Annotated in this window: 56 protein-coding genes and 3 pseudogenes (2 of these 59 only partly in view); 29 read left to right on the top strand and 30 right to left on the bottom strand. The window is 66.8% G+C overall.

The annotated features are described in order from the left end of the window. From K2L43_RS01565 to K2L43_RS01540, 6 genes are all read right to left on the bottom strand, one after another. On the bottom strand, positions 1–1,163 hold the 5' portion of the coding sequence (locus K2L43_RS01565; RefSeq protein ID WP_012655359.1) for a D-alanyl-D-alanine carboxypeptidase family protein. It extends 1 nt beyond the left edge of the window; the window shows 1,163 of its 1,164 coding nt (coding positions 1–1,163); it begins with the start codon at positions 1,161–1,163; its stop codon straddles the left edge of the window (only 2 of its three bases are visible, at positions 1–2). A 79-nt stretch (positions 1,164–1,242) separates the two neighbouring features. Next, complete coding sequence (locus K2L43_RS01560; protein ID WP_220638371.1) at positions 1,243–1,890, bottom strand: alpha/beta hydrolase; 648 nt, start codon at positions 1,888–1,890, stop codon at positions 1,243–1,245. A gap of 83 nt (positions 1,891–1,973) precedes the next feature. Further along, entirely contained in the window at positions 1,974–2,315 is a 342-nt protein-coding gene (locus tag K2L43_RS01555; protein WP_011803736.1) for a ferredoxin, read from the bottom strand. Between the two features lie 9 nt (positions 2,316–2,324). Beyond that, the gene (locus K2L43_RS01550) at positions 2,325–3,422 is read right to left on the bottom strand and encodes a VanZ family protein (protein WP_220638370.1); all 1,098 of its coding nucleotides are present in this window, start codon (positions 3,420–3,422) and stop codon (positions 2,325–2,327) included. A gap of 97 nt (positions 3,423–3,519) precedes the next feature. Beyond that, a complete protein-coding gene (locus tag K2L43_RS01545; RefSeq protein WP_047350410.1) occupies positions 3,520–3,948 on the bottom strand; it encodes a CopD family protein in 429 nt (142 codons plus the stop codon). Positions 3,949–4,158: 210 nt separating this feature from the next. After that, positions 4,159–4,938, bottom strand: a complete 780-nt coding sequence (locus K2L43_RS01540; RefSeq protein WP_255580509.1) for a ligase — start codon at positions 4,936–4,938, stop codon at positions 4,159–4,161. A 94-nt stretch (positions 4,939–5,032) separates the two neighbouring features. Between K2L43_RS01540 and hemB the strand changes: the two genes are divergently transcribed. From hemB to K2L43_RS01510, 6 genes are all read left to right on the top strand, one after another. Next, positions 5,033–6,043, top strand: a complete 1,011-nt coding sequence (hemB, locus tag K2L43_RS01535; RefSeq protein ID WP_220638369.1) for a porphobilinogen synthase — start codon at positions 5,033–5,035, stop codon at positions 6,041–6,043. A gap of 36 nt (positions 6,044–6,079) precedes the next feature. After that, positions 6,080–7,285 (top strand): magnesium transporter CorA family protein, encoded by a 1,206-nt coding sequence (locus K2L43_RS01530; RefSeq protein ID WP_220638368.1) that lies wholly within the window; start codon positions 6,080–6,082, stop codon positions 7,283–7,285. Between the two features lie 104 nt (positions 7,286–7,389). Beyond that, positions 7,390–7,905 carry a MarR family winged helix-turn-helix transcriptional regulator gene (locus tag K2L43_RS01525; protein WP_088887839.1) on the top strand — a complete coding sequence of 172 codons (516 nt, stop codon included), beginning with the start codon at positions 7,390–7,392 and terminating at the stop codon, positions 7,903–7,905. A gap of 58 nt (positions 7,906–7,963) precedes the next feature. After that, complete coding sequence (locus tag K2L43_RS01520; RefSeq protein ID WP_220638367.1) at positions 7,964–9,517, top strand: efflux transporter outer membrane subunit; 1,554 nt, start codon at positions 7,964–7,966, stop codon at positions 9,515–9,517. 35 nt (positions 9,518–9,552) lie between these two features. Next, positions 9,553–10,761: an efflux RND transporter periplasmic adaptor subunit gene (locus K2L43_RS01515; RefSeq protein ID WP_041836155.1), complete on the top strand. Its 1,209-nt coding sequence runs from the start codon at positions 9,553–9,555 to the stop codon at positions 10,759–10,761. 10 nt (positions 10,762–10,771) lie between these two features. Further along, positions 10,772–12,340, top strand: a complete 1,569-nt coding sequence (locus K2L43_RS01510; RefSeq protein ID WP_220638366.1) for a DHA2 family efflux MFS transporter permease subunit — start codon at positions 10,772–10,774, stop codon at positions 12,338–12,340. An 87-nt stretch (positions 12,341–12,427) separates the two neighbouring features. Here the strand turns inward: K2L43_RS01510 and K2L43_RS01505 are convergent, their stop codons facing one another. Beyond that, on the bottom strand, positions 12,428–13,117 hold the full coding sequence (locus tag K2L43_RS01505; protein WP_011803726.1) for a dienelactone hydrolase family protein: 690 nt from the start codon (positions 13,115–13,117) through the stop codon (positions 12,428–12,430). A gap of 107 nt (positions 13,118–13,224) precedes the next feature. Here K2L43_RS01505 and K2L43_RS01500 point away from each other — a divergent pair, with 107 nt between their 5' ends. Beyond that, complete coding sequence (locus K2L43_RS01500) at positions 13,225–13,971, top strand: SDR family oxidoreductase (protein ID WP_220638365.1); 747 nt, start codon at positions 13,225–13,227, stop codon at positions 13,969–13,971. Further along, positions 13,971–14,609 carry a MarC family protein gene (locus K2L43_RS01495; protein ID WP_011803724.1) on the top strand — a complete coding sequence of 213 codons (639 nt, stop codon included), beginning with the start codon at positions 13,971–13,973 and terminating at the stop codon, positions 14,607–14,609. The genes K2L43_RS01500 and K2L43_RS01495 overlap by 1 nt, the downstream gene beginning before the upstream one ends. A gap of 3 nt (positions 14,610–14,612) precedes the next feature. Here K2L43_RS01495 and K2L43_RS01490 read toward each other — a convergent pair whose 3' ends face one another. The 8 genes from K2L43_RS01490 to K2L43_RS01455 all read right to left on the bottom strand — a co-directional run bounded on the left by K2L43_RS01490 (position 14,613) and on the right by K2L43_RS01455 (position 21,131). After that, positions 14,613–15,545, bottom strand: coding sequence for a sensor domain-containing diguanylate cyclase (locus K2L43_RS01490; RefSeq protein WP_012655348.1), 933 nt, complete (start codon positions 15,543–15,545; stop codon positions 14,613–14,615). 179 nt (positions 15,546–15,724) lie between these two features. Beyond that, the gene (locus K2L43_RS01485) at positions 15,725–16,231 is read right to left on the bottom strand and encodes a hemerythrin domain-containing protein (protein WP_220638364.1); all 507 of its coding nucleotides are present in this window, start codon (positions 16,229–16,231) and stop codon (positions 15,725–15,727) included. A 148-nt stretch (positions 16,232–16,379) separates the two neighbouring features. Further along, entirely contained in the window at positions 16,380–16,958 is a 579-nt protein-coding gene (locus tag K2L43_RS01480) for a hypothetical protein (RefSeq protein ID WP_012655346.1), read from the bottom strand. A gap of 76 nt (positions 16,959–17,034) precedes the next feature. Further along, the gene (locus K2L43_RS01475) at positions 17,035–17,250 is read right to left on the bottom strand and encodes a CsbD family protein (RefSeq protein ID WP_011803720.1); all 216 of its coding nucleotides are present in this window, start codon (positions 17,248–17,250) and stop codon (positions 17,035–17,037) included. Positions 17,251–17,495: 245 nt separating this feature from the next. Further along, positions 17,496–18,173 (bottom strand): ABC-type transport auxiliary lipoprotein family protein, encoded by a 678-nt coding sequence (locus tag K2L43_RS01470; protein ID WP_220638363.1) that lies wholly within the window; start codon positions 18,171–18,173, stop codon positions 17,496–17,498. Positions 18,174–18,190: 17 nt separating this feature from the next. Further along, positions 18,191–19,168: an MlaD family protein gene (locus K2L43_RS01465; RefSeq protein WP_103736820.1), complete on the bottom strand. Its 978-nt coding sequence runs from the start codon at positions 19,166–19,168 to the stop codon at positions 18,191–18,193. Next, the gene (locus K2L43_RS01460; protein ID WP_012655342.1) at positions 19,168–20,010 is read right to left on the bottom strand and encodes an ABC transporter ATP-binding protein; all 843 of its coding nucleotides are present in this window, start codon (positions 20,008–20,010) and stop codon (positions 19,168–19,170) included. The genes K2L43_RS01465 and K2L43_RS01460 overlap by 1 nt, the downstream gene beginning before the upstream one ends. Positions 20,011–20,012: 2 nt before the next feature. Further along, positions 20,013–21,131 carry an ABC transporter permease gene (locus tag K2L43_RS01455; RefSeq protein WP_123675269.1) on the bottom strand — a complete coding sequence of 373 codons (1,119 nt, stop codon included), beginning with the start codon at positions 21,129–21,131 and terminating at the stop codon, positions 20,013–20,015. Positions 21,132–21,467: 336 nt separating this feature from the next. On the opposite strand from K2L43_RS01455, the pseudogene K2L43_RS01450 reads away from it, so the two are divergent. The 10 genes and pseudogenes from K2L43_RS01450 to K2L43_RS01405 form a co-directional block, all read left to right on the top strand. Then, positions 21,468–22,373 (top strand): annotated as a pseudogene (locus tag K2L43_RS01450) (GMC family oxidoreductase); the annotation flags it as partial. Positions 22,374–22,413: 40 nt separating this feature from the next. Then, a complete protein-coding gene (locus K2L43_RS01445; protein WP_011805635.1) occupies positions 22,414–23,415 on the top strand; it encodes an IS1595-like element ISCsp2 family transposase in 1,002 nt (333 codons plus the stop codon). Between the two features lie 45 nt (positions 23,416–23,460). Beyond that, complete coding sequence (locus K2L43_RS01440) at positions 23,461–24,462, top strand: IS1595-like element ISCsp2 family transposase (protein WP_011805635.1); 1,002 nt, start codon at positions 23,461–23,463, stop codon at positions 24,460–24,462. A 94-nt stretch (positions 24,463–24,556) separates the two neighbouring features. Further along, a pseudogene (locus tag K2L43_RS01435) lies at positions 24,557–25,354 on the top strand (GMC family oxidoreductase); the annotation flags it as partial. 299 nt (positions 25,355–25,653) lie between these two features. Then, entirely contained in the window at positions 25,654–26,412 is a 759-nt protein-coding gene (locus K2L43_RS01430) for a TSUP family transporter (RefSeq protein ID WP_011803714.1), read from the top strand. A 37-nt stretch (positions 26,413–26,449) separates the two neighbouring features. Further along, on the top strand, positions 26,450–27,370 hold the full coding sequence (gene rocF, locus K2L43_RS01425) for an arginase (RefSeq protein WP_012655338.1): 921 nt from the start codon (positions 26,450–26,452) through the stop codon (positions 27,368–27,370). 165 nt (positions 27,371–27,535) lie between these two features. Next, entirely contained in the window at positions 27,536–28,297 is a 762-nt protein-coding gene (locus tag K2L43_RS01420) for an ABC transporter substrate-binding protein (RefSeq protein WP_011803712.1), read from the top strand. Between the two features lie 39 nt (positions 28,298–28,336). Further along, positions 28,337–29,119 (top strand): amino acid ABC transporter permease, encoded by a 783-nt coding sequence (locus K2L43_RS01415; RefSeq protein ID WP_011803711.1) that lies wholly within the window; start codon positions 28,337–28,339, stop codon positions 29,117–29,119. Continuing rightward, positions 29,116–29,868: an amino acid ABC transporter ATP-binding protein gene (locus K2L43_RS01410; protein WP_011803710.1), complete on the top strand. Its 753-nt coding sequence runs from the start codon at positions 29,116–29,118 to the stop codon at positions 29,866–29,868. Before K2L43_RS01415 ends, K2L43_RS01410 begins: the two co-directional genes overlap by 4 nt. A gap of 132 nt (positions 29,869–30,000) precedes the next feature. After that, positions 30,001–30,900 (top strand): DMT family transporter, encoded by a 900-nt coding sequence (locus K2L43_RS01405; RefSeq protein ID WP_103736822.1) that lies wholly within the window; start codon positions 30,001–30,003, stop codon positions 30,898–30,900. A 16-nt stretch (positions 30,901–30,916) separates the two neighbouring features. On the opposite strand, the gene mrdA is transcribed toward K2L43_RS01405, so the two are convergent. Genes mrdA through K2L43_RS01385 form a run of 4 tightly spaced genes read right to left on the bottom strand, consistent with a single transcriptional unit; the run spans position 30,917 to position 35,393 of the window. Further along, positions 30,917–32,857 (bottom strand): penicillin-binding protein 2, encoded by a 1,941-nt coding sequence (gene mrdA / locus K2L43_RS01400; RefSeq protein WP_103736823.1) that lies wholly within the window; start codon positions 32,855–32,857, stop codon positions 30,917–30,919. Positions 32,858–32,884: 27 nt separating this feature from the next. Beyond that, positions 32,885–33,406 (bottom strand): rod shape-determining protein MreD, encoded by a 522-nt coding sequence (gene mreD, locus K2L43_RS01395; protein WP_011803707.1) that lies wholly within the window; start codon positions 33,404–33,406, stop codon positions 32,885–32,887. After that, a complete protein-coding gene (gene mreC / locus K2L43_RS01390; RefSeq protein ID WP_172205442.1) occupies positions 33,403–34,320 on the bottom strand; it encodes a rod shape-determining protein MreC in 918 nt (305 codons plus the stop codon). Before mreC ends, mreD begins: the two co-directional genes overlap by 4 nt. Before the next feature lie 29 nt (positions 34,321–34,349). Beyond that, complete coding sequence (locus K2L43_RS01385) at positions 34,350–35,393, bottom strand: rod shape-determining protein (protein ID WP_135147851.1); 1,044 nt, start codon at positions 35,391–35,393, stop codon at positions 34,350–34,352. A gap of 206 nt (positions 35,394–35,599) precedes the next feature. On the opposite strand from K2L43_RS01385, the gene gatC reads away from it, so the two are divergent. From gatC to gatB, 3 genes are read left to right on the top strand one after another with little or no spacing between them, the layout of a single operon-like run. Further along, the gene (gatC, locus tag K2L43_RS01380) at positions 35,600–35,899 is read left to right on the top strand and encodes an Asp-tRNA(Asn)/Glu-tRNA(Gln) amidotransferase subunit GatC (RefSeq protein WP_220638362.1); all 300 of its coding nucleotides are present in this window, start codon (positions 35,600–35,602) and stop codon (positions 35,897–35,899) included. Between the two features lie 10 nt (positions 35,900–35,909). Continuing rightward, positions 35,910–37,412, top strand: a complete 1,503-nt coding sequence (gene gatA, locus K2L43_RS01375; RefSeq protein WP_103736826.1) for an Asp-tRNA(Asn)/Glu-tRNA(Gln) amidotransferase subunit GatA — start codon at positions 35,910–35,912, stop codon at positions 37,410–37,412. Between the two features lie 2 nt (positions 37,413–37,414). Beyond that, the gene (gene gatB / locus K2L43_RS01370; RefSeq protein WP_047350388.1) at positions 37,415–38,872 is read left to right on the top strand and encodes an Asp-tRNA(Asn)/Glu-tRNA(Gln) amidotransferase subunit GatB; all 1,458 of its coding nucleotides are present in this window, start codon (positions 37,415–37,417) and stop codon (positions 38,870–38,872) included. Positions 38,873–38,944: 72 nt separating this feature from the next. Here the strand turns inward: gatB and K2L43_RS01365 are convergent, their stop codons facing one another. Together K2L43_RS01365 and pyrE are read right to left on the bottom strand one after the other, a co-directional pair. Next, the gene (locus K2L43_RS01365; protein ID WP_220638361.1) at positions 38,945–39,628 is read right to left on the bottom strand and encodes a DUF4124 domain-containing protein; all 684 of its coding nucleotides are present in this window, start codon (positions 39,626–39,628) and stop codon (positions 38,945–38,947) included. A 65-nt stretch (positions 39,629–39,693) separates the two neighbouring features. Then, positions 39,694–40,404 carry an orotate phosphoribosyltransferase gene (pyrE, locus tag K2L43_RS01360; RefSeq protein ID WP_220638360.1) on the bottom strand — a complete coding sequence of 237 codons (711 nt, stop codon included), beginning with the start codon at positions 40,402–40,404 and terminating at the stop codon, positions 39,694–39,696. Between the two features lie 10 nt (positions 40,405–40,414). Between pyrE and K2L43_RS01355 the strand changes: the two genes are divergently transcribed. The 6 genes and pseudogenes from K2L43_RS01355 to K2L43_RS01330 all read left to right on the top strand — a co-directional run. Next, positions 40,415–41,218, top strand: a complete 804-nt coding sequence (locus tag K2L43_RS01355; RefSeq protein ID WP_220638359.1) for an exodeoxyribonuclease III — start codon at positions 40,415–40,417, stop codon at positions 41,216–41,218. A gap of 519 nt (positions 41,219–41,737) precedes the next feature. Next, entirely contained in the window at positions 41,738–43,045 is a 1,308-nt protein-coding gene (locus tag K2L43_RS01350) for a DNA cytosine methyltransferase (RefSeq protein WP_220638358.1), read from the top strand. After that, positions 43,035–44,255, top strand: coding sequence for a DNA cytosine methyltransferase (locus K2L43_RS01345; RefSeq protein ID WP_220638357.1), 1,221 nt, complete (start codon positions 43,035–43,037; stop codon positions 44,253–44,255). The genes K2L43_RS01350 and K2L43_RS01345 overlap by 11 nt, the downstream gene beginning before the upstream one ends. Next, positions 44,255–45,088: a Bpu10I family restriction endonuclease gene (locus K2L43_RS01340; RefSeq protein ID WP_220638356.1), complete on the top strand. Its 834-nt coding sequence runs from the start codon at positions 44,255–44,257 to the stop codon at positions 45,086–45,088. The genes K2L43_RS01345 and K2L43_RS01340 overlap by 1 nt, the downstream gene beginning before the upstream one ends. Then, positions 45,078–45,920 carry a Bpu10I family restriction endonuclease gene (locus K2L43_RS01335; protein ID WP_220638355.1) on the top strand — a complete coding sequence of 281 codons (843 nt, stop codon included), beginning with the start codon at positions 45,078–45,080 and terminating at the stop codon, positions 45,918–45,920. Before K2L43_RS01340 ends, K2L43_RS01335 begins: the two co-directional genes overlap by 11 nt. 75 nt (positions 45,921–45,995) lie before the next feature. Beyond that, a pseudogene (locus K2L43_RS01330) lies at positions 45,996–46,118 on the top strand (exodeoxyribonuclease III); the annotation flags it as partial. A gap of 104 nt (positions 46,119–46,222) precedes the next feature. Here the strand turns inward: K2L43_RS01330 and K2L43_RS01325 are convergent. From K2L43_RS01325 to K2L43_RS01315, 3 genes are read right to left on the bottom strand one after another with little or no spacing between them, the layout of a single operon-like run. Continuing rightward, a complete protein-coding gene (locus K2L43_RS01325) occupies positions 46,223–47,263 on the bottom strand; it encodes a phosphotransferase (protein ID WP_220638354.1) in 1,041 nt (346 codons plus the stop codon). Next, positions 47,260–48,033 (bottom strand): SDR family NAD(P)-dependent oxidoreductase, encoded by a 774-nt coding sequence (locus K2L43_RS01320; protein WP_047350384.1) that lies wholly within the window; start codon positions 48,031–48,033, stop codon positions 47,260–47,262. The genes K2L43_RS01325 and K2L43_RS01320 overlap by 4 nt, the downstream gene beginning before the upstream one ends. After that, positions 48,030–49,220 (bottom strand): acyl-CoA dehydrogenase family protein, encoded by a 1,191-nt coding sequence (locus K2L43_RS01315; protein ID WP_220638353.1) that lies wholly within the window; start codon positions 49,218–49,220, stop codon positions 48,030–48,032. Before K2L43_RS01315 ends, K2L43_RS01320 begins: the two co-directional genes overlap by 4 nt. 124 nt (positions 49,221–49,344) lie before the next feature. Between K2L43_RS01315 and K2L43_RS01310 the strand changes: the two genes are divergently transcribed. Together K2L43_RS01310 and K2L43_RS01305 are read left to right on the top strand one after the other, a co-directional pair. Continuing rightward, a complete protein-coding gene (locus K2L43_RS01310) occupies positions 49,345–50,043 on the top strand; it encodes a GntR family transcriptional regulator (RefSeq protein ID WP_011803695.1) in 699 nt (232 codons plus the stop codon). A 102-nt stretch (positions 50,044–50,145) separates the two neighbouring features. Continuing rightward, complete coding sequence (locus tag K2L43_RS01305; protein WP_011803694.1) at positions 50,146–50,784, top strand: MBL fold metallo-hydrolase; 639 nt, start codon at positions 50,146–50,148, stop codon at positions 50,782–50,784. 75 nt (positions 50,785–50,859) lie between these two features. Here the strand turns inward: K2L43_RS01305 and K2L43_RS01300 are convergent, their stop codons facing one another. The 6 genes from K2L43_RS01300 to dmpE form a co-directional block, all read right to left on the bottom strand. Beyond that, the gene (locus K2L43_RS01300; RefSeq protein WP_011803693.1) at positions 50,860–51,051 is read right to left on the bottom strand and encodes a 2-hydroxymuconate tautomerase; all 192 of its coding nucleotides are present in this window, start codon (positions 51,049–51,051) and stop codon (positions 50,860–50,862) included. 19 nt (positions 51,052–51,070) lie between these two features. Further along, positions 51,071–52,054, bottom strand: a complete 984-nt coding sequence (locus K2L43_RS01295) for a tripartite tricarboxylate transporter substrate binding protein (RefSeq protein ID WP_135149498.1) — start codon at positions 52,052–52,054, stop codon at positions 51,071–51,073. A 45-nt stretch (positions 52,055–52,099) separates the two neighbouring features. Beyond that, entirely contained in the window at positions 52,100–52,888 is a 789-nt protein-coding gene (gene dmpH, locus K2L43_RS01290; protein ID WP_220638352.1) for a 2-oxo-3-hexenedioate decarboxylase, read from the bottom strand. Positions 52,889–52,902: 14 nt separating this feature from the next. After that, positions 52,903–53,931 (bottom strand): 4-hydroxy-2-oxovalerate aldolase, encoded by a 1,029-nt coding sequence (gene dmpG, locus K2L43_RS01285; protein WP_047350379.1) that lies wholly within the window; start codon positions 53,929–53,931, stop codon positions 52,903–52,905. Between the two features lie 157 nt (positions 53,932–54,088). Further along, positions 54,089–54,997 (bottom strand): acetaldehyde dehydrogenase (acetylating), encoded by a 909-nt coding sequence (locus K2L43_RS01280; protein ID WP_220638351.1) that lies wholly within the window; start codon positions 54,995–54,997, stop codon positions 54,089–54,091. A gap of 10 nt (positions 54,998–55,007) precedes the next feature. Then, positions 55,008–55,362 carry the 3' portion of a 2-oxopent-4-enoate hydratase gene (gene dmpE, locus K2L43_RS01275; protein ID WP_196994574.1) on the bottom strand. The gene runs 428 nt beyond the window's last position, so the window shows 355 of its 783 coding nt (coding positions 429–783); its start codon lies beyond the right edge, outside the window — the gene reads right to left on this strand; its stop codon occupies positions 55,008–55,010.

Raw genomic sequence — 55,362 nt, 5'->3', positions numbered from 1 at the left:
TACTTGATCCAGAGGCGAATGGCGTCCCAGGCACGGCCGAAGATGCCGGCCTGTGCCACATCCTCCAGCGCCACCAAGGGCACCTCGGCCACCTGCTGCTCACCCAGCTTCACCTTCAGCGTGCCGATGGCCTGACCCTTGGTGAAGGGCGCGACCAGCGGGTCCTTGCGCACGATCTCGGTCGTGACCTTGCCCGCGCTGCCTGAAGGCACGGTGATCACGATGGCTTCGGGGCGGCCGATCTTGAGGGTGCTCTGCGTGCCCTTCCACACGGCGGGCGTGGCGGCAGCCTGGCCAGCGTCGAACAGCTTCACCGAATCGAACGCCGTGTAGCCCCAGTTCAGCAGCTTCTGGCTCTCGTTGGCGCGGGCGTTCTCGCTCGCGGCCCCCAGCACGATGGACAGCAGGCGGCGCTGCCCCACATTGGGAAACTCGCGCTTGGACGTGGCGACCAGGCAATAGCCCGCGGCGGCGGTATGGCCGGTCTTCAGGCCGTCCACCGATGGATCGCGGAACAGCAGCATGTTGCGGTTGTTGCTGTTGGAGGCGGGCGTGCCCTCGTAGCGGTACTGCTTGGTCGAGTAGTAGTGCATGTACTCGGGGAAGTCCTGCATCAGCCGGGTGGCCAGCGTGGCCAGGTCGCGCGCGGTGGTGGTGTGGCCAGGCTCGGTCAACCCCTCGGGGTTCTTGTAGGCGGTGTTCGTCATGCCCAGCGCCTTGGCCTGCTCGTTCATCAGGCGCACGAAGTTTTCCACCGTACCGCCCACACCTTCGGCCAGGGCCACGGTGGCGTCGTTACCCGACTGCACGATCATGCCCTTGAGCAGGTCGTCCACCGGAACCTGCATCTTGGGATCGATGAACATGCGCGAACCCGGCATCTTCCAGGCGCGCTCGCTCACCGGCAGGCGCTGCTCCAGAGTGATCTTCTTGGCGCGCAGTGCGTCAAAGACCAGATAGCCCGTCATGAGCTTGGTCAGCGAAGCCTGCTCCACCGGCGCGTCGATGTCCTTGGTCGCCAGCACCTGGCCGGCCGTCACGTCCACCAGCATGTAATTGCGGGCGGCGATCTCCGGCGGTTGGGGCACCTGCGCCCAGAGGATGGCGGGGGCCATCAAGGCGGCGCAGGCAAAGGTTCGCAGGGAGGACAAAAGAGACTTCATGGTGGGAACAGGCACTCGGGAAACGGGAGAAGAAACGGCCCGACCGCATGGCCGGGACAAGAGAAATGGTGCCGAGCCGTCAGGGCGCGGATTGCAGGTGGCGCATGACCAGGCCCTTGAGCAGCGGCAATTGTCCGTGAAAGAAATGACCGCCCCCAGGCACAACCGTAACCGGCAGTGTCTGCGGGCGCGCCCAATCCATCACTGCGGACAGGGGCACGGTGTCATCGGCTTCGCCGTGCACGACCAGGGTGCGCAGATGGGCCTCGGCGGGTACGTCGGCCACCTTGAAACGGCTGGCCGCCGTGCCCACGAGCACGGCGCGCTCCACTGGGCGCTCGGGCCACAGCCGCGCCAGCGCGTAGCTGGTGACGAAGGCGCCGAAGGAAAAACCCGCGAGGGCAATCGGCACGGCGCCAGGCCCCTCGGGCGCCACCTGGCGGACGACGGCCAGCAGATCCTCCAGTTCACCGCGCCCTTCGTCATGCACGCCAGCGGTACCACCGACGCCGCGGAAGTTGAAACGCACGGCCGTCCAGCCGCAGGCCACGAAGGCCCGCGCCACGGTCTGCACCACCTTGTTGTCCATGGTGCCGCCGAAGAGCGGGTGGGGATGGGCGATCACCGCCACGCCGCGCGGCGGTACGCCGTCGGCCGCGGCATCGCGCGCAGCCTCGATGGCGCCCGCGGCGCCCGCGAGGGTCAGGCGTTCGGTCTGGGCATTCACGTTGCTATCCAATCAAGAGCTGCCCGCGCTGGATGGGAAAGCGCTGGAGCCCAAAACACTACAAAGAGGATAGTGAGCGCAAATCAGCGGCCAAGTTCCGGCGGCGTGAGCAAGCGCTCGACCACCACGCCGTTCTTGAGGTGAGACTCCACGATCTCGTCGATGTCACTCTCATCCACGTAGGTGTACCAAGTCCCTTCGGGATAGACCACGGCGATGGGGCCGCCGGCGCAGCGGTCCAGGCAGCCCGCCTTGTTCACGCGCACCTTGCCGGGGCCCATCAGGCCTTGCTGCTTGACCAGCATCTTGCAGCGGTCAAACGCCTGCTGGGCGCCATGGTGGGCGCAGCAGTTCTCGCCGTTCGTGCGCTCGTTCAGGCAAAAGAAGATGTGGCGCTGGTAGTACTGGGGGGTGGTGTCGCTCATGACACGATTCTAGGAGTCGCCATCGCGGCGCGACACCCGCAATACCACATAGGCGAGTGCCCCATAGGGCCAGAGCCAGCCCAGCCACTGCCCCAGGCCGTAGAAGCGGATGAAGCGCCCCTGCTCCCAGGCCTGAAGCGTCTGTGCGAAGTAGGCGCTGGTGGGCGCCTGGTTGAGCAGGTTCAGGTGCAGCATCAGCGCCAGCAGCAGCAACGCCGCGCAGCCGCGCCGCGGCACGGCCGCCATCGCCAGGACCGCCCCCAGGGCAACGAGCACGCCCATGCGAGCCGGCAGCGTGAGCCACTCCCAGGCGTGCGTGGGCCCGTAGCTCAGCAGCGACGATAGCGCCGTCACGCCCACGCCCACGGCGGCCGTCGCCAGTGCGAAGGCCATGCGGCGCCCCGCATGGCGCATGACGCAGTAGCCCAGCAGGCAGGGGATCAGCAGCCCCAACGCGACGGCCATGAGCTCGGCGCCCGGCGACAGGGGCTCCAGCGGCGCCTCGCGCACGGGCAGCCACTGCAGAAACGGCGTGTCCTGCAGCGCGTCGATGAGCGCGGCCTCCAGCCGCTCCCACATCTGCCCCAGGCCAAAGGGCAGCGCCGCCGGGAACAGCAGGGCCCAGGGCCACAGCGCCAGTAGCACCAGCGCGCCGCGCGCATGCGGAACGAACCAGCGCTCGCGAAAGCGGCTCCAGCGCGCGATGGCCCCGAAGCGCTCCAGCAGCGCGGCCGCCAACGCTCCCAGCAGCGCACCGGTCGCGTTGAGCGCGAAGTCCATGTTGGACGGCACCCGCCGCGGCAGGAAGATCTGCAGGTATTCCATGCCCAGCGACAGCAGCGCACCCGCCAGTGCCGCCAACGGCACGGCCGCGCGCGGCCAGCCAGAACGCAGGCCCGCCAGGGCCAGCAGGAACCCCAGCGGGGCATAGCCCGCGATGTTCATGTTGACGTCGAACCAGGTCCAGTACGGCGGCGGGATGCGCGCCGAGAAGAACACCCAGGGCGAGATTCCCTGCTCGCGCCACCCGTCGAACGGGAACAGGCTGGCGAAGACGATCAGCGCCGCGTAGATGAGCGCCAGAGGCCAGGCGGACGTCTTGTGCATGCCCTCTCAATCACCTCGTGCCGTGGCCACTGCCGCCCGCCGCGCGGCGCCCCCATTGCAAGGGAACGAAGCCGGGCAACGCTGCAGCCGCTGCATCTCAGAACGGCTTGACGACCACCAACACCACGGCGACCAGCAGCAGCAGCACCGGCACCTCGTTGAACCAGCGGAACCAGCGGTGGCTGTGCTGGTCCGCGTTGGAAGTCAGCCTGCGCAGCAGTACGGCGCAGGCGTGGTGGTAGCCCACCACCAGCAGCACCACGGCCAGTTTGGCGTGCAACCAGCCGTTGCCCGGCCCCTTGCCGATGCCGTAGCCCAGCCACAGCCACAGGCCCAGCGCGATGGCGGGGACCGACAGCAGCGTGGTGAAGCGCAGCAGCTTGCGCGCCATGAGCAGCAGGCGCTCCCGCTCGGCCACCGACCCGGGCGCCACCATGGCCAGGTTGACGAAGATCCGCGGCAGGTAAAACAGGCCAGCAAACCAGCTGGCGACGAAGACGATGTGAAAAGCTTTGACCCAGAGCATCGGCGCAGTGTACGTGGCGGTGCCGGCGCTGCATGACCCGGTCGGGACCCGGAACCGCCATGAGGCAAAAAAAATGCCCGGAAATCCGGGCGGAAAACCCCGCCGCGTCGCAGGCAGCGGGGCCCGCTCAGGGAGGTGAAGCGGGGGGCGGAGGGGCCGCCCGGGGCCAATGTAGCACCCACCGCCAGGGTGCGCAAGATGGAGCGTCCGCTAGGGACGGTTCGGCGCCGTTGCCTGGCGCGCGGAGTCGTCCGCCGCCTCGCCCGCGCCGTCGCCCGCTTCTTCACCCAGCGTCTGTGTCAGCGCCACGCGCAAGGCGCGGGCCATCTGCTGCGCATCCGGCGCACGGGCACTGAGTTCGGCGCACGAAACGGTGCGCGCGCGCAGTGCAGCTTCGTCGCCCTGCTGGTCCAGCGCCTGGCACAGCAACGCCCAGTCCGGGGGCGTGACCAGGGTGCCCGCCACCAGCAGCACGCCGGCGCGCTGGCGCCGCTGGGCCAGGCCGACCAGCTTGCGGCCGGCCACATCCACCACTTCCCACGGTGCAAGGCTGCCGTAGCAGGCCCAGGGCACCACCGGCCCGCCGCGGACGTTGGCAGCGGCAACCTGATCGGGCGGCAGCGCCCGCGCCGCCACACCCCACGGAGCCAGTACCTGCGCATGCAGTTGGCCCAGCCCCTGGTAGCTGTCGGGCAGGCGGCCCTGCACCCAGGGGTGCGATGGCGGCAGCACCACCGAACAACTCACCATCCACGGGCCGCACAGCACCGCACCACCGCCCGACGGGCGCTGCAACAACTCCATGCCGAGCGCCAGGCGCGCGCGTGCCCCGTCCAGATAGGCGCGCTGCGAGCAGCCCAGCACCACCGCGGGCGTTTCGTAAGTCCACACGCGCCAATAGGGCCGCGTCACTGCGGTTTGCATGTACCGCTGGTTCCAGCGGTGCTCCTGTGCTGCGGTGGTGATGGCGCACTCCTGGCGAGATGGCAAGTGGCACAGGCTACCACCAGCGGCCACGGGCAGGCCCGCGCAAGGATGAGCGCAGGGGTGGAGCCCGGCATGGGAGTGAAGGACAATCGACGCCATGCATCTGTCCAGCCCCACCCCCTTTCCCGCCAATCGCCCGCGCCGCCTGCGCCGCGATGCATTCACCCGCAACCTGGTGCGTGAGACCGTGCTCACGCCGCACGACTTCATCTATCCGGTGTTCGTGCACGAGGGCACCCACCTGCGCGTGCCCGTGGCCTCCATGCCCGGCGTGGAGCGCCTGAGCCTGGACCTCCTGCTGCCCGTGGCCGAGGAATGCGTGAAGCTTGGCATCCCGGTGCTCGCGCTGTTTCCGTCGATCGATGCGGCGCTCAAGACGCCCGATGGCAAGGAGGCGCTCAACCCCGACGGGCTGATCCCGCGCGTGGTGCGCAGGCTCAAGGCCGAGTTCCCCGACTTGGGCGTGATGACCGACGTGGCGCTGGACCCCTACACCAGCCACGGCCAGGACGGCCTGCTGGACGACACCGGCTACATCCTGAACGACGAGACCGTGGAACTGCTGGTAGGCCAGGCCCTGACCCATGCCCAGGCCGGCGTGGACATGGTCGCGCCCAGCGACATGATGGACGGGCGCATCGGCGCCATCCGCGAGGCGCTGGAGGCCCACGGCCAGATCTACACCCGCATCATGGCCTACAGCGCCAAGTACGCCAGCGCCTTCTACGGCCCGTTCCGCGACGCGGTGGGCTCGGCCGCCAACCTGGGGCGCAGCAACAAGAACGTCTACCAGATGGACCCGGCCAACACCGACGAGGCCCTGCGCGAGGTCGCGCTGGACCTGGCCGAGGGCGCCGACATGGTCATGGTCAAGCCCGGCATGCCCTACCTGGACGTGGTGCGCCGCGTGAAGGACGAGTTCAAGGTGCCCACCTTCGCCTACCAGGTCAGCGGCGAGTACGCCATGCTCAAGGCCGCCGCCGCCAATGGCTGGCTGGACCATGACAAGGTGATGATGGAGTCGCTGCTGGCCTTCAAGCGCGCGGGCGCCGACGGCGTGCTGACCTACTTCGCGCTGGATGCCGCGCGTTTGCTATTAAAACAATAGCTGTTTGCGCTTGATCCATAAGCGCTGGAGGCCGATTTGACCACAACCCCGCAGGCGATCCGCATCTTCCACCTGCAGCCCGGCGCCCAAGCGCAGGAACTGCCCGAGCTGCCCACCCAGCCGCCCGCGCGGGGCTTTTACTGGATCGCCTGCACACGTGCGGCATTCAGCACCGAACTGCCGCGCCTGCAGGGCGTGCTGCAGGCGCTCACGGGCCAGCAGCTGGTGGACCTGCACGTGTCCGATCTGCTCAACGCCCAGCTGCCCTCGCATTACGACTACACCTCGCAGTACGACATGCTGGTGGTGCGTCGCCTGAGCGCATCGCTTGCCCCCGCGGCCGCCCCGCTCATGCCGGCGGCGGCGCGCGGCGGCCCGCCCGTACTGCGGCGCATCGACACCAGCCCCGTGGGCTTCGCGGTGTTCGACCAGGTGCTGCTGTCGGTGCACCCGGCCGACTGCTCCGTGCGCGATGCCTACGCGGCGCGCCTGATCACCCCGCCGGCTCCGACGACGACGCCCCCGCCCGAGGCGCCCAACGGCAACGCGCCGCCCGCCACGCCCGCCGAAGCCGTGGTGCGTGAACTGCGCACCGGCCCTGTGGCCGGCACGCGCCTGCCCGCCAGCCCGGCCGACCTCATGCTGCGCATGGTCAACCAGATCGTGGACAACTACCTGGACCTGCGCCGCGAGCTGTCGCGCCAGCTCGACCACTGGCAGGCCGAGCTGCTGCAGCCGCGCACACGCTTCAACAACTGGCGCGCCCTGATGGACGCGCGCCTGACCCTGCACCAGCTCGACGAGATCTGCGAAGACCAGCGTGCCGCCGTGCAGGCCTGGTGCGCGGTGCTGGAGACCTGGGCCCCCTCGTCGGACACGCCGGCGGCCCTGCGCGAGCTGGACCTGCTCAAGGTGCGCAGCCGCGACGTGCTGGAGCACATCGAGCGCGTGGTGCACCACGTGCGCCGGCTGGAGCAAAGCACCGAGGCCACGGTGCAGATGCACTTCTCGGCGCAGAGCAACCGCACCAACGACATCATGCGCACGCTCACGGCGCTCACCGCCGTGTTCCTGCCGCTGAACCTGATCGCCGGCATCTTCGGCATGAACTTCGAGTTCATCCCCTTGGTGCACAAGCAGGACGGCTTCTGGTGGGCCATGGGCAGCATGACCGCCACCGCCATCGGACTCACCCTGTTCTTCTGGCGCAAGCGCTACCTGGCCCGCACCGGCCAAGGCTGACCCCTTCCCCGCACGCACGGCTGCACGGCCACGCCGTCCCGGTTTCCAGCAGGGTTTTGTTTTCCTGCTTTGACAATAATTGATCAGTCAACTATTGACACGGCATGAATTCGCCTTCCATTCCGCCCCCCCTGTCAGCGGATGCCGCCTGCCCGCTGTCCGACCCCGAGCTGCCGGTGCCGTTCGAGATCGAGCGCAGCATCGGCTTTCAGATGCGGCGCATCACCACCCTGCTGGGGTATGAGGTGGAGCGCCGCATGGAGCCCCTGGGCCTGACCGACGCGCAGTGGAAACCCCTGCTGCGCCTGCTGCTGGACCCGCCCGGCACCGCCGCGGCCCTGGCGCGCATGTGCCACCTGGACGCGGGCGGCCTCACGCGCCTGCTGGACCGGCTGGAGGCCAAGGGCCTGTGCCAGCGCGAGCGATCGCAGGAAGACCGCCGCGTGGTGCATGTCGCGCTCACGCCAGAGGGCCAGGCCGTCGCCGCCCAGCTGCCCGCCCTCCTGGGCGAGGTGCAGGACCAGCTGCTGCAGGGTTTCTCCGCCGAGGAAGAGGCGCAGTTGCGCGACTTCCTGAAACGCATCTACGCCAACGTACGCCCTCCAGAAGGCGGGCCATAGGCGCCAGTGCCTGGGCCTTGCAGCCCGCCCCGTTTGCCCTTTGCCGAGAGACCACAACATGAAAAACCACCTCTCACCCTCCAGCGCCCCGGCGCTCACTCCTCCGACCGCGCCCCGCGGCAGTGCGCTGCTGTATGGCGCCACGCTGGCCGTCGCGCTGCTGGCCCTGCCTCTGCTGTCGGGCTGCGCCGACATGGCGGGTATCGACTCCCATGCCCGGATGCGCGACCCTGCCTCCCTGGGCCTGGCCGCTGCGCCCTCATCCGGCGCAGATGCTGCTGTGCAGCCGCAGACTGCGGTCTCCGCCGACTGGTGGCGCAGCTTTGGCGATGCGCAGCTGGATGCGCTCATCACCCAGGCCTTGCAAGGCAACCCCGGGCTGCAGCAGGCCGCCGCCCGCATCGCGCGCGCCGAGGCCTTTGCCGACACCGCCCGCGCGGCCCAGAGCCCGCAGGTCAACGGCAGCCTGGACGCCACGCGCCAGCGCTACAGCGCCAACGGACCCTACCCCCCCGGCCAGGCCGGCGCCATTCGTAGCGTGGAAACCGCCCGCCTGTCGGGCAGCTGGGAGCTGGACTTCTTCGGCAAACACCGTGCCGCCCTCGCCGCCGCACTGGGCGAGGCCCAGGCCGCGCGCGCCGACGCCGAGGCCGCGCGCCTGCTGCTCGCGAGCCGCGTGGCGCAGGGCTACTTCCAGCTGGCACGCTTGCAGGCCCAGCGCGCCGTGGCCGAGCGCACGCTGCAGCAGCGCACCGAAATGCTGCAACTGGTGCAGCGGCGCGTGCAGGCCGGGCTGGACACCCAGCTGGAGCTGCGCCAAAGCGAAGGCGCCCTGCCCGAAGCGCGCCAGCAGATCGAGGCGCTGCGCGAGCAGGAAGCCCTGGCACGCAACGCGCTGGGCGCGCTGATTGCAGACCCCCAGACGGCCCAGACGCTGACCCCACAAGCGCTGGCAGCTATCCATTTTTCAGAAACCCCCGCCGCCGTGCCGGCCGACCTGCTGGGCCGCCGCCCCGACGTGGCGGCCGCGCGCTGGCGCGTGGAAGCCGCCACCCAGGACATGGGCGTGGCGCGGGCGCAGTTCTATCCCAACGTGAGCCTGACCGCCTTCGTGGGCCTGGCCAGCGTGGGGCTGGACCGTTTCATCGAGGCCGGCAGCCGTGAATGGGGCGTGGGCCCGGCGCTGCGACTGCCGATCTTCGATGCCGGCCGCCTGCGCGCCAACCTGCGCGGCAAGGCGGCCGACCGGGACGCCGCCGTCGAAAGCTACAACGCCGCCCTGCTGGAAGCGGTGCGCGACGCAGCCGACCAGCTGGCCAGCAGCAGCTCGATCGCACGGCAGATCGCGGAGCAGCGCCAGGCCGGCGAATCCGCGCAGGCCGCCTATGGCATTGCGCGGCGCCGCTATGAGGCCGGCCTGGGCACCTACCTGCAAGTGCTGTCGGCCGAAAGCCAGGTGCTGGCCCAGCGCCGCCTGGCCGTGGACCTGGCCGCGCGGCGGCTGGACAACCAGGTGGGCGTGATGCGCGCCCTGGGCGGAGGCTATGCGGCCACGCCGCCGCCCACGGCGCAAGCCCCGCAAGCGGCCCCCACGGTGGCGGCCGCCCGCTGAATTCGCCCCCTCCCCCTTTTTTGCCCTTGTCCACCATGACCGCAACTCCCTCCACCCCTTCCACCGCGTCGAAGGCTTCCCGCCGCAAGGCGCTGTTCACCCTGGCCGGCGTCGTCGTGCTCGCCGGCTGCGCCTGGGGCCTGTACGACTGGCTGGTCGCCAGCCACTATGAGCACACCGACAACGCCTACGTGCAGGGCAACGTCATCCAGATCACGCCGCAGACCGGCGGCACGGTGATGTCCATCCTGGCCGACGACACCGACTTCGTGCGCGCCGGCGCCGCGCTGGTGCAGTTGGACCCGGCCGACGCGCGCGTGGCGCTGCAGCAGGCCGAGGCCAACCTGGCGCAGGCCGTGCGGCAGACACGCACGCTGTACGCCAACAACAGCGCCCTGGCCGCGCAGGTGCGCCTGCGCGAGGCCGAGGCCGCACGCGCCCAGGCCGAGATCGCGCGCGCCGAGGACGACCTGCGCCGCCGCCAGGCCCTGACCGGCGAGGGCGCCGTCTCGCAGGAGGAACTGCGCCACGCGCAGAGCCAGCTGCAGACCGCGCGCACGCAGTTGGCCGCTGCGCAGGCAGGCGTGGCCGCCGCGCGCGAGCAGCTCGCCAGCAACCAGTCGCTCACCCAGGGCGTGGCCGTGGCGCAGCACCCCAGCGTGCAGGCCGCAGCCGCCAAGGTGCGCGAGGCCTACCTGGCCGATCGCCGCACCGCCCTGCCCGCACCCGTGGACGGCTACGTTGCGCGGCGCACGGTACAGCTGGGCCAGCGCGTGGCCGCGGGCACGCCGCTGATGACCATCGTGCCGCTGCGCGAGGTCTGGGTGGACGCCAATTTCAAGGAGAACCAGCTGCGCAACCTGCGCCTGGGCCAGCGCGCCACGCTCGTCGCCGACCTTTACGGCAAGAAGGTGGAATACACCGGCACCGTGGCCGGGTTGGGCGTGGGCACGGGCGCTGCCTTCGCGCTGCTGCCGGCGCAGAACGCCACCGGCAACTGGATCAAGGTGGTGCAGCGGGTGCCCGTGCGCATCGCGCTGGATGCCGGGCAGCTGGCCGAGCACCCGCTGCGCGTGGGCCTGTCGATGAACGTGAGCGTGGACACGCAGGACCGCAGCGGCCCCGCGCTGGCCGATGCGCCGCGCAAGGAAGCGGTGGCCAGCACGGCCGTGTACGACGCGCTGGACAAGGGCGCCGATGCCGACGTGGCGCGCATCATCCGCGCCAACCTGGGCACGCTCTGAGCCGACGCGCATGACCGCACCCGCACACACACCGCCGCTGCCGCCGCCACCCCTCACGGGCAGCGCCCGGCTGTGGGGCACGCTGGCCCTGTCGGCGGCCACCTTCATGAACGTGCTGGACACGTCGATCGCCAACGTGTCCCTGCCCGCCATCGCGGGCGACCTGGGCGTGAGCCCCACCCAGGGCACCTGGGTGATCACCAGCTTTGCCGTGGCCAACGCCATCGCGGTGCCGCTCACGGGCTGGCTGTCGCAGCGCTTCGGGCAGGTGCGCCTGTTCGTGGCGAGCGTGGCGCTGTTCGTGATCGCGTCGCTGCTGTGCGGCCTGGCGCCCAACATGGCGCTGCTCATCGCCGCGCGCGCGCTGCAGGGCTTCGTGGCGGGGCCGATGATCCCGTTGTCGCAGTCGCTGCTGCTGTCCAGCTACCCGCGCGCGCTGGCGGGGTTGGCCATGGCCATGTGGTCCATGACCACGCTGATCGCGCCGGTCATGGGGCCGCTGCTGGGCGGTTGGATCACCGACAACATGACCTGGCCGTGGATCTTCTACATCAACGTGCCCGTGGGCATTGCCGCCGTGGTGGTCACCTGGGGCATCTTCCACCAGCGCGAAACCGAGCGGCGCGCGCTGCCCATCGACTCCATCGGCCTCGCGCTGCTCGTGATCTGGGTGGGTGCCATGCAGGTCATGCTGGACATCGGCAAGGAGCACGACTGGTTCGAGTCGCCCTGGGTGGTGGCCTGCGGCCTGGTCGCGCTCGTGGGCCTGGTGGCCTTCGTGGTCTGGGAGCGTGGCGAGGACCACCCCGTGGTGGACCTGGCGCTGTTTCGCATCCGCAATTTCTGGGCCGGTGCGCTGGCCACCTCCGTGGGCTACGGCCTGTTCTTCGGCAACGTGGTGCTGCTGCCGCTGTGGCTGCAGCAGTACATGGGCTACACCGCCACGCAGGCCGGCGAGGTGATGGCGCCCGTGGGGCTGCTGGCCATGGTGCTGTCGCCCCTGGTGGGCAAGAACATCGCCAAGGTGGACCCGCGCCGCTTTGCCACGCTGGCCTTCCTGGTGTTTGCGCTGGTGCTGTGGATGCGCTCCAATTTCAACACCCAGGCAGATTTGGCCACCATCATGGTGCCCACCATCATCCAAGGCGTGGCGATGGCGTTCTTCTTCATCCCGCTGGTCACGATCACGCTGTCGGGCATTGCGCCCGACCGCATCCCGGCGGCCTCGGGGCTGTCGAACTTCATGCGCATCACGGCCGGCGCGGTGGGTACGTCCGTCACCACCACGCTGTGGGAGCGGCGCGCCAGCCTGCACCATGCCCAGCTGACCGAAGGCCTGCACCAGGGCCACCTGCCCTTCACGCAGGCGCTGCAGGGCCTGCAGGCCGGGGGTCTCACGCCCGAGCAGGCACTGGCCCAGGTGGAGCGGCTGGTGAACCAGCAGGCCTTCATGCTCGCGGCCAACGACATCTTCTATGCCTCGGCCCTGCTGTTCCTGCTGCTGATCCCACTGGTGTGGCTGGCCCACCCCACGCGCGCTGCCAGCGGCAGCGCCGACGCCGCGGCCGGTGCGCATTGAGCGGCGATGTCGATGCGAAAACGCTATCAATAATCTAGCTGCTAGCGCTTACCAGGTGGGCGCTAGCAGTGATTTTCTCTATAAATCTCAGCCGACGTGCCGTGCCAGGAAGGCGAGCGTGCGGTCGCGCGCGGTCATAGCGGCGGCCTCGTCGTAGCTGGCGCGCTGGTCACAGTTGAAGCCGTGGTCCGCCGCGTACACGTGCACCTGCGCCTCGGGGTGCGCGCGGGCAAAGGCCTGCACGCTGTCCAGCGGGATCCACTGGTCGCGCTCGCCAAAGTGCGCCAGCACCGGCACGCGCGGCTGGCGCGCCACCTCGGCGGGCGTGGTCATGCCGCCGCCGTAGTAGGGCACGGCCGCGGACAGCCCCTGCAGCATGCAGGCCGCGCGCCAGGTGAGCAGCCCGCCCCAGCAAAAGCCCACCACGCCGACCTTGCAGTCGCTGTGCCGCGCGGCATAGTCGATGGCGGCCTGGATGTCGGGCATCACGCCCGGCGCGGGCAACCCCTCCACGGCGGCCTTGAGTGCCCGGCCGGCCTTCATGTCGGCATCGCTGTAGCCCAGGTCCACGCCCTTTTGCACCCGCGCGAAGGTGGACGGCGCCACCGCCAGGTAGCCGCGCATGGCCAGCCGGTCGGTCACGGCGCGGATGTGGGCGTTGACGCCGAAGATCTCCTGCAGCACCACCACCGCGCCGCGCGGCGCGCCGTCGGTGCGCGCCACCCAGGCGGGGGCCGTGAATCCGTCGCTGGCGGTAAGGTCCACCCACTGTCCCATGTCGTGTCTCCCGAGGCGTTGAGCGAAGGGAATGCAGGCGCGTGGACGATACGCGTCAGCGCCGCAAACCTGTTCCAATGCGCCATTCTTGCAGGAGTCACCCGTACATGGACAAGATTGTTCTGATCACCGGCGGCAGCCGGGGCATCGGCGCTGCCGCCGCCGTACTGGCCGCGCAGCGCGGCTGGGCCGTGGCCATCAACTACCTGCGCCACGCCGAAGCCGCGAACGGCGTGGTGCGCCAGATCGAGGCCGCGGGCGGGCGCGCCATCGCGGTGCAGGCCGATGTGGCGGTGGAGGCCGACGTAGTGACTTTGTTCGAGACCGTGGACCACCGCCTGGGGCGCCTCACGGCACTGGTGAACAACGCGGGCGTGGTGGACCGCCCTGCCCGCGTGGACGAAATGCACGGCGAGCGCCTGCGGCGCATGTTCAGCATCAACGTGCTGGGCGCCTTCTACTGCGTGCGCGAGGCGGTGCTGCGCATGAGCACGCGCCATGGCGGCGCCGGCGGCAGCATCGTCAACGTGTCCAGCATCGCGGCCCGGCTGGGTGCGCCCCATCAATACGTGGACTATGCGGCGTCCAAGGGCGCGCTGGACACGCTCACCATAGGCCTGGCGCACGAGGTGGGCGGCGAGGGCATCCGCGTGAATGCCGTGCGCCCCGGCCTGATCGACACCGATATCCACGCCAGCGGCGGCCTGCCCCACCGCGTGCGCGACCTGGCAGGCCAGGTGCCCATGGAGCGCGGCGGCACGCCCGAGGAAGTGGCCGAGGCCATCGTGTGGCTGATGTCGGACGCGGCCAGCTACACCTCGGCCACGCTCATGGACATTGCCGGGGGCCGCTGATGGACTTGAAGCCGCTCATCACGCTGCTGGCCATCGTGAATCCATTGGCCATCGTGCCGTTCTTCATCCACTACACCAGCGGTTTCAACGCCGCGCAGCGCCGGCGCACCGTCCAGGTGGCGGCGTTCAGCGCGTTTTGCGTGATCGCGGCCTGCGCGCTTGTCGGTCTGCAGATCCTGGACTTCTTCAACATCTCGCTGCAGAGCTTCCAGGTGGGCGGGGGCATGCTGCTGCTGATCAGCGCCATGAACATGCTCAATGCGCAGCCGGCCGAGGCCAAGCCGCACACCCACGAGCTGGAGCAGGGCGCCGAGAAGGCGGCCGCGGGCAGCAGCATCGCCGTGGTGCCGCTGACCATCCCGCTGCTCACGGGGCCGGCGGCCATGTCCACCGTGGTGATCTACGCCGACCGCGCGCAGAGCATCTGGCAGCACCTGGCGCTGGTGGGCTACGGCGTGGTGGTGGGCGCGGCCACGGCGCTGTGCTTTGCACTGGCCGAGCCCATCGAGCGCGTGCTCGGCAAGACGGGCATCAACGTGATGACGCGGCTCATGGGGCTGATCCTCGCGGCGCTGGCCGTGGAGGTGATGGCCGACGGGCTGAGCAAGCTGTTCCCGGTGCTGGCCGCGCGTTCATAGCGGTCAGGCCGTGGCCTCGATGCGGTTGCGCCCCGCGTGCTTGGCACGGTAAAGGCAGCGGTCCACCGTTTCCAGGAACCGCTTGGAGTCATCCTGGGTGCCGGGCAGGGCCGTGCCCATGCCCACGCTCACCGTGAGCTGCTGGCCCAGGGGCGAAGCCGCATGGACGATACCGGCGTGGGCCACCTCCTGCATGCAGCGCTGCGCCACCGCGCGCGCGGAAGATGCATCCGCGCCGGGCAGCAGCAGCACGAACTCCTCGCCCCCGTAGCGCGCCAGGCAGTCGCGCGGGCGGTGGGCGGCCTGCTGCAGCGCGCGGGCCACGCGCCGCAGGCACTCGTCGCCCTCCACGTGGCCGTACTGGTCGTTGTAGCTCTTGAAGAAATCCACATCGAACATCAGCAGCGACAGCGGCTCTCCGGTGCGCTGCGCCTCCTGCCATTCGCGCTCGTACACCGCGTCGAACTTGCGGCGGTTGTTCACGCCCGTGAGCCCGTCGCGGAATGACAGTTCCTGCAGCTCCTGCTGCAGTTGCAGCAGCTGGTGTTCGTTCTGCTTGCGCTCGGTGATGTCGAACATGAAGCCCACGAGCGACACCACATTGCCCTGCAAGTCGCGCACCACATGCACCACGTCGCGGATCCACACGTAATCCCCGCCTGTGGTGAGCGCGCGGTAGTCCGCCTCGTGGTCCACGCCCGACTGGGATTGCGAAATGCAGAAGTTGACCACCCGGTCCCGGTCGTCGGGGTGCATGCGGTCGGCCCAATCCTGCACGGTGCGCCAGCTGGTGGGCGCCCAGCCCAGCAGGTCCTCGATCTGCGGGCCGATGTAGGCAAAGGTCGCCGTGGCCCAGTCGATCTTCCACGGAATGGCGCGCGTGGATTCGAGCAGGGTGCGATAAAGCGCGCTTTCGGGTGGTTCATGCGGCGTCATGGGGGCTCCGGCTGGCCGTGAAAACGCAGCAAGCTTAGCAGGGCGACGCGACAGCGGCCGTGGCGGGCGCGGGACGCCACGCCGCGCCACTCCGGCACAACCTGTCGCCACGCGCCACACGCACCCGGCGCGGCGCCGCACCGCCCCAGTTTTGCAGTTCTGCTGAGCCGGCCGATCGTTCAGGCCACGGCGGCGGGCTGGGCGGGGGTGTCGTCACCCGAAGAGCAGGCCCCACCGCAGCCGTGGATCAGATCGTCGGGCAGCGCGCCCGGCTTCTGCACGCTGCCCGTGGCGGGGTCGAAGCCCACGCGGCGCAGGTGCTGGGCGAGGGACGCGTCCATGGCGTCCGTATGCTGGGGGAACCATACGGCCAGCTCTGCAGCCATCTCGCGCAGGACATGCAGCTCGCCCTGGCGCGCGCGGTCGGTGCCCTCGCGCATGATCTTGAGCACCACCTGGTGCTGCGTGCTGTGGCAGTTGCCCGCGGCAAAGCGGGTGGCCTGCATCCAGCGGTCCTCCTGGGCGAAGTGGGCGTCGGTGTGCGCCACCAGGTCTTCCCAGGCACCGATAAGCGCCGCGTCATCGGCGCTCTCCACGGCCTGCAGCAGTGCCACGAATTCCTGGTGCGTGTGGTCCATCTGCGGCAGATCCAGTGCGAGTTCCTCGGACCATTGCAATGCGGCCATGGGCGGTCTTTCCTTCCTGTGCGGCGTTGTGAAGCGGCGCGAGCTTAAGAAAAACCGCCACCGGCGGTATTGACACATGTCATGTCGGTGCCGCTGGTGGGGGACAAAAAAAGCCCCGCCAGAGGCGGGGCTGCACGTGTTTGCCGGTTTATTGGCCGTGGGTGCGCTTGGCATCGGCCACGCACTTGTCCTTGGCGTCACCGCTCATGGTGTCGCAGCGCTCCTTCGCAGCCTTGTAGTTGGCTTCGCGCTGGGCCTCTGCGGCGTCCTTCTTGGCCTCTGCGACATCGGCGCGCTTCTCGGCGGTGGAGTCGGCGGGCTTGGCCTGCGCGCGCTGCACCTTGGCGTTTTCCTTGGCGGCCACATGGGCGGCCTTGGCGTCCTTCACGCAAATGTCCTTGGCGTCGCCCTTCTGGTCGTCGCATTTTTCCTTGGCCACTTCATAGTCAGCGTCGGCACGGGCCTCGTTCACGTTGTAGGTGGCCTTGTCGCTGGGCTTGTACTGGGCTTCCAACTCGGCCTTGGCCACCTTCTCGCGGCCCTTGGCCTCCTTCATGCAGACGTCCTTGGCGTTGCCCTGCAGGGTGTCGCACTGCGCCTTGGCGGCCTTGTAGTCAGCGCCGATGCGGTCCTTGCCGGCGTTGTATTCCTCCTTGGTCATGGCCATGCCCGAAGTGGCCATCAGGGCAGCGGCCGCCAGGGCCAGCAGATTGCGTGCGTTTTTCATGGAATGTCCTCCAGATGAATGTGATGGAAATTGGATCCCGCAGGGCGCGCGAGTCGTGCCCCTGCGGCGCGTTGCGTCAGTCGTAGCGGAAGTCGGGGTTGCGCTGTTCCCAGCCCTTGAGCTGTTCCTCGGCTGCCTCCCGGGCCAGCCCATGGCGCTCCTGCAGCTTGCCCAGCAGCTGGTCGCGCTTGCCGGCGATGACGTCCAGGTCGTCGTCGGTCAGCTTGCCCCATTGCTCCTTCACTTTGCCCTTGAACTGCTTCCAGTTGCCTTCAATGCGGTCTTCGTTCATACGTCACTCTCCTGTAGCGGTTGTTGAGGGATCGCCTGCCTGGCCCCTGTATGGCGCCGGGCATTGCGAGGCGATGAATGGACTCTAGGCAGGTGCCCGGCGGCAGCGCGTCGGTGCGCGCACGCAAGCGGCGTCAGCCCAGGGCGACAGCGGCATGTAGGCCGCCGCCCCGTCGCCGGTGCGCGGCGGGCAAAAAAAAAGAGGCATGCGCAGCATGTCTCTGGGGGTGGGAAGGGCGCAGGCGCTCAGCGGCCGGACTGCTCCACCCATGCGGCCAGCTCCTCGGCCACCTGGGCCGCCGCATCGGCCAGGGCCTTGGCGCCGCCAGCGGCATCGGGCGTGGCGGCATCGCGCCGCGCCACGAACACCCGCTGCGTGACCAGCGTCTCACCCGCGGTGCTCGCGTCGGCCAGCACGGCGCGCACACGCACCAGGCCGGCGCTCGCCTGGGGCGCGCCGAACACGTGGCTGAACTCCTCCAGCTCCAGGCGCAGCACGCTGGGCATGCGGCCGCGCTCCAGCAACACGGCCATGCCGTCGTCGCCAGAGAGCACCGCGCGGCGCTGGCCCAGGCGCTCGCGCACCGCCTGGTGCAGCAGCACGGCGGGCGGCAGGCTCCAGCGCGCCTGGGTGTAGGGGCGCAGTTGCTGGGCGTTGGTATAGGCCAGCCGGTACAGCAGCGCGGTGCTGCCCTCGGGCAGGCCCGTGGCGGTCACCTCGGCCAGCGCGATCGGGGGCAGCGGCGCGCTGGCCGCGGGGCCCGGCGCCTGCAAGGGACCGGGGCCAAAGTCGTACACATCGGCGCGCACCGGCGGCTCGGGGAGGATGGAGCAGCCCACCACCAGGGCCAGGGATGCCAAGAAAAATATGGCCTTAGCCCTTATCTGATAAGCGCTAGCAGCTATCTTTTTGATAGTCATCATAGGATCCTTGCGATGTGTCATTGCTGTGCTGCGGGGGCGGTGAAACCGGGCTCGCCCGGTCCCGCGGCCGAGCGACCGGGCCCGTAGATGAGCGACTGCGGGTTGTCGTTGATACCCGAGGCCGTGCGGCCCAGGCGGCGCGCGGCGCGCGCGGTCTCGTCGGCCGCATGGTTGATGCGCGGCAGCGTGACGCGGCCGAAGCGGTCGGCCGCGCCGGCCAGCGACTTGGCGCCCGCGGCGATCTCGTCGAGCGCGCCGCCCTCGGCCTGCAGCGTGCGGATGGCCTGGCTGACGTCGTTGGCGGCCGTGGCCGCGCTGCTGCCCGCCTGGCGCAGCGCCTGCAGGGTCTGCTGCGTGTCCTGCACCAGCGGCGGCACGCCCGCCAGCGCGGGGTCCAGCCGGGTGGTCACGGTGTTGTCCAGGCGGCGCGCGAGCTGGTCGATGCTGCCCGCCGCGTCGCCCAACTGCTTCAGTGCCGTGGAAAAGCGCTGCTGGTTCTCGTCGCCCAGCAGGGTGTTGATGCGCTGCGTGGCCTCCTGCACCTGGCCCAGGATGGCCGGACCCTGCTCGGCCAGTTGGCTGAACGAGGAGCTGTGCAGCGGCAGGCGCGGCAGCCCGCTGGCGCCCGGCGGCGGCGCGGGCAGCGGCGCCTCCGCGTCGTCCAGCTGCACATGAGCCAGGCCCGTCACGCCCTGGTAGCCCAGCGTGGCGAAGGTGGTGGGGCTGATGGGCGCGTCCGCATTCACGGCGATACGGATCAGCACGTTGCCCGCGACCTGCGGGTCAAAACCGATGTGCGTGACCTTGCCTACGGCCACGCCCTTGTAGCGCACGGCTGCCTGGGGCTGCAGGCCGCTCACGCTGTCCTTGCTGGACAACTCGTAGAGCTGGTAATCGGTCTGGTCGCGCGTGAGCCACATGCCGAGGCCGGCCAGCAGCGCCGCCACGGCGATCACGAAAATGCCTGCGGCCAGGGCATGGGACTTGTTTTCCATCAGGCTTCCTTGGACGAAGAGGCGGCGGGCGGCTGGGCCATGGCACGGCGGCCGCGTTCTCCGAGAAAAAAGTGGTGAATGAAGGGATGGTCGAAGCGCGCGACCTCCTGCGGCGTGCCGGTGACGATGACGCGCCGGTCGGCCAGCACGGCCACGCGCGTGGACAGGGCGTACAGGGTATCCAGGTCGTGCGTGACCATGATCACCGTGAGGCCCAGCGCCGCATGCAGCTCGCGCAGCAGCGCGCAGAACTCGTCGGAACTGCTCGGGTCCAGCCCCGCCGTGGGCTCGTCCAGCAGCAGCAGCGGCGGGTCCATGATGAGCGCGCGCGCCAGGGCCACGCGCTTGATCATGCCGCCCGAGAGGTCCGCCGGCATGCGCGTGGCGTGCTCGGGCTTGAGCCCCGCCAGGCGCAGCTTGACCATGGCCGCGTCGTTGACCAGCGCGGGTGGCAGCGTGCCCAGCTCGCGCAGCGCGAAAGCAATGTTGTCCAGCACGTTGAAGGCCGAGAACAGCGCCCCGTGCTGGAACAGCATGCCCACGCGGCTGCTGGCGCGCTCGCCGCCGACCAGCTCAGCCGCCGAGCGGCCCAGCACCTCCACACTGCCGCGTGTGGGCCGCGTGAGCCCCAGGATGTGGCGCAGCAACACCGTCTTGCCGGTGCCCGAGCCTCCCACGAGCGAGAGGATCTCGCCGCGCTGCACGGTGAGCTGCAGGTCGTCGTGCACCGTGAACGCTTCGTCACCCCGGCCGAACACCGTGGCCAGGCCGCGGATGTCCACCACCGGCGGCTCAACCACGGCCCGGGTGTCGGCGTCTGCGGCGGGGCGGGTGGCATCCATGGCTAGAAACCCACGTTCTTGAAGGCGACGGCGAACAGCGCGTCCACGATGATCACCATGGTGATGGCGCTCACCACCGAGGCGGTGGTGCCTTCGCCCAGGCTCTGGGTGTTGGGCTTGACGCGCAGCCCCCAGTGGCAGCCGATGAGCGCGATGAACACGCCGAACACCACCGACTTGGACATCGCCAGCCACAGGTTGGACACATTCACGGCGGCAGGCAGGGCCTGCGCGAAGTAGGCCGACGAGATGCCCATGGTCAGGTCCGCAGCCAGCATGCCGCCCGCCAGCGCCGCCAGCGTGGTCCACAGGGCCACCAGCGGCATGGCCAGCGCCAGCGCCAGCGCGCGCGGCATCACCAGGCGAAAACCGTGCGGTATGCCCATGACGCGCATGGCGTCCAGCTCCTCGGTGACGCGCATCACGCCAATCTGCGCGGTGATGGCCGAGCCCGATCGCCCCGCCACGAGGATGGCGCCCAGCATGGGCCCCAGCTCGCGGATCAGCGAGATGCCCAGGATGTTCACGATAAACGCTTCGGCGCCGAACTGCCGCAACTGCAGCGACATGAGATAGGCCAGCACCACGCCGATCAGGAAGCCCACCAGCGCCGTAATGGGCAGCGCCGTGGCGCCCATGCGGTACAGGTGGCCCGAGATGTCGCGCCAGGGCCCGCGCCGCGGGTTGCGCAGCAGGCGCAGTACGTCCAGCACCAGCTGGCCCACCAATATCACCAGATGGCGCACATGGTCCAGCGCGTGCAGCACCAGCACGCCCAGGCGGTCCACCTGGTCGCCCAGGCGCCAAGGCGCGGGGGGCTCGCAGGGGGTGGTGTACTGCGCCACGCGCTCCAGCATCTCACGCTGGTTCTCGGTCAGTTCCAGCTGCTCGGGCCAGGCGCGGCCCCAGTGGTTCCACAGGATCTGCGCGCCCACGTGGTCCAGACGCTGCACGCCTTGCAGGCTCCAGGCAACGCCGGGACCGCACTCCTTGAGCTGCGCCGCCACCCGCCGCCAGGCCCGGCGGTCGGCAAAGGCCGCGGCCACCCACTCGCCCTGCGGCTGGGCAAGGGGCCTGGCAGCGTGGTCCTGCACGACCGATGGAGGGTGGGTGACGGGCATGGTGGTCGGGAAAGAGGCCGGGCGACCGGCTGGCGCCGGCGCCACTGGCGGCGCCCGCAGTTTTGCATATTCCGGCGGCCGCGCCGCGCACGGGGCTGACGCGGCGCATCATTCCACAGAATTGGCGCGTGGCAAAAGCGAGGCCCGCCGGCGCTTGAAAAAACATCAAAAACCGGCCGTGACGCACCCGCAGCGCGCGCTGCCACTATCAAAAAGCGTAGCGCAGCGGGGTTTCCCTCTCGACACCCGAGTGCCGAATCGCACAATCGATTGCTGCACTGCGGCAGCCCCGGCGCTGGCGCGTTGCGCTCCTTCCCTGACGTGCGATCGGCATCCATGAGCGACACCACTTTCGACTACATCATCATCGGCGGCGGCACCGCCGGCGCCCTGCTGGCCAACCGGCTCAGCGCAGACCCCAAGAACCGTGTGCTGCTCGTGGAGGCCGGCCGCAGGGACGACTACCACTGGATCCACATTCCCGTGGGCTACCTGTATTGCATCGGCAACCCGCGCACCGACTGGCTCTATCACACCGAGGCCGACACCGGCCTGAACGGCCGCAGCCTGCGCTACCCGCGCGGCAAGGTGCTGGGCGGCTGCAGCAGCATCAACGGCATGATCTACATGCGTGGCCAGGCGCGCGACTACGACCAGTGGGCCCAGATCACGGGCGACGACGCCTGGCGCTGGGACAACGTGCTGCCGGCCTTTCGCCGCCACGAGGACCACTGGCGCCTGGACCAGCCCGAGGGCGTGAACGAGAACTTCAAGCGCCTGCACGGCAGCAAGTCCACGGGCAGCTCGGGCGAGTGGCGCGTGGAAAAGCAACGCCTGCGCTGGGACATCCTCGACGCCTTCGCCCAGGCCGCGCAGCAGGCCGGCATTCCCGCCACCGACGACTTCAACCGCGGCACCAACGAGGGCGTGGGCTATTTCGAGGTCAACCAGAAGAACGGCTGGCGCTGGAACACGGCCAAGGCCTTCCTGCGCCCCACCTGCTACGGGCGGCCCAATTTCGAGATGTGGACCTCGGCCCAGGTGACGCGCCTGGTACTGGACCGTCAGCCGGACGGCAGCCTGCGCTGCACCGGCGTGCAGGTGTGGACCGGCGAGGAAATGGTCACGGCCCACGCGCAGCAGGAGGTGATCCTGAGCGCCGGCGCGGTGAACTCGCCACAGATTCTGCAGCTGTCGGGCATCGGCCCCGGCGCGTTGCTGCAGCGGCACGGTATCGACATAAGGGGTATCTATTTAGCTCCAGTGACGTGAGAATAGCTGGATGGAAACCCAGATGCTAACGCCAACTCCTGGAGGGGACTACCCCCGCACCTGGAACGAATTTCTTGACTGGTTTGCCACCGAAGAGGCTTGCCAGGCGTTCCTGGAGAAGCTTCGGTGGCCCCAAGGCTTCGTCTGCCCGCGTTGCGGCAACGCTGGCGATGTGTACCGCGCCAGCCGCACCCGCCTGATGTGCCGCTCATGCCAGTACCAAGGCACAGTGACATCTGGAACCATCTTTGACAAGACGCGCACACCGCTGCGTGTCTGGCTGGCTGCAGCTTGGTACCTGACCAATCAGAAACAAGGCGTGAGCGCCCTGGGGCTGCAGCGCGTATTGGGTTTGGGGAGCTACCAGACCGCCTGGACCATGCTGCACCGGTTTCGACGTGCCATGGTCCGCCCGGGCCGGGACAAGCTCAAGGGGCTTGTGGAGGTGGATGAAACGTACCTGTCCATCACGGATCGCAAGAATCCCGCCACCCCTGCAGGGCGCAAGAGCAGCACCACCAAAGTGTTGATGGTCATGGCGGTGGAGATCGTGGAGCCCAAGGGGTTTGGGCGCATCCGGTTACGCCGCATTGACCGAGACGCCGCCACCCACGTAATCCCCTTTGTGCAGGAGGTGGTCGAGCCTGGAGCCCAGGTACGCACGGATGGTTCGGCGGCATACCGCGCTCTGGGAGAACTGGGTTACACCCACCAGCGCACCGTCATGCTCGGCTCAGGCGTACCTGCCCATGTCTCCATGGCGGGAGTGCACCGGGTCGCCTCACTGGTACAGCGCTGGGTGCTGGGAACACATCATGGCTCTGTACAGCCAGACCACCTGGACGCCTATCTCGATGAATTCGTGTTCCGTTTCAACCGGCGCACATCCAGCTCACGCGGGATGCTGTTTTACCGCTTGCTGCAGCAAGCGGTGGTTACGCCGCCAGTGACGTATGGGGATGTCGTGAGCAAGAACACCGGGGAGAGCCAATCGGATACCATTGCTGGATGAAATCAAGGGGTATCTATTTAGCTCCAGTGACGTGAGAATAGCTGGATGGAAACCCAGATGCTAACGCCAACTCCTGGAGGGGACTACCCCCGCACCTGGAACGAATTTCTTGACTGGTTTGCCACCGAAGAGGCTTGCCAGGCGTTCCTGGAGAAGCTTCGGTGGCCCCAAGGCTTCGTCTGCCCGCGTTGCGGCAACGCTGGCGATGTGTACCGCGCCAGCCGCACCCGCCTGATGTGCCGCTCATGCCAGTACCAAGGCACAGTGACATCTGGAACCATCTTTGACAAGACGCGCACACCGCTGCGTGTCTGGCTGGCTGCAGCTTGGTACCTGACCAATCAGAAACAAGGCGTGAGCGCCCTGGGGCTGCAGCGCGTATTGGGTTTGGGGAGCTACCAGACCGCCTGGACCATGCTGCACCGGTTTCGACGTGCCATGGTCCGCCCGGGCCGGGACAAGCTCAAGGGGCTTGTGGAGGTGGATGAAACGTACCTGTCCATCACGGATCGCAAGAATCCCGCCACCCCTGCAGGGCGCAAGAGCAGCACCACCAAAGTGTTGATGGTCATGGCGGTGGAGATCGTGGAGCCCAAGGGGTTTGGGCGCATCCGGTTACGCCGCATTGACCGAGACGCCGCCACCCACGTAATCCCCTTTGTGCAGGAGGTGGTCGAGCCTGGAGCCCAGGTACGCACGGATGGTTCGGCGGCATACCGCGCTCTGGGAGAACTGGGTTACACCCACCAGCGCACCGTCATGCTCGGCTCAGGCGTACCTGCCCATGTCTCCATGGCGGGAGTGCACCGGGTCGCCTCACTGGTACAGCGCTGGGTGCTGGGAACACATCATGGCTCTGTACAGCCAGACCACCTGGACGCCTATCTCGATGAATTCGTGTTCCGTTTCAACCGGCGCACATCCAGCTCACGCGGGATGCTGTTTTACCGCTTGCTGCAGCAAGCGGTGGTTACGCCGCCAGTGACGTATGGGGATGTCGTGAGCAAGAACACCGGGGAGAGCCAATCGGATACCATTGCTGGATGAAATCACAGTATCAATGGGGCTGCTGGAGCTAAATAGATACCCCTTATGAAATCACAGTATCAATGGGGCTGCTGGAGCTAAATAGATACCCCTTATCGACATACAGGCCGACCTGCCCGGCGTGGGCGCCAACCTGCAGGACCACCTGCAGATCCGCGCCGTGTACAAGGTGCAGGGCGTGCCCACGTTGAACATGCTGGCGGGCAACCTGCTGGGCAAGGCCAGGATCGGACTGGAATACGCCTTCAAGCGCAGCGGTCCGATGAGCATGGCGCCGTCGCAACTGGGCGCCTTCACACGCAGCCAGCCGGACCTGCCGCACCCCAACCTTGAGTACCACGTGCAGCCCCTGTCGCTGGAGGCCTTCGGCGAGCCGCTGCACCGCTTCCCGGCCTTCACGGCCAGCGTGTGCAACCTGAACCCCACCAGCCGCGGAACCATCCAGATCAAGAGCCCGGACTTCCGCACCGCGCCGGCCATCGCTCCCAACTACCTGTCCACGCCCGAGGACCGCCAGGTGGCCGCCGACAGTCTGCGCGTCACGCGCCGCATCGTGGCCCAGCCCGCACTGGCTCCCTACCAGCCCGAGGAATACAAGCCCGGCCCGCAGTACCAGAGCGACGAAGACCTCGCCCGGCTGGCGGGCGATATCGCCACCACCATCTTCCACCCCGTGGGCACTACGCGCATGGGCCGGCTGGACGATCCGCAGGCCGTGCTGGATGCGCGCCTGCGCGTGCGCGACGGCCGCGGCGGCGTGGTGGCCGGCCTGCGCGTGGTGGACGCGGGCGCCATGCCCACCATCACCAGCGGCAATACCAATGCACCCACGCTGATGATGGCCGAGATGGCCGCCCAATGGATTCGCAGCGAGGCGCGTGCCCCAGTTTGAACCAGTGGCAGCAGGTGCGGGAAACCACCAATGCACCACCGGGGTGCGTTTTATTACAGTCCATGCACTCGAAGCGCGCCTCGGCACGCCAACCGAGGGGACCGAGGAGACAACAGCCCTAACACAAGAACATCAACCATCCAATCAGGCATCCGCAACGAGACGCCCCTTCACAAGGCACCCGCAACCCGGGTGCCTTTTTATTTATCGAGACTTTCAGCAAAAGTGGCCCCAGCGCCCGCAGGTTGGGCGCAAGCAGCTACTGATTCCGTAGCGGTAGCGGTGCGACAATCGCGCCCATGGAATGGATCATCGTCTCGCTGGCCTCGCTGCTGGCCGGCTTCGTGGACGCAATCGTCGGCGGGGGCGGCCTGATCCTGCTGCCCGCCCTGTTCGCCACGTTTCCCACCGCGCCGCCGGCCACGCTGATGGGCACCAACAAGAGTGCCGCCATCTGGGGCACGGGCATCGCCACCTGGCAGTACAGCCGCCGCGTGCAGATGCGCTGGCGTGCCCTGCTGCCGGCGGCGCTCGCGGGATTCGTCGGCGCGTTCGCCGGCGCCTGGGTGGTGACGCTGATTTCCGCCGATTTCCTGCGCAAGCTGCTGCCGCTGGTGCTGGTGGCGCTGCTGATCTACACCCTGGCGCGCAAGGACCTGGGGCGCCACCACGCGCCGCGCCTGGCTGCAGGGCGTGAAACCCTGGCGGCCTGCGCCATCGGCGTGACCATCGGTTTCTACGACGGCTTCTTCGGCCCCGGCACGGGCAGTTTCTTCGTGTTTCTCTTCGTGCGCGTGCTGGGCTACGATTTCCTGAACGCGTCGGTGTCCGCCAAGCTGCTGAACCTGGCCACCAACGTGGCCGCGCTGATCCTGTTCACGGCCAAGGGCCATGTCTGGTGGCACTTCGCGCTGCCGCTGGCCGTGGCCAACGTGGTGGGCAGCCTGCTCGGCGCCCACCTGGCGCTGAAGCATGGCGCGGGCTTCGTGCGCGGCATCTTCATCCTGGTGGTGGGCATGCTGATCCTGAAGACCGGCTACGACGCGTTCCTGCGCTGACCCGATTCACCCGCATTCACTGGCAAGGAGAGACCCGATGACGACCCTGACCCTGATCGGCGCCCCCACCGACGTGGGCGCCAGCGTGCTGGGCGCCAGCATGGGCCCCGACGCGCTGCGCATCGCGGGCATTGCGCGGGCCATGCAGGCACGCGGCTTCGACGTGCGCGACCAGGGCAACCTGGCCGGCCCCGGCAATCCGCAGGCCGAGCCCGCCAGCGGCTTTCGCCATCTGGCCGAGGTCGCGGCCTGGAACCGGGCGGTGTACGAAGCCACGCACGCTGCGCTGCAGGCGGGACAGTTGCCGCTGCTCATGGGCGGAGACCACTGCCTGGCCATCGGCTCCATCAGCGCCGTGGCGCAGCACTGCCGCGCGCGCGGGCGGCGGCTGAAGGTGCTGTGGTTCGACGCGCACGCGGACGCCAACACCCCCGAGTCCTCCCCCAGCGGCAACCTGCACGGCATGCCTGTGGCGTGCCTGCTGGGCCACGGTCCGGCGCAGCTCACGCGCCTGGCCGGCCCCGATGCGCCGCCGGCGCTGCAGTCCGGCCAGATCACGCTGATCGGCGTGCGCAGCGTGGATGCCACCGAGAAGCGCTTCGTCAACGAGCACGGCATCGAGGTGTACGACATGCGCACCATCGACGAGCTGGGCATGCGCGCGGTGATGCAGGCCGCGCTGGCCGACGTGGACCAGGACACGCACCTGCACGTGAGCTTCGACATGGATTGCCTGGACCCGTCGGTGGCCCCGGGCGTGGGCACCGGCGTGCGCGGCGGCCCGACCTACCGCGAGACCCAGCTGTGCATGGAGATGCTGGCCGACTGCGGCGCGCTCGGCTCGGCGGACCTGGTGGAGCTGAACCCTGCGCTGGACGTGCGCAACCAGACGGCCGAGCTGGCCGTGGACCTGCTGGAGAGCCTGTTCGGCAAGTCCACGCTGATGCGCCCGCAATGACCCTGGCCCCCGGGTTTGCGTCAATGCGGCGCACCAGGGGCCGCTCTCTATAATGTGACCGCCTCGTGACGCCGCCCTTACCCGGGCTTCTTGCGCAGGCGTTGGTTTCCGGCTTGTGATCCGCAATGCCGGATTTTTTGTACCTGAAGCAAGCAGGAACTCCCTATGAAGATGTTCAAGACCCTGGCCACTGCTGTGGCGCTGTGCGCCGCCGTTGTCGTGCAGGCGCGTCCCCTGGAAGAAATCCAGAAGAGCGGCACCATCATCCTCGGCTCCGAGGGGCAGTACGCGCCGTTCAACTTCTTCAAGGGCAAGCAGCTCACGGGCTACGAGATCGAAGTGGCCGAGGCCGTGGTCAAGAAGATGGGCCTGAAGTACGAGTGGAAGACCGTCGGCTTCGACGCGCTGCTGACCGGCCTGGCCCAGGACCGCTGGGACCTGGTGATCGCCTCGCACGCCATCACCGACGAGCGCTCCAAGGCCGTGACCTTCACGCTGCCGCACTACTGCTCGGGCGGCATCATCGTGTCGATGAAGCCCGAGGTGGCCAAGGCCGCCGACCTGAACGGCAAGGTGGTGGCCGTGCAGACCGGCACGACCTATCTGGACGCCGTGAAGAAGGTGCCCGGCGTGAAGGACGTGAAGAACTTCCCCACCGACGAAGCCGCGCGCAACGCCCTGGCGTCCAAGCGCGTGGACGCCTGGGTGACCGACCGCTTCGTGGCCAAGGAAATGCTGGCCAAGGCGCCCAAGGCGGGCTTCCGCACGGGCGACATGCTGTTCGTGGAGCAGGTGGCCGCCGCCGTCTCCAAGGGCAACCAGGGCCTGGCCGACGCCTGGAACAAGGCGCTGAAGGAAGCGATCGCCGACGGCACTGTGGGCAAGATCTCCCAGAAGTACTTCCAAGAAGACGTCACCTGCAAGTAACCGACTGCGCCGGGCCTGCGGGTCCGGCCCGCTTTGCCCATGCTTCTCGCTCTCTGGCCCGCACACTGGAGCCGCACCCAGCGCAGCAATGCAACGCTGGTGGCGGCTTTGGTGTTGATGGCGCTGGTCCTCGCCCTGCTCGGCCAGTTCCTCTCCTTCTTTCCTGAGCCCATCGGCTCCAACGCGGAGCTCTTCTCCGAAGGCGCGCTCACCACGCTGTACCTGACGCTGGTCAGCGGCACCGTGGGCCTGCTGCTGGGCACCGCCGCGGCGCTGGCGCGCACCTCGCGCCTGGCCTGGCTGCGCTGGGTGGCCAGCTTCTACATCTGGGCGATCCGCGGCACGCCGCTGCTGGTGCAGATCCTGTTCGTGTACTTCGCGCTGCCCGTGCTGGTGCCGGGCCTGAACCTGCCCGACTTCGCCGCCGCCGTGGTGGCGCTGGGCCTGAACGTGGGCGCCTACAACGCCGAGGCCATCCGCGCCGGCCTGCTGGCCGTGCCGCGCGGGCAGACCGAGGCCGCGCGCGCGCTCGGCCTGTCGCGCACGCACGTTTTCTTCGACGTCGTGTTCCCCCAGGCCTTCAAGATCGCGCTGCCGCCGCTGGTGAGCAACTTCGTGGCGCTGCTCAAGGACTCGTCGCTCGCCTACGCCATCGGCGTGGTGGAGCTGACCAACGTGGGCAACCGCATCCAGTCCGCCACCTTCCAGCCCGTGGCCACGCTGACCACGGTGGCCATCACCTACCTGATCCTGACCACGCTGGTGACGCAGGTCACGCATGCCATCGAGTACCGCTTTGACGTCGAAGGGCGTGTGAAATGAGCCACGCCGCTTCCGCCAATCCCTACATCGTGTGCAAGGACGTGCGCAAGGCCTTCGGCAGCCACGAGGTGCTCAAGGGCGTGTCCACCGTGTTCCGCACGGGCGAGGTCACCGTGATCATCGGCGCCTCGGGCTCGGGCAAGTCCACGCTGCTGCGCGCCATCAACCGCCTGGAGCCGCATGACAGCGGCAGCATCACCATCGACGGCGTGGAGGTCACCGACGACCCGCGCACGCTGCAGCTGCAGCGCAGCGAAGTGGGCATGGTGTTCCAGCAGTTCAACCTGTTCGGCCACATGACGGTGCTGGACAACGTGACGCTGGCGCCGCGCCGCATCCGCCACACGTCGCGCCGCGAGGCCAACGACAAGGCCATGGCCCTGCTCAAGCGCGTGGGCATGCAGGACCATGCGCACAAGTACCCCTGGCAGTTGTCGGGCGGCCAGCAGCAGCGCGTGGCGATTGCGCGCGCGCTGGCCATGGCGCCGAAGGTGATGCTGTTCGACGAGCCCACCAGTGCCCTTGATCCCGAGATGGTGCAGGAGGTGCTGGACGTGATGCGCGAGCTGGCGCGCGGCGGCATGACGATGATCGTGGTCACGCACGAGATGGGCTTTGCGCGCGAGGTGGCCGACCGCGTGATGTTCTTCGACCAGGGCTGCATTGCCCACGATGCGCCGCCGGCCGAGTTCTTCTCCAACCCGGCCAACGACCGCATCCGCTCCTTCATCGGGCGCATGAGCCACTGACCGGCCGGGTGGCACGGTGCGGCCGCTTATAAAACCATAGCTGCCAGCGCTTGATGTACTTGGGTTCCGATATGAAAACATATCAGAATCCTTTTGAGACAAGCGCCAACAGCTCTCATTTTTGAAGAAGCCATGCGTTCCGAACGCCAGGGCCTGCTGGCCCTCCTGCTGGTGGTCGCCGTCTGGGGCACCACCTTCCCTGCGATGAAGATGATGTCCGCGCACCTGGATGCGCTGCAGATCATCTGGGCCCGCTTCGCGATTGCGCTGCTGGTCCTGGCGCCGCTGTGGCGCGGTCTGCGGCGCACGGAACTGCGCTGGGGTCTGCTGCTGGGCGCCCTGCTGTTCCTCGCGTTCTGGCTGCAAATCGAGGGGCTGGCGCGCACCAGCAGCAACCGCAATGCGTTCGTCACCGGGCTGAACGTGCTGGTGGTGCCGCTGTTGGCCATGGCCGTGCTGGGCCGGCGCTATGGCGCCGCGCTGTGGGCGGCCTGCGCCATGGCGTTGGCCGGCATGGTGCTGATGTTCCACGAGAACGAGCCGTGGAACCTGGGCGACACGCTGACGCTCGCCAGCACGCTGTTCTATGCCATCTACATCCTCACGCTGGAGGAATGCGCGCGCCGCACGGCGGCCCGGCCGCTGCGCGCCACACGCATGGCGGCGGTGCAGGCGCTGGTGATGTTCGCCGCGGCCAGCGTGCTGCTGCTCGCGCGCCATGGCGAGGTCGCCACGACGCTGCAGGCCCTGGCGGACCTGCCGGCGCACGCGCTGACGGCGCTGGCCTACCTGGGCGTGGTGGCCAGCGTGCTGGTGGTGACGCTGCAGGCCTGGGGCCAGCAGCGCGTGGATGCCATGCGCAGCGCCATCGTCTTCGGGCTGGAGCCGGTGTTTGCCGCCGCCACGGCCTGGGTGCTGATCGGCGAGCGCCTGGGCGCGGCCGGCCTGGCGGGCGCGGCGCTGATCGTGGCCGCCCTGGTGGTGAGCCAGTTGCCGCCGCCGCGCGCACTGGCGCGTCCTTCCGCACCCTGATCGGGCGCAAGAGCCCTCAGGGCATCGCGAGCGGCACGTCCGCCGCGTTGCGCGGCGTGCCCATGGGAGCACCGGCCTGCCCCTTGGAGACGGCCGCCAGGTCTTGCTCGCTCGGGTACTGGCCCAGCAGCCAGTAGTCGAACACGCGGCGCACGATGGGCGCCGCCGCCGCCGCGCCAAAGCCCGCGTTCTCCACGATCACGGCCACGGCGATGCGGGGCTCCTCCACGGGTGCGAACGCGGCAAAAAGGGAGTGGTCGCGCTGGTGCTCCTCCAGCAGCTTGGCGTTGTACCGCACGTTCTGCCCCAGGCTCACCGCCTGCGCCGTACCGGTTTTGCCCGCCGAGGTGTAGGGCGCGCCCGCGAACACGCGCCGCCCCGTGCCCGCCTGGTTCACGGCCATCAGCGCGTTGTTCACGATCGCCACATGCTTGGGGTTGTAGCCCAGGCGCTCGCCGGGGGGCTGCTGCACCTCGGTCACCTGCCCGCCCACCTGGTCTTTCACGGCCTTGATCAGGTGCGGACGGTGGCGGGTGCCGCCGTTGGCCAGCGTGGCCTCGGCCACGGCCAGCTGCAGCATGGTGAAGTTGTTGTAGCCCTGGCCGATGCCCAGCGACACTGTCTCGCCCGAGTACCAGCGCTTGGCCTCAGGGCGCTTGTAGGTGTTGCGCTTCCACTCGGTGCTGGGCAGCACGCCGCGCACTTCGCCCCCGAGGTCGATGCCGGTGATCTGCCCGAAGCCCAGCGGCTTCATGAAGTCGTGGATGGCGTCCACACCCATCTCCACGGCCAGCGAATAGAAGTAGGTGTTGCTCGAATACTGGATGGCGCGGTGCATGTCCACGCCGCCCAGGCCGCCTTCGTGGCTGCGGAAGGTGCGCCCGCCATAGTTGTAATAGCCCGGGTCGTTGAACACCTGCCCCGCCGTGCGCTTGCCCAGCTCCAGCGCGGCCAGCGCCATGAAGGGCTTGTAGGTGGAGCCGGGAGGGTAGGTGCCGCGCAGCGCGCGGTTGAGCAGCGGCTTGTTGATGGACTCGTTGAGCGCCTGCCAGTTTTCCTGGTCGATGCCCTCGACGAACAGGTTGGGGTCGAACGTGGGTTTGGACACCAGCGCCAGCACCTCGCCGTTGCGCGGGTCCAGCGCTACCAGAGCGCCGCGGCGCTCGCCGAACATATCTTCGATCAGCTTTTGCAGCTTGATGTCCAGCGACAGCATCACCGTGTTGCCCGGCGTCGCCGGGTGGCTGTTCAGGCGCCGCACGGCATGCCCGCCGGCCGAGGTCTCCATGCGCTCGAACCCCGTCTGGCCGTGGAGCGTGGATTCGAAGCTCTGCTCCACCCCCAGCTTGCCGATGTAGTCCGTGCCGCGGTAGTTGGCCGCATCGTCCGAGTCCTCGATGCGCTCCTTTTCGCGCTGGTTGATGCGGCCGATGTAGCCGATGGCGTGGCTCGCCACCTCGCCCAGCGGGTAGTTGCGAAACAGCCGCGCCTTGATGTCCACGCCGGGGAAGCGGTAGCGCTGCGCCGCAAAGCGCGCCACCTCTTCGTCCGACAGCCGTGTGCGAATGGGCAGGGAGTCGAAGCTGCGCGACTCCTCGCGCAGACGCTTGAAGCGGCGCCGGTCGCGCGGCTGGATGTCCACGACCTCGGCCAGCGCGTCGATCGTCGCCTCCAGGTCCATGGTCCGCGAGGGCGTGATCTCCAGCGTGTATGCCGAGTAGTTGGTGGCCAGCACCACGCCGTTGCGGTCCAGGATGAGGCCGCGGTTGGGCACGATGGGCACGACCGCCGTGCGGTTGCTCTCGGCCTGGTCCGCGAGGTCCTCGTGGCGCACCACCTGCAGCACCACCAGGCGCGCGACGATCAGCAGGAATGCCAGCAGCACCACCACGCCCACGACGAACACGCGCAGGCGAAAGTGCCAGACATCGGCCTCGGCATTGCGCAGTTCGGTCATCCGCGGCGGCCCTTCACCCCTGCGCGCTCACAGCGGCCGGTTTTCATCGCGGTCGGGCGGGCGGCGCTGCGGCGCCAGCAGCACCCAGCTGGCCAGCGGCCAGAGGGCGGCCTCCAGCAGCGGTGCCACCAGGCCTTCGAAACCCGGCAGGATGCCCCCGCCGATGGCTACGCGCAGCAGCAGTTCAAGCGCATGGGCCGCAAAGAACAACGGCAGCAGTTGCAGCGCCTGCAGCAGCGGGCCGAACCACAGCAGCCGGCGGTGCGTGTATTGCGCGCCGAACATCAGCAGACAGTACACCAGCGCATGCTGGCCCAGCAGGGCAGACTGGTACACATCCAGGCACAGCCCCATGAGGAAAGCCACCCCCAGCCCCACGCGCTGCGGCTGGTGCATGCCCCAGAACACGAGCAGCACCATGACCCAGTCGGGCGTCCAGACCACGCGGCCCAGTGGCAGCATGTTCAGCGCCAGCGCGGCCACCAGGCTGGCAGCGATGAAGACCGGGTTCACGGGCAGCAGCAGCTGCTGGCCCTTGGGCATGATCATTTGCGGCCTCCGCGCTTGGGCGCCGCCGGCGCAGGTTCGGGGCGCGGCGGCAGGTCGGCCACCACCGGCTTGAGCACCATCACATGGCGCGCTCCGTACATCTGCGCCACGGGAGCGCAGTAGATGCGCGCAAAGGCGGAGTCGGCACGCCGCTCCACGCGCAGCACGCGCGCAACCGGCAGGCCCGCGGGGTACAGGCCGTCCACGCCGCTGGTGGTGAGCAGGTCGCCTTCCTGCACATCCGCATTGCCCGGCGTGAAGCGCAGCTCCATGCCTCCGCCATGCCCGGCCACCGGGTCGCCGTAGGCCACGCTGCGTGCACCGGTGCGCAGGTTGAGCACAGGAATGGCCTGGTCGCGGTCGATGAGCAGCGTGACTTCGCTGAGCATGGGGAACACGCGTGTGACCTGCCCCAGCACCCCCGAGGCATCCATCACCGGCGAGCCCGGCTCCACGCCTGCCAGCTGCCCACGGTCCACCATCACACGCCGCGTATAGGGGTCTGCCGTGTCATAAATCACTTGCGCGGCCGTGGCCTCGGTGGTCAGGCGCTCGCGCAGTGCCAGCAACTGGCGCAGCTCGGCGTTCTCGCGCAGCAGCTGCTCGGCCTCGCCGGCGCGCACCGCCATTTGCGCCATGGTGCGCTGCGCGTCGTCCATGCCCTGCTGTGCGGCCTGCAGCGACTGGAAGTATCCGGCCCCCTTGTCCGCGAACTCCACCGGCTGCAGCATCAGCCATTGCAGCGGGTACAGCGCCGTGGAGACGGCCTTGCGCAGCGGCTCTGTCAGGTGAAAGCGTGCGTCCGCCACCATCAAAAACAGCGCCAGGGCGCTGTAGAGGGTGAGGCGGGAGAGCGGCGATGGCCCCTGCTTGAACAGCGTCGGCGCCGAACGGTCCAGGGTTCCCTGTGGCATGCGGACAGCTCGTCAGGCGCGGTTCGGGCTCAGTCGCTGGTGAAGATGCTGCCCTGGCGGTCCATGCGCTCCAGCGCAATGCCGCAGCCGCGCACCACGCAGGTCAGGGGCTCCTCGGCCACCAATACGGGCAGGCCGGTTTCCTCGGCCAGCAAGCGGTCCAGGTCGCGCAGCAGCGCGCCGCCGCCGGTGAGCATCATGCCGCGCTCGGCAATGTCGGCGCCCAGCTCCGGCGGGGTCTGCTCCAGCGCGTTCTTGACGGCGGAGACGATCTGGTTGAGCGGCTCGGTCAGGGCCTCCAGCACCTCGTTGGACGAGATGGTGAAGCTGCGCGGCACGCCCTCGGAGAGGTTGCGGCCCTTGACCTCCATCTCCTTGACCTCGGAGCCGGGGAAGGCAGAGCCGATGTTCTTCTTGATGGCCTCGGCCGTCGGCTCGCCGATCAGCATGCCGTAGTTGCGGCGGATGTAATTGATGATGGATTCGTCGAACTTGTCGCCACCCACGCGCACGCTGCCCTTGTAGACCATGCCGCCCAGCGAGATCACGCCGACCTCGGTGGTGCCGCCGCCGATGTCCACCACCATGGAGCCAGAAGCCTCGGATACCGGCAGGCCCGCGCCGATACCGGCGGCCATGGGCTCTTCGATCAGGTACACGGCGGTGGCGCCGGCCGCTTCGGCCGCGTCCTTGATGGCGCGGCGCTCCACCTGGGTGGAGCCGCAGGGCACGCAGATGATGATGCGCGGGCTGGGCGTGAGCACCGAGCGGGGATGCACCATCTTGATGAACTGCTTGATCATCTGCTCGGTGATCACGAAATCGGCAATCACGCCGTCCTTCATCGGGCGGATGGCGTCGATGTTGCCAGGCACTTTGCCCAGCATGGCCTTGGCCTCGTGGCCCACGGCCTGGATCACTTTCTTGCCGTGCGGGCCGCCCTCGTGGCGGATGGCGACGACGGAGGGCTCGTCGAGCACGATGCCCTTGTCGCGGGCGAAAATCAGGGTGTTGGCTGTGCCAAGGTCAATGGCCAGGTCGGTGGAGAAGTACCGACGGAAAGCTCCGAACATGCAGGGGTCCTCTCAGGCACGGCATGCACGTCGGCCTGCCGTCGCCGGATATTACGGGGGTGTTTGTTGGCTTTTTTCGCACAATGACCGGCAATATGGAGGTCTAGCGGCAAAGCCGGGATAATAACGCATCCCCTGTGAATAACTCCCCCTGGCGGAGCCCGGAAAACCGCTTTACATCTGGTTTCCGCCCGTCCCTCTTCCCTATGGCACTGACACCCCAGGATATCGGCCGCATCGCCAATCTGGCCCGGCTCGAACTGAGCCCCGACGAAAGTGAGCGCATGCTCACGCAACTCAACGGTTTTTTCGGCATCGTCGAGAAGATGCAGGCTGTGGATACCCATGGCATCGCCCCCCTGTCGCACCCGGTGGCGGTGGTGCGGGATGTGCAGCTGCGCCTGCGCGAGGACGTGGCCAGCGAGCCCGACCAGCGCGAGGCCAACCAGCGCAGCGCGCCGGCCGTCGAGCGCGGCCTGTTCCTGGTGCCCAAGGTCATCGAGTGAGGACGACAGCATGAGCAACACCCCCTCCTCCGAACTCCACGACCTGGGCATCGCACAGCTGACCAGCGCACTGCGCAGCAAACAGGTCTCGGCCGTCGAGGCCGCGCAGCATTTCCTGGCCCGCGCACGCCAGCACCAGAACCTGGGCGCCTACGTCGCCATGAACGAGGACGCCACCCTGGCGCAGGCCCGCGCGCAGGACGCGGCCCTGGCCGCCGGCACGGCTGCCCCGCTGGCCGGCGTGCCGATCGCGCACAAGGACATCTTCGTCACCCGCGACTTCCCCAGCACCGCCGGCTCGAAGATGCTGGCCGGTTACCAGTCGCCGTTCGACGCCACCGTGGTCACTCGTCTGGCCGATGCCGGCTGCGTAACCCTGGGCAAGCTCAACTGCGACGAGTTCGCCATGGGCTCGGCCAACGAAAACTCCGCCGTGGCGCCCGTGGGCTGCGACGCCCCCGCACCGGTGCGCAACCCCTGGGACACCAGCCGCATCCCCGGCGGCTCCTCGGGCGGCAGCGCCGTGGCCGTGTCCGCGCGCCTGGCGCCGGCCGTCACCGGCACGGACACCGGCGGTTCCATCCGCCAGCCGGCATCGTTTTGCGGCGTCACCGGCATCAAGCCCACCTACGGCCGCGCCAGCCGCTACGGCATGATCGCCTTCGCCTCCAGCCTGGACCAGGCTGGCCCGATGGCCCGCTCGGCCGAGGATTGCGCGCTGCTGCTGTCGGCCATGTGCGGCCCCGACCCCGACCGCGACTCCACCAGCCTGGACGTGCCGGCCGAGGATTTCAGCGCCCAGCTGAATGACTCCATCGACGGCCTGCGCATCGGCATCCCGGCCGAGTTCTTCGGCGACGGCCTGGCGGGCGACGTGCGCGCCGCTGTCGATGCGGCGCTCAAGGAGTACGAGAAGCTCGGCGCCAAGCTGGTGCCCATCAGCCTGCCGCGCACGGAGCTGTCGATCCCCGTGTACTACATCATTGCGCCGGCCGAGGCGTCGTCCAACCTCTCGCGCTTTGACGGCGTGAAGTTCGGCCACCGCGCCAAGGACTACGCCGATCTGGTGGACATGTACAAGAAGACCCGCGCCGAAGGCTTCGGCGACGAGGTCAAGCGCCGCATCATGATCGGCACCTACGTGCTCTCGCACGGCTACTACGACGCCTACTACCTGCAGGCGCAGAAGATCCGCCGCATGATCGCGGACGACTTCCAGAACGCCTTCAAGGATTGCGACCTGATCGCCGGCCCCGTGGCGCCCAGCGTGGCCTGGAAGCTCGGCGAGCACGGCAACGACCCGCTGGCCGACTACCTGGCCGACATCTTCACCCTGCCCGCGTCGCTGGCCGGCCTGCCCGGCATGAGCGTGCCCGCCGGCTTTGGCGCGGGCGGCATGCCCGTGGGCCTGCAGCTCATCGGCAACTACTTCCAGGAGGGCCGCCTGCTGAACGCCGCGCACCGCCTGCAGCAGGCGACCGACTTCCACCTCCGTGCGCCGGAGGGCATCTGACCATGACCGCGAAACTCATCCAGGGCTACGAAGTCGTCATCGGCTTCGAGACCCACGCCCAGCTCGCCACCCGCAGCAAGATCTTCAGCCGCGCCAGCACCGCCTTTGGCGCCGAGCCCAACACCCAGGCCTGCGCCGTGGACCTGGCGCTGCCCGGCACCCTGCCGGTGATGAACCGCGAGGCTGTCGCCTGCGCTATTAAATTGGGACTGGCCCTTGGCTCCCACATTGCGCCAGAGAGCATTTTTGCGCGCAAGAATTACTTCTACCCGGATCTGCCCAAGGGCTACCAGATCAGCCAGTTCGAGATCCCGGTGGTGCAAGGCGGCGAAGTCTCCTTCTATCTGGGCGATGAGAAGAAGACCGTGCGCCTGGTGCGCGCCCACCTGGAGGAAGACGCGGGCAAGTCGCTGCACGAGGACTCCTCATTGGGTGGAGGGGGCCAGTCGGGCATCGACCTGAACCGCGCCGGCACGCCGCTGCTGGAGATCGTGACCGAGCCCGACATCCGCAGCAGCGAAGAAGCCGTGGCCTACGCCAAGGAACTGCACAAGATCGTGACCTGGATCGGCATCTGCGACGGCAACATGCAGGAAGGCAGCTTCCGCTGCGACGCCAACGTCTCGGTGCGCAAGCCCGGCCAGCCCCTGGGCACGCGCCGTGAGATCAAGAACCTCAACAGCTTCAAGAGCATGCAGCAGGCGATCGACTACGAGATCCGCTGGCAGATCGAGGAGATCGAGGATGGCCGCGCGATCCAGCAGGCCACCGTGCTGTTCGACCCCGACACGGGCGAGACGCGCGCCATGCGCACCAAGGAAGACGCGGCCGACTACCGCTACTTTCCCGACCCCGACCTGCCGCCGCTGCGCATCGCCGCGCCGTGGATCGACGACATCAGGGCCCAGATGCCCGAGCTGCCGCGCGCGATGGCCGCGCGTTTCGTGCAGCAGTACGGCCTGCCCGAGTACGACGCCACCACGCTCACGCAGAGCCAGGCCATGGCGGCCTATTTCGAGGACGCCGCCAAGGGCTGCGGCCAGCCCAAGCTCGCCTCCAACTGGGTGATGGGCGAGATCTCGCGCCGCCTGAATGCCGAGGAGATCGGTGTGGAGCAGGCCAAGGTGAACAGCGCCCAACTGGCGGCGCTCATCGGCCGCATCAACGACGGCACCATCAGCAACAACGCCGCTCGCCAGGTATTCGAAGCCTTGTGGAGCGGCGAAGGCCATGACGTGGACGCCGTGATCGAGGCCAAGGGCCTCAAGCAGATGAACGATACGGGCGCGCTGGAGAAGATCATCGACGAGGTGATTGCCGCCAACGCCGCCAACGTGGAACAGTACAAGGCCGGCAAGGACAAGGCCTTCAACGCCCTCGTAGGCCAGGTGATGAAAGCCAGCAAGGGCAAGGCGAACCCCCAGCAGGTCAACGACTTGCTGAAGGCCAAACTGGCCTGAAACGCTGGCCAGTCAAGCGCTGGCAGCTATCAAAAAAGAAGGCTCCCGTTGGAGCCTTTTTTGTGTGCCGTCTCAGCGCGAGGCGCCGGGCGATACGAGCGTGGACTGCGGCGGCACCAGTTGCGACGCCGCCGCGCGCTGGGCCGCCCATAACTGGCGCAGCTGGGCCAGTTCGGCGTCGAAGCGCTGGTGGATGCGGCGCTTTTCCTGGTCCTGCGCGGTCAAAAAGCGCTGCTGCTCGGCCACGGCCTCATCGTTCTCGGCGATCTGGCGCTGCAGCTTCATCGGCGCCTTGAGCGGGTCGCGGCGGTAGAACTCCATCTCGCCGTCAATGCGCTTGCGCTCGACCTGCAGTTCCTGGATGCGCTTGCGTGCTACGGCCATGACCTCGTCCACCTGCACGAGGGCGGCCTCGCGCTCAACCTGGTGGGCCGCCTCGTCGGGGTAGCGCGCCATCAGCACGCGCTCGCGGCGGCGCTCTTCGGCAATGCGCGCGCGCTCCTGCGCCTCCTTGCGGCGCTGCACTTCCAACGCGGCATGCTCGTGTTCGGTCAGCGTGGGGCCGATGCGGCGCCGCTCGGCCCCCGTATGGTCCAGGATGCGCTGCTCACGGTCCACGCAGTCGGCGATGGGGCGGTCGGCGGTGATGCGCCTGCCGGTTTTGTCGATGCAGGTGTACACCTCTTGCGGCGGCTTCGGCTGCGCCCAGGCGACCGGGGACAACAGGCCCAGCGCTGCGGCGGTTGCTCCTGCCATGAACCAGCCCGCGTGTCGTGTGCCTGCTTTCAAAACCCCTGCCCTCCTGGCTGCTGCCGTTGTTTTCAGTCGTTCACGCCGTAGCGCTGGCGATAGGCCAGCACCCGCTCGTGGTGCTCGCGCATCTGCGTATCGCCGCCACCCACCGATAGGTATTGCAATAAGTCCGCCAGCTTGGCGATAGCACAAACCTGCATGCCCAGTTCACGGCGCACGTACTGCACGGCGCTGTGGTCCACGTCCTGTCCATTCTCGGTGGCCTTCTCCTGGCGGTCGAGGGCGATCGCAATGGCATGCGGCGTGGCACCCGCAGCGCGGATCAGCGCGATGGACTCGCGCGCGGCGGTGCCGGCGCTCATCACGTCGTCGATGATGAGCACCTTGCCCTGCAGCGGCGCGCCCACCAGCGTGCCGCCCTCGCCATGGTCCTTGGCCTCTTTGCGGTTGTAGGCAAAGGGGACGTTCTTGCCCAGGCGCGCCAGCTCCACGGCCACCGTGGCGGCCAGCGGAATGCCTTTGTAGGCGGGGCCGAAGACCATGTCGAACTCGACGCCGCTGGCCATCAGGGCTTGTGCATAGAATTGCGCCAGCCGCCCGAGCTTGGCGCCGTCGTCGAACAGACCGGCGTTGAAGAAATACGGGCTCAAGCGGCCTGCCTTGGTCTTGAATTCACCAAAGCGCAGCACCCCTGAATCCACAGCAAACCGCACGAAATCCTGCGCCAGGCGGGCTTGGCTCGCCCCTTGTTCCACCGTCTGCGCGCTGTCTGTCACCATGGATGCATCCTTGTTCAAATTAACCAGTCTCAACCTCAACGGCATCCGCTCGGCCACGTCCAAAGGGGTCGAGGCATGGATTGCCCAAAGCCGGCCGGATTGTATTTGCGTACAGGAAATCAAGGCCCAGTCTGCGGACATGCATGGGCGTTTCGAGGAGCTGGCCGGCCTGAAGGGCTACTTCCATTTTGCGGTGAAGAAGGGCTACTCCGGCGTGGGCATCTATGCGCGCCACGAGCCCAGCGACGTGGTCATCGGCTACGGCTCCAGCGAGTTCGACACCGAGGGGCGCTACGTGGAACTGCGCTTTGACACGCCCGCGCGGCGCCTGTCCATCATCAGCGCCTACTTCCCCAGCGGCTCCTCGGGCGAGGAGCGCCAGTTGGCCAAGTTCCGCTTCCTGGAGGAATTCCATCCGCACCTCATGCGGCTGAAGGCCGAGCGGGAGTTCATCCTGTGCGGTGACATCAACATTGCCCACCAGCAGATCGACCTGAAGAACTGGCGCAGCAACCAGAAGAACAGCGGCTTTTTACCCGAGGAGCGCGCCTGGATGACAAAGTTGTTGCACATCTCCGACCCCGCGGGCGGGCTGGTGGACGTGTACCGTCGGCTGCATCCCGATACAACCGATGACTGTTACACCTGGTGGAGCAACAGGGGGCAGGCCTATGCGAAGAACGTCGGTTGGAGACTTGACTATCAGATTGCGACAACTGGGGTCGCGCAAGCTGCTAAAGCCGTTTCGATCTACAAATCCACGCGGTTCAGCGACCATGCGCCGCTCACAGTCGACTATGACATCATGCTATGAATCGGCCAGCGCGAACCGACGCAGGCCGACGTTGCGACTTCAGCGACGTCACCACGCTATGAGTAGCACTGTGCTTCGGAGCCCAAGAGTTAATTTAACGGGTTTTGCGCCAGCCTTTAGGCATGGGTAGCCGGGGTCAAGGCAGCTTCCGCATGACTTCATCAACAAGCGGCGCCTCCTCCAGCGGTGGTTTAGGCCGCATGTTGTGTGCTTGATGTAACATAACATACATGGCAAAAGGTGAGTCGGGCAGGATCGTCATTGAGGTAGACCCCTCGCTCAAGCGGGAGCTTTACTCTGCTCTTGCGCTATCAGGCAGTACCCTGAAGGACTGGTTCATTCGTAGCGCTGAAGCCTATTGCGGCGACGTTCACCAGCCAGCGCTCTTCGGAAGTGCGGTGCAAATTCCGGAGCCGGAGCAATCGCATGCAGCTACGCATGGGGGTGTTCCACCTGTGAGCGGTCGGGGCGTCAGGTGAAGTCCGTCGACACGGTCACGCCGAGCTCTAGGTTCCCCTAGTGGGTAAGCTTGCACGTTCGGATACACGTAATCTGCAAAAAGAACTAGACGAGCAGCTTGAAGTGAAGCAATACAACTACATTGATCTTTTTGCTGGGGCCGGTGGCTTGTCCCTGGGCTTAGAGCGCGCAGGTTTTAAGGGTGTCTTCGCCGTAGAGCAGGACAAGTGGGCAGCCGAGACCTTCCGCGCCAATCATCCAAGTATCAAGATGCATGTGCGCGACATTCAGTCGATTGAGGAATCTGAGATTCGTCAACTTATGACATGTCCGATTGATCTGATTGTTGGTGGCCCCCCGTGCCAGGGTTTCTCCCATGCAAATACAGCCAAGCGAGATAGCAAGGACCCAAGGAACTCTCTATTCAAAGATTTCGTGCGTTTTGCGCGAGTAATTCAGCCGTCGATTTGTATCATCGAGAACGTACCAGGGCTTCTTCGAACAAAGATGAGCTCCGGATTACCAGCTATCTCAGCTATTGAAAGCGCTTTCCTTGAGATTGGGTACGTCGCAAAATGGAGAGTGCTCAACGCGGCGGACTTTGGTGTCCCTCAGGTTCGTGAACGCTTATTCATTGTGGCGATAAAAGAGGAGCTCCAGGGTCTTGATTTCGAGTGGCCATCGGCGACGCACACGAACTACGGACGGGCGGAGCAGAGTGACCTCTTTCATACCGAATCCAGCCTGCAACGTCGTGTTACGCTTTGGGATGCCATCTCCGATTTGCCTCAAATTTGCGCTGACGATGAGGTGCCCACTTTACTTTATCGCAACCCACCAAGCAACTCGTATCAGGAGGAGATGCGCGAAAGGGAAACGGTAGTGCTAGAGAACCACGAACCGATGCGCCACACGAAGCGGATAGTGGAGCGGTTTGCGGCTATCGGATATGGACAATCGGAGGCCGACGTCCCTGACCATCTACGGCCTCGAAGGAGGGGTGGGTCAGGCGAAATCTCCGGGGTTGTTTACGACCAAAATAGCCGACGCCAAAGGCCGGATGAACCTTGCAACGCGATTGTCGCATCTTCTCACTCGAACTTTATCCACCCCTATTTGCACCGCAATTTTACAGTGCGAGAGATGATGCGAATCCAGTCTTTCCCTGACTGGTTCGTCGCGAGAGGAAAACGAGCAGTCTTGAGTAAGAAGCTCTCTGCCAAGAAGGGCTACGTTGACGACATTTTCCTAGATCAACGAGCTCAGATTGGAAATGCGGTTCCGCCTAGGCTGGGTCAAGCTATCGGGCAAGCAGCGCTAGACGCTCTCCAGAACTACTACAAGAAAGCCCTCAAACGTGCAGCCTAAGGTACTCGATCTATTTGCTGGATGTGGGGGCTTATCACTCGGCCTCTCTCAAGCCGGCTGCGAAATAGTAGCTGCGGTTGAGATTGATCAGTGGGCCGCAGATACATATCGTCGCAATCACCTAGGCGTTGAAGTTATACAAGCGGATATTCGGTCTCTAGATAGTGGCTACCTGCGAGAACGCTTTAAGGGGGGGGTTGACCTGATCGCCGGAGGGCCTCCGTGTCAAGGTTTTTCTGTTTCGGGTAAACGGCAGTACGGGCACATCAAGGAGCAGAATAATCTGGTTGAGGAATTCATTCGCGTTGTTGAAGCAGTGGAGCCCAAGGTCGTCTTAATCGAGAACGTTAGCGGATTTCGTACAGGGCACATCAAGCCAGGCAACCCAGTGATGAGTTACCTTAAGGTGGAACTCAATCGACTTGGGTATGAGTTCGATGCCCGGGTCCTTCAGGCCACAGAATACGGGGTGCCTTCGCTAAGACGTCGAATTTTTGTTGTGGGATCCCGAATTGGTTTCCCCAGTTCACCGTTCCCAATCGCCACACACAGTGCCGAAGCGACAATCTCCGCAGAGCCATTCATCTCAACATGGGATGCAATAAGTGACCTCCCCTCTCTTCGAGCTTCTGAGGGTGTGGACGAGTTTGTTCCATATGCTCACGAGCCAGCTAACGACTATCAGCGAGAAATTCGCGCTCAGTCCTCCGGGGTCGCCAACCACATTGCAATGAAGCATACGCCCCGGCTTGTTGAGAGATTCACGGCGCTGCCGCAAGGTTCCAAGGGATATGACCTTGGCCGTACTGCAGGACGCGATGGCGAAGGTCCGGTAACAATTTACAAGTCAAACAATCAAAGGTTGATTGCTTGTGAGCCCTCTCTGTGCATTACCGCAAACTTTCAATCCACATACGTTCATCCATTTCAGCCGCGCAACCTAACAGCGCGAGAAGCCGCGCGCCTCATGAGTTACCCAGATACTTATTACTTTTGCGGGAAAAGAACCCAAATGAGTAGTGGGTTCCTCAAAAAATACGGGCGAGAGCATGAGGACTTTCTTAGTCAATACAACCAAATAGGCAACTCCGTACCGCCTCGCTTGGGTCGGGCGATTGGTTTGCAGCTGCGATCTCTCTTGTCTTTTCCAGAAACACAAGACCAAGATAGGAGATTTACCGCTTTACCTCTAATTGAAGAGTCAGCATAATGCCGCAGCGATTTGAACCCGAAGATGCACTCCTGTCGCACAGGAATAACCTATTGCAAAAATGGCGACTGAGCGCAGACGCGGAACATCAGGCGCTCTGCCAGCAAATTGATGCCAAATACAACGAATATCTAGCTTCGCTTTTGCCTGACAAGATTTCAGCCGGCGATTTGGAAGATGCAGTAGTTGCCGTGGGTGTGTACCTCGATTTTGCCAAAGAAGTCGAGAAACAATACAGTCGCTTCAATTGGCGCAGCGACTTTGCAGCGAGCATCCTGCCAGAGTTCATCTATAGATTATTGGGCATATCACTGGCAGCAAAAGACTTGCCACCAATGTTTTCAACTCGCGACTCAATTGTTGAGGTTTCGCTTTCAGGCAGTGTCGGCGGTGGATGGGATGTCCGACGAAAGAATCAAGACTTATGTCTTGGGCTTCGGAGAGAGAAGATTATTCGACGTGATGGAGAGGAGGAGTTTCTCGTTCCCTTGATTGCGATGGAAGTTAAGACCAACATCGACATTAACAAGTTGAATGGGCTGGATTTCTCCGCCGAGAGGTTGAAAAGGACTTTTCCAACTTCGAAGTACTTCCTAATCACGGAGACCATTGATTTTTCGCTCGAGCAGAACTATGCGTCTGGTTCGATAGATGAGATCTACACGCTGCGAAAGCAAGTTCGTAGTCAGGCAAGGCGCGAGAAGAAGCCACTTGAGGCAGACGTCTTTGTGCAGCTTCAGGCCGATGTCGTCGAAATCGTGAAAAAGGCTAGTTCAACCATGGGTCATGTGTACGACCGCCTCGATGTTGGAAAGTTAATCAGTGTCAGATAACCTTGAACCACAAACCTACGTTCACGGAAGCAAGCTTTATAGAAAGGCCGAACGGTCTGCAGAGCTTCGCCCCTTACTTCCTCACTATGAGAAATGGCGTAGTGCGTCTCTGAACATTCGCGGTCGTTCAGATGAAGAAATCGTAGAACTTGTTAGTCTGCTAAATGCATACAAGGATGCCGTTGAACCAGTGCTCGATGCGCGACCGAACAGTGCGCAGGAGGTACTTCAGCCTTCGATTCTGGAGGAGTTTTTTGAATATCTCTTCTGCCAGCTAGACTCAGAATTTAAGCTTGCACTATTACGCCGACCAGAGTCGGGGTTTATCGATCTAGCATTTAATCCCAGGTCGCTCAGCGAGCTTGTTTCACATCCGGCGTACACGATACGGCGCAAGGACCACGACTTCGTGATTGGATCTTGCCTAGAGTTGACTATGAAGGTCCCCGGTTCTGAGCAAGCTCAGAACGATGTGGTCGTGATTCCTGCTGTGGCAATTGAATGCAAGCGGTATCTTGAGAGAAATATGCTTGATGAATGCAGCGGCACAGCTGAGAAGGTCAAGAAGGCCACACCGTATTGCCTCTATTTCGTAGTTGCTGAGTTCCTTAAGATGGATGATGCCGCGCCAGAGATGTCACGAATCGACGAGATCTATGTTTTGAGGAAGCAACGGAACTCTGAACGTTTGGCTGAGAATTTCATACCCAAGCCTATTGACGCGTCTCTCGTGGTCGATATTTACCGGCAGGTGCAACGACACCTGACACGCGTATGGTGGGACCCGCAGTCTGCGCTCACAGTCGGTAAGGCCTTCAACGTTCCCAGATGACGAAATGGTCTAACGCGGGAGGCAGCCAGGGGGTAGAAAGCGCATAGCTTACTACGCCTAATGCAGGTTTTTTGTCGCATTGACTACCACCTGGCGACGCCCGCCATCGCGGCGCTCGCGCGTACCGAGGAAATCTACAAGGCGCAGAAGTTCAGCGACCACGCGCCCATCACCGTCGGGTACGAGCTGTCGCTCTGAATTCAGGAGCTATTCGCGCCGGGTGTTCGGCGTTTTCCGTGCGCTTTCGCATGGAAAAGCTTACATATCCAGCGCGAACAGCTTCTATTTTCACAGCGACCTGCTTACTGGCGCCCGGCCATGTAACGCTGCGCCGCCTCCCAGCCCAGTTCGGCCAGCGGTCCGGCCTTGGCGCCTGTTTCCACCGCATCGGCGGCCGCGGCATTGCCGTCCTGCGCCCGCTGGGCGATGCCGTGCAGGATGGCCGCCATGCGGAACAGGTTGTAGGCCAGGTAGAAATCCCAGTGCTCCGCCGCCTGGCGTCCGGTGGCCTGCTCGTACCAGCCCACGTACTCGCTTTCCTGAGGGATGCCCAGCGCCGCGAGATCGAGCCCGCCGATGCCGCGCCACAGGGTGGGCGGGATGCGCCAGGCCATGCACTGGTAGGCCAGGTCGGCCAGCGGGTGGCCCAGCGTGGACAGTTCCCAGTCCAGCACGCCGATCACGCGCGGCTCGCTGGGGTGGAACACGAGGTTGTCCAGGCGGTAGTCGCCATGCACCAGCGTGGTCTCGTCGTCCTGCGGCAGGTGCTGGGGCAGCCAGTCCATGAGCCGCTCCATCGCCGGCGTGACGGGCACCGTGGCCTCGCGGCACTGGCGCGACCAGCGCGCGACCTGGCGGCCCACGTAGTTGCCAGGTTTGCCGTAGTCGGCCAGGCCCACGGCGGCGTAGTCCACGGCGTGCAGCGCGGCAATCACGCGGTTCATCTCGCGGTAGATGGCGGTGCGCTGGGCCGGGTCCATGCCGGGCAGCGACTGGTCCATGAGCACGCGGCCCTGCAGAAACTCCATCACGTAGAACGGCGTGCCCAGCAGCGCCGCATCGTCGCAATAGGCCAGCATGCGCGGCACGGGCACGGCCGTGTCCTGCAGCGCGCGCATCACGCGGTACTCGCGGTCGATGGCGTGGGCCGATGCGATCAGCGCCCCCGGGGGCTTCTTGCGCAGCACGTAGTTGCGGCCTTCCGCCGTGGTGATGCGAAAGGTGGGGTTGGACTGCCCGCCCGCCAGTACCGTGGCCGCGAGCGGCCCCGTGCCCGCCAGGCCCTGCGCGCGCAGGTAGTCGCCCAGCGCGTCCAGCGGCAAAGAAGTGGACGCGCCGCTCATAGCGAACTCACCAGGTGCGCGCCGTCGACCGCCACCGTGGCGCCCGACATGGCGGCGCCGGCGTCGGACGCCAGCAACAGCAGCGGCCCGTCCAGGTCCGTCAGCTCGCCAAAGCGCCGGCTGGGGATGCGGCTGCGCAGCTTGTCGCCCGCCTCGCTGGTGAGGAAGTCGCGGTTCAGGTCGGTCACCACGTAGCCGGGCAGCAGCGCGTTCACGCGGATGCGGTGGCGCGCCAGCTCCAGCGCCATGGCCTTGGTGGCCTGGACCACGCCGGCCTTGGAGATTGCATACGGCGCCACGCCGCCCGCCACGCGCTCGCCCAGGATGGAAGCCACATTGACGATCGCGCCGCCCTTGCCCGCGGCCACCATGCGGCGCGCCGCCTCGGTGGCGACTAGCCAGCAACCCTTGAGGTTGGTGTCCAGCACCTGGTCGAAGTCTTCTTCGGTCTGCTCCAGCAGCGGGCGCGTCACCGTGACGCCCGCGTTGTTGATGACCACATCGGGCACGCCCCAGGCGCCCACGGCGTCCAGGCACGCGCGCACGCTGGCGGCGTCCGTCACGTCCAGCGTGAACGCCCGCGCCTCGCCGCCCGCGGCGGCGATGTCATCCACCACGCCCTGCAGCTTGTCGGCCCGGCGCGCGGCGACGGCTACGCGAGCGCCTACCGAAGCCAGCAGCCGCGCGAAATGCTGGCCCAGGCCACTCGATGCGCCGGTGACCAGCACCACGCGGCCGTCCAGACGAAAGGGCGTCAATGCATCGCTCATGCCACCTCCTTGGCTGCGGCGGCCTTCTCGGCCATGTGCACGAGCTTGCGCGCCATGCTCCAGCGGTGCACCTCGCTCGGGCCGTCGTAGATGCGAAAGGCCCGCATGTCGGTGAAGATGCGCATCACCGGCGTCTCGCCCGTCACGCCCTGCCCGCCCAGGATCTGCACGCTGCGGTCCACCACGCGCCACTCGGCCTCGGAACACACCACCTTGGCGCGGCTCGATTCGAAGTTGCACTTCTCGCCCTGGTCCAGCATCCATGCGGTGTGCCAGATGTGCAGGCGCGCGGTGTGCAGGTCCATGTCGTTGTCGGCCAGCATGTAGCCCACGCCCTCGTGCTCGGCCAGCGGCTTGCCGAAGGCGTGGCGCTTGCGCGCGTATTCCAGCGCCGTATCGTGCGCGCGGCGCGCCTGGCCCAGCCAGCGCATGCAGTGCGTGAGGCGCGCGGGCGCCAGGCGCACCTGCGCGTAGCGAAAGCCCTTGCCCACCTCGCCCAGCACATCGGCTGCGGGCACGCGCAGGTTGTCGAAACGCAGCACACCGTGCCCGCCGGTGAAGCAGGCATCCATGGCGTCCATGTTGCGCTCCAGCACGATGCCGGGCTTGTCCATGTCGGTCAGGAACATGGTGGCCGAACCGTCCTCCATGCGCGCCATGACGATGGCGTAGTGCGCGCCTTCTGCGCCGGTGATGAACCACTTGCGGCCGTTGATCACGTAGTCGTCGCCATCCCGCACGGCCGTGGTGTCCAGCATGGACGGGTCCGCCCCCGCGCCCGGCGCGGGCTCGGTCATGGCGAAGCACGAGCGCCAGTCGCCGGCCACCTGGCCGCGCAGCCAGCGCTCTTTTTGCGCGGGCGTGGCCACCTCTTCCATCAGGTGGATGTTGCCCTCGTCCGGCGCGTGAATGTTGAGCGCCGTGGGGCCCAGCCAGGAGTAGCCCGCCTCTTCAAACACCACGGCCTTGGCGACATGCGACAGCCCCAGCCCGCCCATGTCGCGCGAGGCGTGGGGCGTGAGCAGCCCGGCCGCCCTGGCACGCGCCACCAGCTCGTTGCGCAGCGCCTCATCGGGGCCGTGGTGCGACTGGCGCCCGTCGTTTTCCAGCGGAATCACCTGTTCGGCGATGAATTGCCGCACCTTGTCGCGCAAGGCGAGCAGCTCGGGGGAGAGGGAAAAGTCCATGCAGGGCCTCTTTGAAATGAAGCGCCAGAACGCCTGGCGCGTTGCAGATGATATTGTCAGACAATATTGGAAACAAGCCCTGTCACGCTGTGATAATGTTTGTCCTCCTTCCTGCCGCCCGCCCATGTTGCCCACCCTGCCGCCCGAGCCCGCTGACGACGCTCCCGAAATCGCCCCCGTGACCGCCGCCGACGCGGTGTTCCACGGCATCGTGCAGGGGCTGGCGCAGCAGCGCCTGGTGCCCGGGCAGCGGCTGGTCGAGGTGGATCTGGCCGCGCAGTTCGGCGTCAGCCGCGCGTCGGTGCGCGAGGCACTGCAGCGCCTGGCCGCGCAGGGACTGGTCGATTTGCACCGCAACAAGGGCGCCGCCATACGCAGCCTTTCGGCGCAAGAAACGCTGGAAGTATTGGACGTGGCCGAGCGCATGACCGGCCTGCTGGCGCGCAGCGCGGCGCGGGCGATTGCCGCGGGAGCACCGCCCGCCCCCATCGAGGCGGCGCTACAGCAACTGCACGAAGCCGACCGCAGCCAGGATGCAGACCGCTTTGCCAGCGCCCGACGCGCCTTGTACCGCGCGCTGCTGGCCACCAGCGGCAGCCGCGAGCTGCGCCGCCTGCTGCCCTCCATCCACATGCCCATCGTCTATGCCCAGCACCGCCCCGCCACGCTGCAGCAGGTGCGCATGCGCGACTACCAGGCCATGTGCCAGGCCATCCTGGCCGGTGACGCAGCCGCGGCCGACGCCGCCGGCATGCAGCATGTGCGCAATGTGCGCGAGGCCATCGCACCCGCGCTGCAGGCGGACGACATGCGTTTTGCATGAAATATGCCTCCAGCGCTTGTTTAACAAGCGCTGGCAGCTATTGTTTTTGAATAAGCAACGCGCCGCAGCGCCGACGATCCGCAGCCGCGCGACAATCGCCGCATGCTGCAATACCACACCGTCCCCGTCACCCCGTTCCAGCAGAACTGCTCCCTCGTCTGGTGCGACCAGACCCAGGATGCCGCGGTCATCGACCCCGGCGGCGATCTGGATGTGCTGCTGGCCGAAGCGCAGCGCCTGGGCCTGCACCTGAAGGCCATCTGGCTCACGCACGCGCACATCGACCACGCGGGCGGCACGGGCGAGCTGGCGCAGCGGCTGCACCTGCCCATCATCGGCCCGCACGAGGGCGACCAGTACTGGATCGACGGCCTGGCGCAGCAAAGCGCCATGTTCGGCTTTGCGCCCGCGCAGCCCTTCACGCCCACGCGCTGGCTGCATGACGGCGACACCGTCGCCATTGGCCATGAGTCTTTGAGCGTGCGCCACTGCCCGGGCCACACGCCCGGCCATGTGGTGTTCCACGCGCCGCAGATCGACCGCGCCTTTGTGGGCGACGTGCTGTTTGCCGGCAGCATCGGCCGCACCGACTTTCCGGGCGGCAACCACCAGCAGCTGATAGACAGCATCACCCAGAGGCTGTGGCCCATGGGCGACCAGACGGTGTTCATTCCCGGCCACGGGCCGGAAAGCACCTTTGGGCGCGAGCGGCGCAGCAACCCCTACGTGGGCAATACCTGAATCAATCCACTATTAATTCAATAGCTTGCAACGCTTGCTGGATAAGCGCTGCAAGCTATTTTGGCTACAAGGCGCTTACCGTCCCAGTTCCTTGGCGCTGACGCCCGCGATGCCCCAGTTTTCCTTGGGAACATCGTGGATCCAGACGCGCACGTTGGCGGGCGGCGCGCCCACTGCATCGACGAGGGCCTGGGTCACCTTTTCGATGACGGCCTTCTTCTGCTCCTCGGTGCGGCCTTCGAGCATGTAAATCTGGGCAAAAGGCATGTGCGTGACTCCTGGGAAATCAATCAAGTTGCAGCCCAAGGCTGCGGATCAGGGGGCTCCAACGCTCGTTCTCGGCGCGGATGAACTGCGCAAACTGCTGCGGCGTATTGCTGCGCAGATTGGCGTGGATGGACTGGAAGGCCGCCTGCACCTCGGGCGTCTGCGTGCCGGCCGCCCAGGCCTGGGCCAGCCGGTCGGCCATGGACGCCGGCATCGCGGCGGGTGCTATCAGGCCAAACCAGTTTTCCACGACAAAGCCCGGGTAACCGGACTCGGCCACCGTGGGCACGTCGGGCAGCGCCGGGGCGCGCTGCGGCGAAGTCACGGCAATGGCGCGCAGCTTGCCCGCTTTGATGTGCTGGAAGGTGGTCACCAGCGAGCTTTCCATGCTCAGCATGACGTTGCCTGAAATCAGGTCGGGCACGATCTGGCTGGAGCCCTTGTAGGGCACATGGGTCAGCGCGATTTCGGCGCGCTTTTGCAGCAGCTCCGCCGCCAGGTGGTTGCCGGTGCCCACGCCGGAGGTGGCGTACAGCAACTTGCCTGGGTTGGCCTTGGCATAGGCCACCATGCCGGCCAGATCGGTAAAGGGCGCGCGCGGATTGGCCACGATGACGTTGGGGGTCGTGCCGACCAGCGAGATGGCCTGCAAGTCCTTTTCGACGTTGAAGGGCAGCTTGGCATAGAGATACGGCGAGATGGCCAGGCTGCTGATGGCCGCGATGCCTAGGGTGTAGCCGTCCGGCGCGGCCTTGGCCACCGCGTCGGTGCCGATGTTGCCGCCCGCCCCGGCCTTGTTCTCGACCACGAACTGCTGGCCCAGCCGGTCGCCCATGGCCTTGGCGGCCGTGCGGCCCATGATGTCGGTGGGGCCGCCCGGCGGAAAGGGCACGATCATGCGCACCGGCTTGGCCGGGTAGCCGGATTGCGCCCAGGCGCTGCCCTGCAGGCTGGCGCCGAATGCGGCCAGCGCGCTGGCCGCCATGAAGTTGCGTCGTTGCATGGTTTGTCTCTGGTTGTCGTTATGGAATGGCCCAGGTGCTCAGGCTCAGGCAAAGCGCAGCGACACGCTGCCCATGCCCTGCACGCGCAGGCTCACGCTGTCGCCCGCCGCCACGGCCACGGCCTCGGTGGCGCCGCCGGACAGGATCAGGCTGCCGGCCGGAATCTCCTGACCGCGCCGGCCCAGGTGGTTGGCCAGCATGGCAATCGCCGCCGCCGGGTGGCCGAGCACGGCCGCGCCCGCGCCCAGGGCCACGGGCTCGCCGTTCTTCTCCAGCACCAGGCCGACGGTGCGCAGATCGACATCCTGCGGCCGCATGGGCTGGCCGCCGACCACGAAGCGCGCGGCCGAGGTGTTGTCGGCCACCACGCTCTTCAGGTCGAACTTGAAGTCGCGGTAGCGGCTGTCGATGACCTCGATGCCGGGCATGACGAAGTCGGTGGCGGCTAGCACGGCGCCGATGTGGCAGCCCGGCCCTTTCAGCGCGTGCTTGAGCACGAAGGCGATCTCGGGCTCGACCTTGGGGTGGATCAGCGCCTTGGTGTCCACCGCCGCGCCCTCGGCCACGGCGTAGTCGTCAACCAGAAAGCCGAACACCGGGTCGGTCACGCCCATCTGCTGCATCTTGGCGTGCGAGGTCAGGCCCGCCTTCAGGCCGACCACGCGCGCGCCGCGCGCCAGCTTGCGCTGCAGGATGGCGTCCTGGATGGCGTAGGCGTCGTCCCAGTCCATGTCGGGATGGGCGTCGGTGATCTTGGGGGTGTCTTTCGCCTGCAGCTGGCAGTTTTCGAGGTGCTCGGCCAGCTGTGCGATGGTGTCTTGTGCGAGTGCCATAGGTGTAGCTCCAATCAGGCGTTGACGGTCAGGCCGCGTGCGCGCGCCATGGTGAGGGCGGTGTCTTCGATCATGTCTTCCTGGCCGCCGACCATGCCGCGGCGGCCCAGCTCGACCAGCAGGTCGCGCGCGGGAATGCCGTATTTCTTTTCGGCGCGCTTGGCAAACAGCAGGAAGCTGCCGTACACGCCGGCGTAGCCCAGCGTGAGCGCATCGCGGTCGATGCGGATGGGGAAGTCCATCAGCGGCACCACCAGGTCTTCGGCCACGTCCTGGATCTTCCAGACGTCCACGCCGGTATCGATGCCCATGCGGTCGAGCACGGCCACCAGCACTTCCAGCGGCGTGTTGCCCGCACCGGCGCCCAGACCTGCAGCGGCGGCGTCAATGCGGTTGGCACCAGCCTGGATGGCGGCGATGGAGTTGGCCACGCCCATGGCCAGGTTGTGGTGGCCGTGAAAGCCCAGCTCGGTCTCGGGCTTCAGGGCGGCGCGCACGGCGGCAATGCGCTCGGTCACCTGATCGGGCAGCAGGTAGCCGGCCGAATCGGTGACGTAAATGCAGTTGGCGCCATAGCCTTCCATCAGCCTGGCCTGCTTGACCAGACCGGCCGCGTCGTTCATGTGCGCCATCATCAGAAAGCCCACCGTGTCCATGTCCAGCTTGCGCGCCATGGTGATGTGCTGCTCGCTCACGTCGGCCTCGGTGCAGTGCGTGGCCACACGGATGGTGTGCACGCCCAGGCCGTGGGCCATCTTCAGGTGATCGACGGTGCCAATGCCCGGCAGCAGCAGCGCAGAGACCTTGGCCTGCTTCATCAGCGGAATCACGGTGCCCAGGTATTCCTCGTCGCTGTGCGCAGGAAAGCCATAGTTGACCGACGCGCCGCCCAGGCCGTCGCCGTGGGTCACTTCAATCAGCGGCACGCCCGCGGCATCCAGCCCTTGGGCCACGGACTTCATCTGCTCCAGCGTCATCAGGTGGCGCTTGGGGTGCATGCCGTCGCGCAGCGTCATGTCGTGCAGGGTGATTTTCTGTGTCATTTCAGTGTCCTCGTGTGGTGTGGCACATGGGGGAATCCACTCCCTCTCCCGCTGGCGGGAGAGGGCGGGGGTGAGGGTGGCTTATTGACTTGGGCGCAGCGCCCGTTCACCCCCTCACCCCTGCCCTCTCCCCCACGGGGGAGAGGGAGTAATACCCTCAAGCTGCTTGCAGGCTGAGCTTGCCGGCCAGGATTTCCTCGGCAAACATCTCCGCCGTGCGGGCGGCGGCCGCCGTCATGATGTCCAGGTTGCCCGCGTACTTGGGCAGGTAGTCGCCCAGGCCCTCGACCTCCAGGAAGACCGAGACGCGCTGACCGTCGAACACCGGCCCGTTGACCAGCTTGTAGCCGGGCACGTATTTCTGCACCTCGGTGATCATGGCGTGGATGGATGCGGTGATGGCCTCGCGGTCGGGCTCGCCCTCGGTCAGGCAGTGCACGGTGTCGCGCATGATCAGCGGCGGCTCGGCCGGGTTGATGATGATGATGGCCTTGCCCTTCCTGGCGCCGCCCACTTTTTCAATCGCCCCCGCCGTGGTGCGCGTGAACTCGTCGATGTTTTTGCGCGTGCCGGGGCCGGCGGATTTGCTGGACACCGTGGCGACGATTTCGCCATACGCCACCGGCTGCACGCGGCTCACGGCCGCCACCATGGGAATGGTGGCCTGGCCGCCGCAGGTGACCATGTTGACGTTCATCTCGCCCTTGCCGACATGCTCTTTCAAGTTGACCGGGGGCACGCAGAACGGGCCGATGGCGGCGGGGGTCAGGTCGATCATCAGCGCGCCCTGCGCGTTGACCTTGCGCGAGTTCTCGGCGTGCACGTAGGCGCTGGTGGCGTCGAACACGATCTGCACGCCGTCGGCCTTCATGTGCGGCACCAGGCCATCGACACCCTCGGCGGTGGTCTTGATGCCCATTTCGCGGGCGCGCTTGAGGCCGTCGGATTCAGGGTCTATGCCCACCATCCACACGGGCTCCAGCACGGGGCTGCGCTGCAGCTTGGCCAGCAGGTCGGTGCCGATGTTGCCGGGGCCGATCAGGGCGCATTTGATCTTGCGGGTCATACTTTTTTCCTCAAATAAAACGGACGGAGCAGCCGCCGATGCCGCCAATGGTCACGCGCAGGTTGTCGCCCGCCTGCACCGGCACCATGATTCCGAGCGAGCCCGACAGCACGACCTCGCCCGCCTCCAGCGCGATGCCGTGCGCGCCCAGGGTGTTGGCCAGCCAGGCCACGGCGTTCGCCGGGTGGCCCAGGGCGGCGGCGCCCGCGCCGGTGGCGACGATGTCGCCGTTCTTCTCCAGCACCATGCCGCAGGTGCCCAGATCGACGTCGCGCGGGTCCACCAGGCGGTCGCCGAGCACGAACACGCCGCAGGATGCGTTGTCCGCCACGGTGTCCTGGATCTTGATCTTCCAGTCGCGGATG

The organism is Diaphorobacter sp. MNS-0 (assembly GCF_019602835.1).
GTDB classification, from domain to species: Bacteria; Pseudomonadota; Gammaproteobacteria; order Burkholderiales; family Burkholderiaceae_C; genus Diaphorobacter; species Diaphorobacter nitroreducens.
This window is presented reverse-complemented; position numbering and strand designations above follow the sequence as displayed.

Coding starts and splice junctions, on each gene's coding strand:
- K2L43_RS01300 (WP_011803693.1), bottom strand. CDS start 51,051: ATGCCTTTTGCCCAGATTTACATGCTCGAAGGCCGCACCGAGGAGCAG.
- mrdA (WP_103736823.1), bottom strand. CDS start 32,857: ATGACCGAACTGCGCAATGCCGAGGCCGATGTCTGGCACTTTCGCCTG.
- K2L43_RS01520 (WP_220638367.1), top strand. CDS start 7,964: ATGAAAAACCACCTCTCACCCTCCAGCGCCCCGGCGCTCACTCCTCCG.
- K2L43_RS01455 (WP_123675269.1), bottom strand. CDS start 21,131: ATGCCCGTCACCCACCCTCCATCGGTCGTGCAGGACCACGCTGCCAGG.
- pyrE (WP_220638360.1), bottom strand. CDS start 40,404: ATGGTGACAGACAGCGCGCAGACGGTGGAACAAGGGGCGAGCCAAGCC.
- K2L43_RS01305 (WP_011803694.1), top strand. CDS start 50,146: ATGCTGCAATACCACACCGTCCCCGTCACCCCGTTCCAGCAGAACTGC.
- K2L43_RS01465 (WP_103736820.1), bottom strand. CDS start 19,168: ATGGAAAACAAGTCCCATGCCCTGGCCGCAGGCATTTTCGTGATCGCC.
- K2L43_RS01415 (WP_011803711.1), top strand. CDS start 28,337: ATGCTTCTCGCTCTCTGGCCCGCACACTGGAGCCGCACCCAGCGCAGC.
- gatC (WP_220638362.1), top strand. CDS start 35,600: ATGGCACTGACACCCCAGGATATCGGCCGCATCGCCAATCTGGCCCGG.
- K2L43_RS01475 (WP_011803720.1), bottom strand. CDS start 17,250: ATGAACGAAGACCGCATTGAAGGCAACTGGAAGCAGTTCAAGGGCAAA.
- K2L43_RS01500 (WP_220638365.1), top strand. CDS start 13,225: ATGGACAAGATTGTTCTGATCACCGGCGGCAGCCGGGGCATCGGCGCT.
- K2L43_RS01430 (WP_011803714.1), top strand. CDS start 25,654: ATGGAATGGATCATCGTCTCGCTGGCCTCGCTGCTGGCCGGCTTCGTG.
- K2L43_RS01505 (WP_011803726.1), bottom strand. CDS start 13,117: ATGGGACAGTGGGTGGACCTTACCGCCAGCGACGGATTCACGGCCCCC.
- rocF (WP_012655338.1), top strand. CDS start 26,450: ATGACGACCCTGACCCTGATCGGCGCCCCCACCGACGTGGGCGCCAGC.
- K2L43_RS01545 (WP_047350410.1), bottom strand. CDS start 3,948: ATGCTCTGGGTCAAAGCTTTTCACATCGTCTTCGTCGCCAGCTGGTTT.
- mreC (WP_172205442.1), bottom strand. CDS start 34,320: ATGCCACAGGGAACCCTGGACCGTTCGGCGCCGACGCTGTTCAAGCAG.
- K2L43_RS01340 (WP_220638356.1), top strand. CDS start 44,255: ATGCCGCAGCGATTTGAACCCGAAGATGCACTCCTGTCGCACAGGAAT.
- K2L43_RS01515 (WP_041836155.1), top strand. CDS start 9,553: ATGACCGCAACTCCCTCCACCCCTTCCACCGCGTCGAAGGCTTCCCGC.
- K2L43_RS01440 (WP_011805635.1), top strand. CDS start 23,461: ATGGAAACCCAGATGCTAACGCCAACTCCTGGAGGGGACTACCCCCGC.
- K2L43_RS01310 (WP_011803695.1), top strand. CDS start 49,345: ATGTTGCCCACCCTGCCGCCCGAGCCCGCTGACGACGCTCCCGAAATC.
- K2L43_RS01480 (WP_012655346.1), bottom strand. CDS start 16,958: ATGAAAAACGCACGCAATCTGCTGGCCCTGGCGGCCGCTGCCCTGATG.
- K2L43_RS01555 (WP_011803736.1), bottom strand. CDS start 2,315: ATGAGCGACACCACCCCCCAGTACTACCAGCGCCACATCTTCTTTTGC.
- K2L43_RS01490 (WP_012655348.1), bottom strand. CDS start 15,545: ATGACGCCGCATGAACCACCCGAAAGCGCGCTTTATCGCACCCTGCTC.
- gatB (WP_047350388.1), top strand. CDS start 37,415: ATGACCGCGAAACTCATCCAGGGCTACGAAGTCGTCATCGGCTTCGAG.
- K2L43_RS01525 (WP_088887839.1), top strand. CDS start 7,390: ATGAATTCGCCTTCCATTCCGCCCCCCCTGTCAGCGGATGCCGCCTGC.
- dmpG (WP_047350379.1), bottom strand. CDS start 53,931: ATGACACAGAAAATCACCCTGCACGACATGACGCTGCGCGACGGCATG.
- K2L43_RS01550 (WP_220638370.1), bottom strand. CDS start 3,422: ATGCACAAGACGTCCGCCTGGCCTCTGGCGCTCATCTACGCGGCGCTG.
- mreD (WP_011803707.1), bottom strand. CDS start 33,406: ATGATCATGCCCAAGGGCCAGCAGCTGCTGCTGCCCGTGAACCCGGTC.
- K2L43_RS01295 (WP_135149498.1), bottom strand. CDS start 52,054: ATGCAACGACGCAACTTCATGGCGGCCAGCGCGCTGGCCGCATTCGGC.
- K2L43_RS01460 (WP_012655342.1), bottom strand. CDS start 20,010: ATGGATGCCACCCGCCCCGCCGCAGACGCCGACACCCGGGCCGTGGTT.
- hemB (WP_220638369.1), top strand. CDS start 5,033: ATGCATCTGTCCAGCCCCACCCCCTTTCCCGCCAATCGCCCGCGCCGC.
- K2L43_RS01315 (WP_220638353.1), bottom strand. CDS start 49,220: ATGGACTTTTCCCTCTCCCCCGAGCTGCTCGCCTTGCGCGACAAGGTG.
- K2L43_RS01445 (WP_011805635.1), top strand. CDS start 22,414: ATGGAAACCCAGATGCTAACGCCAACTCCTGGAGGGGACTACCCCCGC.
- K2L43_RS01410 (WP_011803710.1), top strand. CDS start 29,116: ATGAGCCACGCCGCTTCCGCCAATCCCTACATCGTGTGCAAGGACGTG.
- K2L43_RS01320 (WP_047350384.1), bottom strand. CDS start 48,033: ATGAGCGATGCATTGACGCCCTTTCGTCTGGACGGCCGCGTGGTGCTG.
- K2L43_RS01510 (WP_220638366.1), top strand. CDS start 10,772: ATGACCGCACCCGCACACACACCGCCGCTGCCGCCGCCACCCCTCACG.
- K2L43_RS01405 (WP_103736822.1), top strand. CDS start 30,001: ATGCGTTCCGAACGCCAGGGCCTGCTGGCCCTCCTGCTGGTGGTCGCC.
- K2L43_RS01420 (WP_011803712.1), top strand. CDS start 27,536: ATGAAGATGTTCAAGACCCTGGCCACTGCTGTGGCGCTGTGCGCCGCC.
- gatA (WP_103736826.1), top strand. CDS start 35,910: ATGAGCAACACCCCCTCCTCCGAACTCCACGACCTGGGCATCGCACAG.
- K2L43_RS01365 (WP_220638361.1), bottom strand. CDS start 39,628: ATGGCAGGAGCAACCGCCGCAGCGCTGGGCCTGTTGTCCCCGGTCGCC.
- K2L43_RS01325 (WP_220638354.1), bottom strand. CDS start 47,263: ATGAGCGGCGCGTCCACTTCTTTGCCGCTGGACGCGCTGGGCGACTAC.
- K2L43_RS01485 (WP_220638364.1), bottom strand. CDS start 16,231: ATGGCCGCATTGCAATGGTCCGAGGAACTCGCACTGGATCTGCCGCAG.
- K2L43_RS01385 (WP_135147851.1), bottom strand. CDS start 35,393: ATGTTCGGAGCTTTCCGTCGGTACTTCTCCACCGACCTGGCCATTGAC.
- dmpH (WP_220638352.1), bottom strand. CDS start 52,888: ATGGCACTCGCACAAGACACCATCGCACAGCTGGCCGAGCACCTCGAA.
- K2L43_RS01470 (WP_220638363.1), bottom strand. CDS start 18,173: ATGATGACTATCAAAAAGATAGCTGCTAGCGCTTATCAGATAAGGGCT.
- K2L43_RS01495 (WP_011803724.1), top strand. CDS start 13,971: ATGGACTTGAAGCCGCTCATCACGCTGCTGGCCATCGTGAATCCATTG.
- K2L43_RS01280 (WP_220638351.1), bottom strand. CDS start 54,997: ATGACCCGCAAGATCAAATGCGCCCTGATCGGCCCCGGCAACATCGGC.